Consider the following 56,961-nt stretch of genomic DNA (forward strand, 5'->3'; position numbering starts at 1 on the left):
CCGAGCGAGTCGACCGCAGCTTCACACTGAAAAGCCAGCGATGCACACTCAACGCTGCTCGGGCTTCAGTCAGCCCGCGACGGTAGCCTGCTGACCGTGGCCCTCTACCGCAAATACCGACCGGCAACCTTCGCCGAAGTAGTAGGGCAGGAGCACGTCACCGAGCCGCTGTCCATCGCCCTGGAGGCCGGCCGAATCAACCACGCGTATTTGTTTTCCGGGCCGCGTGGCTGTGGAAAGACGTCGTCGGCGCGCATCCTGGCCCGGTCGTTGAACTGCGCCCAGGGCCCGACGGCCACCCCGTGCGGGGTTTGCGAGTCGTGCGTCGCGCTGGCGCCCAACGCGCCGGGCAGCATCGACGTGGTGGAGCTCGACGCGGCCAGCCACGGCGGCGTGGACGACACGCGTGAGTTGCGCGACCGCGCGTTCTACGCCCCCGCGCAGTCGCGCTACCGGGTGTTCATCGTCGACGAGGCGCACATGGTGACCACCGCCGGGTTCAACGCGCTGCTCAAGATCGTCGAGGAGCCGCCCGAGCACCTCATCTTCATCTTCGCCACCACCGAGCCGGAGAAGGTGCTGCCGACGATCCGGTCGCGCACCCACCACTACCCGTTCCGGTTGCTGCCGCCGAAGACCATGCGGGCGCTGGTCGGGCGGATCTGCGAGCAGGAGGGCGTCGTCGTCGACGACGCGGTGTATCCGCTGGTGATCCGCGCCGGCGGTGGCTCGCCGCGCGACACGCTTTCGGTGCTCGATCAGTTGCTGGCCGGGGCCGAGGGCAATCACGTGACGTACCAGCGCGCGCTGGGCCTGCTGGGCGCCACCGACGTCGCACTGATCGACGACGCCGTCGACGCGCTGGCCGCCGCGGATGCCGCCGCCTTGTTCGGCGCGGTCGAATCGGTGATCGACGCCGGTCACGACCCGCGGCGTTTCGCCACCGATCTGCTGGAGCGCTTCCGCGATCTCATTGTGCTGCAAGCGGTTCCGGATGCCGTCAGCCGGGGCGTGGTGGATGCGCCCGAGGACGTGCTGGACCGGATGCGCGAGCAGGCGGCGCGCATCGGCCCGGCAACGCTGACCCGCTACGCCGAGGTGGTGCAGGCCGGGCTGGGCGAGATGCGTGGTGCGACGGCGCCGCGCCTGTTGCTCGAAGTGATCTGCGCGCGCCTGCTGCTGCCGTCGGCCAGCGACGCCGAGTCGGCGCTGCTGCAACGCATCGAGCGGATCGAGACCCGGCTGGGCGTCTCGATCCCGGTGTCGGAGGCCGCCGCCGACCCCGGCCCGCCGCCGCGGCGGGTTACCGTTTCCCGGCCCCAGCCGAAACCTGAGCCCACGCCCGAGCCTGCCCCCGAACCGGCTCCGGCTCCGGCACCGGTATCCGCGCCCGCGCCCGCGCCCGAACCCGAATCCGCCTCCGCCCCAGGCGAACTGAACGCGTCGGCGGTGCGGACCATGTGGCCGACGGTGCGTGACAAGGTGCGCCAGCGTTCCCGCACCACGGAGGTGATGCTGGCGGGCGCGACGGTCCGCGCGGTGGAGGGCAACACGTTGGTGCTGACCCACGCGTCGGCGCCGCTGGCCAAGCGGCTGTCCGAACAGCGCAACGCCGACGTCATCGCCGAGGCGCTCAAGGACGCGCTGGGGGTGAGCTGGCGGGTGCGCTGCGAGGTCGGTGACCCGGCGCCCGCGCCGACCGCCCCACCGCCGGTCCTGCGGGAAGCGCCGCCGGAAGAGCCGGCCGACGCGGCTTCGTCTCAGCGCGACGAAGAGGAACACATGCTCGCCGAGGCCGGTCGCACCGAGGCGGGCCCACGGCGCGATCCGGAAGAGGTCGCACTCGAGCTGTTGCAGAACGAGCTGGGCGCGCGTCGGATCGACGGCGGCTAGGTCGAAGCTAAGGCGTCCACCACGGCCGCAGCGGCAGGTCGTCTTCGCCGCGGGCGTCGACGTTGGCCGCCAGCACGTGGTGCAGCTGAAGGTTGTTCTGCTCGAAGGCAACTCGTGAGGCCGCCATGTACAAGCCCCACACCTTGGCCGTCGCCAACCCGACCTCGGCGACTCCCTCGTCCCAATGTTCGACGAGATTGCGGCACCAGTCGCGCAGCGTCATCGCGTAGTGATGCCGGAAGTTCTCCTCGTGCAGGACCTCGAAACCGGCGTCCTGGATCTCGGTGACGATGCGGCCCGAGCCGGTCAGCTCGCCGTCCGGGAACACGTAGCGGTCGGTGAACCCGCCGGCGAAGGAGGTCGACTTGTTGTCGTGCCGGGTGATGCAGTGATTGAGCAGCAGCCCGCCGGTGCGCAACTTGGACTTCAGGAAGCCGAAGTACGCGGGGTAGTTCTTGACGCCGATGTGCTCCGTCAGGCCGATGGAGGAGACGGCGTCGAATCCCGCCTCGGCGACGTCGCGGTAGTCGGAGTGGCGCACCTCGGCGAGGTCGGCCAGGCCTTCGTCCTCGATCGCCCGGCGCGCCCACTTCGCCTGCTCGGCCGACAGGGTGGCGCCGATCGCGCGGACGCCGCGTCGCGCCGCGTAGCGCACCATGCCGCCCCAGCCGCAGCCGACGTCGAGCAACCGGTCGCCCGGCTGTAGCCGCAGCTTCTCGAAGATCAGCCGGTACTTGTTGTCCTGGGCCTCTTCCAGCGTCGCGTCGGCGTTCGGATAGACCGCGCAGGTGTAGGTCATCGACGGGCCGAGCACCCATTCGTAGAAGGTGTTGGAGACGTCGTAGTGGTGGTGGATGGCCTCTGCATCCCGGGTCTTGCTGTGCATGACGCCGGCGGCCACGCGCCGCCACCGCGGCGGCGCCTCCTCCGGCGGTGGGGCGACGGGCAGCAAATGCTCGAGGCCCATCGACCGGACGACGTTGGCGAGCACCCGCGCCGACGGCCGCTTGAAGTCGACCCGGTCGGTCAGCGTCTTGAGCAGCGGGTACGGATCGCCGGGATGCACGCCGTACGTCTGCAGGTCACCCGACACGTAGGCGCGGGCGAGGCCGAGTTCGCCGGGGGCGGTGGCCAGATACGTGGCGCCGCGAGGCGAACACAGGTCCAGGCCCAGCTCGGCGTCCTCGCTGCCGGCGGTGCTGCCGTCGTACGCGGTGAACTTCAGTGGGTGGCGCCCGGTCGCGGCGAAGATCTCCAGGATCTCGGCCATGCTGAGCTTGCCCGTAGTGGTGTGGCGGGGCTCCTTGGTTGTCGTCATCGCCGTTGCACCGCCTTTGCATACAGGTCCAAAAGACGCGAATCGGGGTCGTAGGTCTTTTTCACGGTTTTGTATGTCTCCCCGCCATACAGCTCGTCAAACTCCTCGCGGGTGTAGAAGGAGTCGGAGTACAGCGACTTGTGGCCGTCGAGCTCGCTGACCTTGGCCTCGATGGCACGGTTCGTCACCCCCGCTGAGCTCCCCCCGGCCGCCGGTACCGACGACCAGAACCCAATATTGACGTATGTGTGATCCGGCCGCATCGGATACAGCGGCCAGCCCTCGTGATCGCGCAGTCGCAGGGGGCACAACCAGATCGGCGTGATGGGCACGTTGTCCAGGAACCACTCCAAGAACGCGCAGGTCCGTTCGACGGGCACCTCGACGTCCTGCACCACGCGTTCGCGCGGCGGACGCCCCTGGCGCTGCTCGATCCGGTCGGCGATGCCGAAACGCTGGTCCAGGGCGATGAGTTTCGAGTAGACGCTGCTGCGCCGGTAGCGCCGCGGCCACCAGCGGCGCACCCGCGGGTTCTGCACGCCGAACGCTCGTGAGCACCAAAACCAGTCGGTGTCCCAGCGCCACAGGTAGTCGTGGATCGTCAGCCGATCGTCCTTGGTGGCTTCCACCCCGGCCGCATCGTGCCGAATCGATTGGTAGTAAATGTCTTTCCCGGTGTAGTCGCTGACCGGGCCCGGCGTGCCGGTCCGCCGGCCCACGCACAGGTAGCTTTCGTCGGCGCTGAACACCACGCCGTCCAGGTAGTCCACGGGCGTGCCGCCCTGCCCGCCGGTGTCGATGATGCGTTCCATCGCCGCGACCAGGTCGGGCAGCGAGCGGAATCGGACGTGCCGCAGCGCCACGAACGGCGCGACGGGTTCCAGCTCGATCCGTATCCTGGTCGAATAGCCCAGCGTCCCATAGGAATTGGGGAAGGCGCGGAACAGGTCGGGATGCTGGGTGCGCGACGTGGTGAGCAATTCGCCGGCGCCGGTGAGGATGTCCATCTCGAGCACCGACTCGTGCGGCAGGCCGTTGCGAAACGACGCCGACTCGATGCCCAGGCCGCTGACCGCGCCGCCGAGCGTGATGGTCTTCAATTGCGGAACCACCAGTGGCGAAAGGCCATACGGCAGGGTCGCGGCCACCAGGTCCTCGTATGTGCACATGCCGGCGACGTCGGCGGTGCGGGATTCGGAATCGACCGAGAGAACGCCGGTCAAACCGGAGGTGTCCAGGCCGCGTGAATCGCGTTTGGTGCGGGCGCGGAACAGGTTTGAGGTGGGCTTGGCGAGCCGGACGGCGGACGTCGTCGGGATGGATCGATAACTCGCCATCAACCGATCGACGCCCGCTGCGTGAGCCGAGAGTGCAGATCCAGGGACAGGCACCACATATACCCTAGTCTTCGAAAACAGCCCGTGCACCAGAGCGCGGACGCGATTAGCAGGAGGAGTCGGGCCTGATGGGCCAGGTGAGCGCAGCCAGCACGATCTTGATCAACGTCGGGCCCGAGGCCACCCTTGCCGCGGTGGCGGACTACCAGAAGGTGCGCCCGAAAATCCTGTCCCCGCAGTACAGCGAGTACCAGGTGCTGCAGGGTGGCCAGGGTGCGGGCACCGTCGCCAAGTGGAAGCTGCAGGCCACCAAGTCGCGGGTGCGCGACGTTCAGGTGGACGTCGACGTGGCCGGCCACACCGTCATCGAGAAGGATGCGAACTCGTCCATGGTCATCAACTGGACGGTCGCACCCGCCGGGCCGGGGTCCAGCGTCACGGTGAAGACCACCTGGACCGGCGCGGGCGGCGTCAAGGGCTTCTTCGAGAAAACCTTTGCGCCGTTGGGGCTGAAGAGGATTCAGTCGGAGGTATTGACGAACCTGAAGAACGAACTGGAAAGCTAGCGCGCCTGGCCCTGGGTGGCCAGGAAGCCCGCGACGCCGCGGACCAGCGCGTCGGCGTATTTCTGGCGGCCGTCGGCCGACTCCATCAGCGCAGAATCCACCGGATTTTTCATGTTGCCGCACTCGACGAGGATCGACGGGTACTGCGCCAGGTTCAGCCCGGCGAGGTCCGAACGCCCGTACAAGCCGTCCTGGCCGATGTAGTTGGCCGGCGGAATGCCCGAGGCCTGCAACTGGTCGCGCATGATCCGGGCATACTGCACCGACGGCCCGGCCTGGGCCTGGTTCAGCGGCGGGGCCGAGTAATTGACGTGAAAGCCCCTTCCGGACGGCGGGCCGCCGTCGGCGTGGATGCTCAGGATCGCGTTGGGGCGCAAGGAGTTGGCCGCGGCGGCACGCGCGTCGACGCAGGGGCCCAGGCCGGTGTCGTCACCCCGCGACATGGCGGTCCGGACGCCTAGGGCGTTCAACTCGGCGCGGACCCGCAGCGCGGTGTCCCAGGTGAACGTGTGCTCCATATAGCCGCTGTTGGTCGACGTCCCGCTGGTCTGGCAGTCCTTGGTGCCGCCGCGCCCGGTGGGCACCTGGCGGGAGATGGACGCGTCGTTCGAGCCGTTGTGGCCCGGGTCGATGAAAACGACCATCCCGGCGATGTTGGACGGGACTGCCGTCGCCGTCGGCATGATCGCCGTCGAGGCGGCAACCAGTGCGCCGACCACCAGTTTGATTCCGACACGCCTGCTCAGTCGTAGGTCCACCGCGCAAAGGTAACGTCGCGCGGTCTACGCTGGGTGTTCCGAATCGCCCGACACCCGCAGGCGAAACCAACTCGAGACCAAGATGCGAGGGGATTGTCATGCAACCCGGAGGCGACATGTCGCAACTGCTCGCCCAGGCGCAGCAGATGCAGCAAAAGCTACTGGAAGCCCAGCAACAGCTCGCCAACTCCGAGGTGCACGGTGAGGCCGGCGGGGGTTTGGTCAAGGTGACCGTCAAAGGCAGCGGCGAGGTGGTCGGCGTGCAGATTGACCCCAAGGTCGTCGATCCCGCCGATATCGAGACCCTGCAGGATTTGATCGTCGGCGCCATGGCCGACGCGTCGTCGCAGGTCACCAAGATGGCGCAGGAGCGGCTGGGCGCGCTGGCCGGTGCCATGGGCGCCCCGCCGGCCAAACCGCCGACGCCGCCCACCCAACTGCCGGGGCTGTGACGTCACACCGACATGTTTGAGGGACCCGTCCAGGACTTGATCGACGAGCTGGGCAAGCTGCCGGGCATTGGGCCCAAGAGCGCGCAGCGCATCGCGTTTCACCTGTTGTCCGTCGAGCCGCACGACATCGACCGGCTGACCGCGGTGCTGGCGAAGGTCCGCGACGGCGTGCGGTTCTGTGCGGTGTGCGGCAACGTCTCCGACGACGAGCGGTGCAGAATTTGTTCTGATCCGCGCCGGGACGGCTCGCTGGTGTGCGTGGTCGAGGAGCCCAAGGACATCCAGGCCGTCGAGCGCACCCGCGAATTCCGCGGCCGCTACCACGTGCTCGGCGGCGCGCTCGATCCGTTGTCCGGCGTGGGCCCCGACCAGCTGCGCATCCGCGAGCTGCTGAGCCGCATCGGTGAGCGCGTCGACGACGTCGACATCACCGAGGTGATCATCGCCACCGACCCCAACACCGAGGGCGAGGCGACCGCCACCTACCTGGTCCGAATGCTGCGCGACATCCCCGGCCTGACGGTGACACGGATCGCGTCGGGGCTGCCGATGGGTGGCGACTTGGAGTTCGCCGACGAGCTGACGCTGGGCCGCGCGCTCACCGGCCGCCGGGCGATGGTCTGACGGTTCCCGACCGCCGCTCTCCCGGGGGATGGGCGACCGCTGAATTTGATAGCGCATGCGCTATCAAATTCGGCACCAACCACATGCCTGAAGCTTTTGAGTCGCTATTGAGAGCGTCCGTCACCTGGTCACGACGGCGAAGTTGTCGCTGGTGTTCCACGCCGCCTCGAAGGTGGCGATGGAAACCTGCTCGTCGCGGCCGGCCGCGGCGCCGCTGTCGTTGAGGTGCACCAGATGGGTCTTGGTGTCGATGCCGGTAACGACCACGAAGTGGTTTTCCTGGGAACGGTCGCCGCCCGAGTTCCAGATGATCCGGTCGTTGAGCCCGACGATCACCTTGCGCCCCTGGTCAAGGTCCTGCTCGAGGACGCCGATGTTGGTGTGCACGGCGTCGGACGCGACGCCGTAGTGCGCCAGCAGCACGGGCAGGTCCGAGTTCTTGGTCTTGCTGCCCGGCTTATAGATGGGCCCGGGGCGGCTCACGCTCGGGATGTTTCCGGCCACGCCGGTGATCTCGTCCTCGCTGGGCTGGCGGCCGGTGACCTGGCCGACAACGTCGGCGACCGCCATCTCGCCGCAATCGAGGTCCTGCTGCTGGTAGCGCCAGTAGGGCGCGGCGGCGGCCGGGTCGCCGTGCATCCCGTCATGGACCGGGGCGGGGGCCGCGTCGGCCGTCCCGGCGAACGCGACCATAGAGCCGGCGGCCGCGCTCAGCACGGCGGCAACCCCGACAATGCGTGCCGCGTAGGTGAGCCGGGTTCTGGCGTTGCTCATGGGATTCCTTCTCTCGGTGTGGCCTCGAGAAAAGGCTGGGCGGGGGCCCTAGACGGATCCTTGAAGGATTCTTGGAGCGCAGGTCGGCGGGCTAGCGGGCCGTCAGCCGCTCGCGGCGCAGCAGGTCCACCTCGGGCAGCTGCAGCGGCGCAAGCTCGCCGACGACCTTGCCGAGCAACAGGTCGGCCAGCTCCGGGTTGCGGGCCAGGCACGGCCCGTGCATGTAGGTCGCGACGACGCTGCCCTGCACCGCGCCGTCGAAGCCGTCGCCGGCCCGGTTGCCCGCGCCCTTGACCACCGCGCCCAGCGGCGACGCGGTCGGCCCCAAAACCGTTCCGCCCCTATGGTTTTCGAAGCCGGTCAGCGGTTGCGTCAACCCGGCCGGCAGCGGCTCGCTCACCAGCTCGCCGATGGTGCGCCGGCCCTGCGGCGAGGTGGTCAGGTCCAGCATGCCGACACCGTCGACCCGTTCCCCGGCCGACGTCTTGTACCAGTGCCCGAGCACCTGGATGGCCGCGCAGATCGCCAGCACCGGCGCGCCCCGCTCCGCCGCGCGCTGCAGGCCCGGGTGCTTGATCAGGTGCTTGGTGGCCAGCCGCTGCGCGTAGTCCTCCGCCCCGCCCAGCGTGTACAGGTCCAGCGACTCCGGCACCGGGTCGGCCAGCGTGATCTCGACGATCTCGGCGGCCACCCCCCGCAGCCGCAGGCGTTGCCGCAGCACCAGGGCGTTGCCGCCGTCGCCGTAGGTGCCCATCACGTCGGGCAGCACCAGCCCGATCCGCACGGTCGAGTCAGCCATGGCGCGCCAATGCTCGCTGCAGCTGCAGGAAGGCGGTGTAGTTGGCGACGACCTCCACGCGCCCGGGCGGGCACGACGCGATGGCCGCCACGGTGTCGTGCACCAACGTGTGCTCGACACCCGCGTACCCGAGGCGCACCGCTAGGTCGGTGCCGCGTTCGCCGGCCGCGACGACCGCCGTCTCTTCGAAATGCTCGAAGCGCACGTCCCACAGCCAGGACAGGTCCTCGCCGTCGGGCACCTGCCCGTTGACCGCGATCACCACCCCGGCCGCGTGCTTGTCCACCATCGACAGAGCCTCCTGCCAGCCGGCGGGATTCTTGGCCAGCAGGATCCGCGCTTCGTGCTCGCCGACGCGGACGCTGCGGTAGCGCCCGGCCACCTCGTCGACTTGGGAAACCGCGGCAACCGCGGCGAGCGCGTCGGCGCCCAGGGCGACGGCGGCGGCCACGGCCTGGGCGGCGTTGCCCCGGTTCACCGTGCCCGGCAGCGCCAGCCGCATCGGCAAAGCCAGGCCGTCGGGTCCGTACAGCGTGTCGTCATCGAACCACCACTGCGGGCTGGGCCGTTTGAAATCGGCGCCGGTGGAGTACCAGTGCCCCCGGTCCCGGACGATGACCTCGCCGCTGCGCGGGCAGCTGACCGAGTCGTTCGCCCACGCCCCGCCCGCGGCCACCCACACCACGTGGGGGCTGTCGTAGGCCGCGGAGGTCATCAGCACGTCGTCGCAGTTGGCGACGACGACGGCGTCCGGGTGCCGGGCGAGGCCGGCCCGCAGCGTGCGCTCGATCACGTTGATCTCGCCCACCCGATCGAGCTGGTCACGCGAGAGGTTGAGCAGCACGATGACGCTGGGTTCGACCGCATCGGAGACGTGCGGCACGTGCATCTCGTCGACTTCGAGGGCGGCCAGCCCGGCGCGCCGATCCGCGGCCAGCGCGGCCACCAGGCCGGCGTCCATGTTGGCGCCCTCGGCGTTGGTGGCCACCGGGCCCAGGGTCCCAAGGGCGGCCGCCGTCATCCGCGTGGTCGTCGACTTGCCGTTGGTGCCGGTGACGATGACGGTGCGCCGCCCGACGCCCAACTGGCGCAGCACCGAGCGGTCCAGGGTCATCGCGACCAGCCCGCCGATCATCGCGCCGGCCCCGCGACCGGTGACCCGCGACGCCCAACGCGCGCTCGCTCCCGCGGCGAGAGCCAGGCGTGCACGGGTGGTGATCACCCGCGCAGTTTAGAAGCGCGACACGACTCGTAGCGAACCGGCGATGTCGGTCCGGCGTGCCATCCTCACTTCATGAACCGGGTGTCCTGGGGGCGGCCGGCCAGCGAGCCGGGCGGGGGTTGGGCCGTTATCGACGTCGAAACCTCGGGGTTTCGGCCGGGCCAGGCGCGGATCATCAGCGTCGCCGCGCTGGGTCTGGACGCCAACGGCCGGGTCGAGCAGTCCGTGGTCAGCCTGCTCAATCCCGGGGTGGACCCGGGGCCCACCCACGTGCATGGCCTCACCCCCGCGATGCTGGAGGACCAGCCGCAGTTCGGCGACATCGTCGGTGACCTCGTCGAGGTGCTGCGCGGCCGCACGCTGGTGGCGCACAACGTCGCTTTCGACTACTCATTCCTGGCCGCCGAGGCCGAGCTCGCCGAGGCAGAACTGCCCGTCGACAACGTGATGTGCACGGTCGAGCTGGCGCGCCGGCTGGACCTCGGGGTCGACAACCTGCGGCTGGAAACGCTCGCGGCGCATTGGGGCGTGGTCCAGGAGCGGCCGCACGACGCCTTCGACGACGCGATGGTGCTGACCGGGGTGCTGGAGTCGGCGCTCGAGCGGGCGCGCCAGCGCGACGTCTGGCTGCCGGTGCGCCCGGTGACCCGGCGCCAATGGCCCAACGGGCGGGTGACCCACGACGAGCTGCGCCCGCTTAAGGTGCTGGCGTCGCGGATGCCGTGCCCGTACCTCAACCCGGGACCGTATGTCAGTGGCCGGCCGCTGGTCCAGGGCATGCGGGTGGCGCTGGCCGCCGAGGTGGCGCGCACCCACGAGGAGCTGGTCGAGCGGATCCTGCACGCCGGGCTGGCCTACAGCGACGTCGTGGACGGGGAGACCTCGCTGGTGGTCTGCAACGACGCCGCCCCCGAGCAGGGCAAGGGCTATCACGCCCGACAGCTGGGGGTGCCGGTGGTGTCCGACGCGCAGTTCATGGACTGCGTCGGCGGGGTCGCCCGGGGCACCAGCATGGAGGAATTCACCGACGTCAACGCGACGTACCCGCAGCTCGCGTTGTTCTGAGCCACCCCTTGCATCACTACATCCGTAGTAGTATCGTTTGCGGCATGACAACCACTACAGCTGTAGTACAACGTGAGTCGTGGTGGGCCTCCTACCGTCGGCACGGTTATTTCTTTCGCCAAGCGGCGATGTTGACCATCTCGCTCGGTGTGCTGATCCACCTCTACCGGGTGATCTTCGGCGACGCCCTCACGCTGAAATACGCGATGACCCTGACGACCGACAGGATCCTGCTCGTCCCGATGACCTACGCGGCCATCACCGGCGTCTTGGTGTGGCGGCGGGTGCGGTTCGCCAACAAGCCGCATCGGGCGTTCTTCACGGCGTCGCTGGTGTACATCGCCGGCAGCGTCCCGCTGCACATCTGGTGCTCGTATGTCACCGAGGACCTGTCGCTGTACATGTGGTTTCGGCCGTGGTTCAGCTACCTGCTGTTGATCGTGGTCTATCCCGCCTTCCTGACGATGTTCTGGCGGCTGCGCTACAAAGACTGATGCCTCCCAATCCCGAGCGCCGCGCTCAGCTCCTCGACGCCGCGATCGGCATCCTCGCCGACACGGGCGTCGGGGGGCTGACTCATCGTCAGGTCGACGAGCGGGCTGGCCTGCCCGCGGGCACCACGTCGAACTACTTCCGCACGCGCCAGGCGCTGCTCGAAGCCACGGCGGCGCGCACCGTCGACCTGCATTGGCAGCGCGTCGAGGCCTTGCAGGCCGCGATCGGGTCGCTCACCCGCGACGGCATCAGGGCACTGCTGACGCGCATGCTGTCCGACCCCGACGAGCAGGCCCGCCGCTACACGCTGGCGCGGTTCGAGCTGTTCATGGAGGGCACGCGCCGACCGGAGCTGCAGCCGTTCCTCAAGGACCTGCAGGCCGCGGCGGTGAAGTCGGCCACCCTCATCTTCGAGGCGGCGGGCTTCACCCCCGAACCGCAGCAGATGGAACAGCTGAGCCGCCTGCTCAACGGCTACGTGTTCAGCAACCTCACGATCCCGGGTGCCGACGACCCCACGGTGCTCGTGGACCGACTGCTGCGCGCGTTCTTCGATGCCTAGGCCGGGTGGTGCCGACCCGCGGCGCCCGGCGCCGGCGCCGCGCTTGCGATCGGCACTAACGCGACGCCCGGTTCACCGCCGAGACCACGGCCCGCAGCGACGCGGTGGTGATCGACGGCGCGATCCCGACGCCCCACACCGTGCGCCCACCGACTGGGCCCGATGGGCGCCGACCCGCTTCGCCCGGCTGCGCCGCGCTCGCGATCGACACCGAAGCCTCCACATACGCCGCCGCCTGCGCGTCGTCCCCCGAGCTCATCGCGTGCTCGGAGTAGTCCAGCACCGCGACGTCGAACCCGACGGTGCCCAGCGCGTGCACGAACGCCGCGAGCGGGCCGTTGCCGACACCGACGATCTCGGTCTCCACGCCGTTGACCTTGACGGTCGTGGTGATGGTCGTCGTGCCGCCGTCCTCCTCGGAGGCGTCGACCCGCTGCTTGATTCGCTCCAGCGGCCAGATCGGGGCCAGGTACTCCTCGGAGAACGCCTCCCACATCTCCTTGGGCGACACCTCGCCGCCCTCGCCGCCCGTGCCCTCGGCGATCTTCTGGATCACCTGCGAGAACTCGATCTGCAGCCGCCGCGGCAGCGCCAGGCCGTGGTCGGCCTTCATGATGTAGGCCACGCCGCCCTTGCCGGACTGCGAATTGACCCGGATCACCGCCTCGTAGGTGCGTCCGACGTCCTTGGGGTCGATCGGCAGATACGGCACCTGCCAGAGCATGTCCTCGACGTCGGTGTCGGCGGCATCCGCATCCACCTTCATCTGGTCGAGGCCCTTGTTGATGGCGTCCTGGTGGCTGCCGGAAAACGCGGTGTAGACCAGGTCGCCGCCGTAGGGGTGACGCTCGTGCACCGGCAGCTGGTTGCAGTACTCAACGGTGCGGCGGATCTCGTCGATGTTGGAGAAGTCGATCTGGGGGTCCACGCCGCGGGAAAACAGGTTGAGCCCCAGGGTCACCAGGCACACGTTGCCGGTGCGCTCCCCGTTGCCGAACAGGCAGCCCTCGATTCGGTCGGCGCCCGCCTGGTAGCCCAATTCGGCTGCGGCGACGGCGGTTCCGCGGTCGTTGTGCGGATGCAGGCTCAGGATGACCGACTCCCGGTTGGCCAGGTTGCGGCTCATCCACTCGATCGAGTCGGCGTACACGTTGGGCGTGGCCATCTCCACCGTGGCGGGCAGGTTGAAGATGATCGGGCTGTCGGGCGTCGGCGCGATGATCTCGCCGACGGCGTCGCACACCTGCTTGGCGTACTCCAGTTCCGTGCCCGTGTAGGACTCCGGTGAGTACTCGAAACGCCACTGCGTGCCCGGGTACTTGGCGGCCTCCTCGACGCACTTGCGCGCGCCGTCGGTCGCGATGGCCTGCACGGCGGCCCGGTCGGCGCGAAACACCACGCGGCGCTGCAGGATCGACGTCGAGTTGTAGAAGTGCACGATGGCCCGCGGCGCGCCCTCGCACGCCAGGAAGGTGCGCTCGATCAGCTCCGGCCGGCACTGGGTCAGCACCTGGATCGTGACGTCGTCGGGAATGGCGCCGTCGCTGATGATCTCGCGGACGAAGTCGAAGTCGGTCTGGCTGGCCGACGGGAACCCGACCTCGATCTCCTTGTAGCCCATCCGCACCAGCAGGTCGAACATGCGGCGCTTGCGGGCCGGGCTCATCGGGTCGATCAGCGCCTGGTTGCCGTCGCGCAGATCCACTGCGCACCACAGCGGGGCGCGGGTGGTGACCCGGTCCGGCCAGGTGCGGTCGGCGACGCGGATGGGCTCGACTTCCTCGGCGAAGGGCCGATACCGGCCGATCGGCATGGACGAGCCGCGCTGTGGATTCCAGGCGGGTTGTTCGGGTCCGGGTGGGCCGGCGGGTTTGACGATGGTGCGGGCCGACTTATAGACGTCGGGCGAATCTGGATTGGTCACGATAGTTGCTCCGGGGGATGAGAAGGAAACTCAGACCGGCGCATCGCGAACTCCCGCGACGGGAGGCCGGTCTTGATCAGACCCCGTCGCGGCGTCCGAGGAGGAGCACCCGCTGCACGTTGTGCACTCTACCGCGCGCGGGCTGGGCGCCAAAACTCGATGCGGTCGGTGAATGAGGCGTCACCGTTGCGGGGTCCGCCCGGACCTGCCCGCTCGTCCCCGGCGGGCCGTCGTCGTTTTTGTCGTGTCCTTGAGCGTCACCCTGAACTGCATCGCGCGGTAGGGCCAGCCCGTCGCCGTGTCCCACTGGGAGACCACCAGCCCGACGCCGCCCGGAACGTCCAGGCGCGAGCCGGGAAGAACGTACCCGCCGTACAGCTGCGCGACCCGGTTGTTCGGCAGGTCTTGCGCGTCCCAGGTCGTCCCGATGACCGGCGTTTGGATTTCCGCCTCGTAGAGGTTGGCGGTGGGGTCGTCGATGATGCGGTATCCCAGTGCGTACTCCGAGGACAGGAAGCCGCCGAGGATCCACGTGCCCGTATCGAGCCTGCGCAACGTCAGCTCGCCCCAGGTCTCGCCCGGGGGTGTGATCGGCGTGGGCGCGTTGCCCCACGCCCATTGGTTATCGGCCCAGCCCCAGCCGGAGTACTTGGTCTTGTTGCCGATATCGCCCGGACGCACGCGGCGCAGGATGATGCCCTTGTCGCGCTGAAAGCCGGTCGAGACGATGTACACCCAACCATCGTCGGGGTCGTAGTCCCACGACCACAGCTGTGCGAAGCCGTCGCACACCGACGCGGAAAAGGTGGCCTTGGCGCCCATCGCTCGCCAGGTGACGCCGTTGTCGGCGGAAGCCCAGATCCCGGTGCGGGTCACGTTTCCGAAGCCACGGTTGACGATGGCATGCAGGTACATCATCTGCCCGATGACCAGCACGTCCGACGGGATCACGGTGCTGATCCCGCCCTGTTTCCACGGCGGGCCGTCGTGGATGTACTGCCACAATTGCTGGGCGTAGTCCGGGTCAACGCCGCCCGCGCTCTCGTAGCAGATCTGGTTGTTCGTGTCCCCGCTGCCGATCAGGGCGACGGGGGCGCGCCAGTCACCCTGCCCGACGGCGAGGCCGGAGAAGGTGTCTCCGAACACCGACACCAGCTTGCCGTTCGGCGCGACCGCGCACACGCCCAGGTCGGTACAGGTCACCCCCCATTTGTCGGTGATACCCGGGCCGGTGATGTCTCCCACGTAGCCCTCGACGGGCGAGGCTGAGATTGTTGCCGCGCAAGGACTTTCGCGCCTCCACCGGTACACCGTCGAGCGGCTGATGCCGCTGTCGGCCGCCACCGTGGCGACCTTCTCTCCGGAGTTCACCCTGCGCAGTGTCTGGTTGCGCAGGGCGGCATCAGCCTTCCGCATGGCTCCTCCGCTGTTGGTCGAGTTCATTCGAGCACATCACGTCAGTTGTGCGGCGGCACGCGTAGCGCGCTACCTGTGTTCCCGGCAGCGCTCCGATCACCGACAGATGAGGTAGCCGATTACGCATCCCAACCCCGGATCGCCACCCCTACGGTCGACCTACCACCCAGATCAGGAGGATTCGATGACAACGTTGCAAGAGACCAGCCGAGTCAAAAGCGATGAGCCACCGCAGGACTGGAGCCACGTCCGCGGATTCGGCTGGCGCCCGCAGCTCCCGGACGCCCGCGACATGCTGTACATGCCCAGGCTCAAGGGCGCACTACCCCCCGCATATGACCTGCGTCCGTCGATGCCGGCGGTGTACGACCAGGGCCAGCTCGGATCGTGCACCGGAAATGCCATCGCCGCCGCGATGGAGTACGAGCGGGATCGACAGGGCTTGCCCGATTTCGTCCCTTCGCGGTTGTTCATCTACTACAACGAACGCGCGCTTGAAGGCACCGTGTCCAGCGACTCCGGCGCGATGATCCGGGACGGCATCAAGGTGGTCAACCGTGAGGGTGTATGCCCGGAGACGCTGTGGCCCTACGACATCGGCGTGTTCACCGTGAAGCCGCCGAAGCGCTGCTACGTCGCCGCGGCGAAGGACAAGGCGGTGCAATACGAGGCGATCCAGACGTTGGGGCAGCTCAAGGACGCCATCGCCTCGAACCTGGCGGTCGTGTTCGGGTTCACCGTGTACCAGAGTTTCGAGTCGCAGTCCGTCGCGCAAACGGGCGTGATGCCGATGCCCAAACCGGGCGAGGCCACCGTCGGCGGCCACGCGGTTCTCGCGGTCGGCTACTCGGATCCCAAGGGCCACATAATTGTTCGCAACTCGTGGGGGACCGCGTGGGGCGACCATGGCTACTTCTACATGCCTTACCAGTATCTGACCGGGTCCAAGAACGCCTCGGACAGCTCGCCGATCAACAGGGCGCACCTGGCGAGCGACTTCTGGGCGATCCAGGCGGTCTCGTCGTAGCACCTGACCGCGCCAGGTGCCCGCGAAGGCGCCCGCCCTGTCCGGTCGGCGGACGGGCGGGCGCCCCTTCATCAGCGCCAAACGGGTCGGCGGCGGCAAAAACGATTCGCCGTCACACGTATTCTGTTGTGGACCTATACACGGACCGAAAGAACAACAGTGGCGCTCGTCGTGCAGAAATACGGCGGATCGTCGGTGGCCGACGCCGACCGGATCCGCCGCGTCGCCGAACGCATCGTCGAGACCAAAAAGCAGGGCAACGACGTCGTCGTCGTCGTCTCGGCGATGGGCGACACCACCGACGACCTGTTGGACCTGGCCCAGCAGGTCTGCCCGGCCCCGCCGCCGCGGGAGCTCGACATGTTGCTGACCGCCGGTGAGCGCATCTCCAACGCGCTGGTGGCGATGGCGATCGAATCGCTCGGCGCGCAGGCCCGCTCGTTCACCGGTTCGCAGGCCGGCGTGATCACCACCGGCACCCACGGCAACGCGAAGATCATCGAGGTGACGCCGGGACGGCTGCGCACCGCGCTCGACGAAGGCCGCATCGTGTTGGTCGCCGGCTTCCAGGGGGTCAGCCAGGACACCCGCGACGTCACCACGCTCGGCCGCGGCGGCTCGGACACCACCGCGGTCGCCCTGGCCGCCGCACTCGGCGCCGACGTCTGCGAGATCTACACCGACGTCGACGGCATCTTCAGCGCGGACCCCAGGATCGTGCACAACGCCCGCAGGCTGGACACGGTGACGTTCGAGGAGATGCTCGAGATGGCGGCGTGCGGCGCCAAGGTGCTGATGCTGCGCTGCGTGGAATACGCTCGCCGCTACGACATTCCGGTGCACGTCCGCTCGTCGTATTCGGACAAGCCCGGCACCATCGTTAAGGGATCGATCAAGGACATAGGTATGGAAGACCCCATCCTGACCGGCGTCGCGCACGACCGCAGCGAGGCCAAGGTGACCATTGTCGGCCTGCCCGACATCCCCGGATACGCGGCGCGGGTCTTCCGGGCCGTCGCCGACGCCGACGTGAACATCGACATGGTGCTGCAGAACGTGTCCAAGGTCGAGGACGGCAAGACCGACATCACCTTCACCTGCTCGCGCGACAGCGGCCCCACCGCGGTGGAGAAGCTGGACGCGCTGCGCGACGAGATCGGGTTCACCCAACTGCTCTACGACGACCACATCGGCAAGGTGTCGCTGATCGGGGCCGGCATGCGCAGCCATCCCGGTGTCACCGCGACCTTCTGCGAGGCGCTGGCCGCCGTCGGCGTCAACATCGAGCTGATCTCCACCTCCGAGATCCGGATCTCGGTGCTGTGCCGCGACACCGAACTAGACAAGGCCGTCGTGGCGTTACACGAGGCGTTCGGTCTCGGCGGCGAGGAGTCGGCGACGGTATATGCGGGGACGGGTCGGTAGATATGGGTGCCAATGGGGTGTCGATCGGCGTAGTGGGGGCCACCGGCCAGGTGGGCCAGGTGATGCGCCGGCTGCTCGACGAGCGGGACTTTCCGGCGACCACCGTACGGTTCTTCGCGTCCGCCCGCTCGCAGGGCCGCAAGCTGGAGTTCCGCGGCCAGGAGATCGAGGTCGAAGACGCCGCGACGGCGGACCCGTCCGGGCTGGACATCGCCGTCTTCTCGGCCGGCAAGACGATGTCGCTGGTGCAGGCGCCGCGGTTCGCCGCGGCCGGAGTCACCGTGATCGACAACTCCTCGGCCTGGCGCAAGGACCCCGACGTGCCGTTGGTGGTGTCGGAGGTGAACTTCGCGCGCGACGCGCATCGGCGACCCAAGGGCATCATCGCCAACCCGAACTGCACCACGATGGCCGCCATGCCGGTGCTCAAGGTGCTGCACGACGAGGCGCAACTGGTGCGGATCGTGACGTCGACGTATCAGGCGGTATCCGGTAGCGGGCTGGCCGGTGTCGAGGAGTTGGCGACGCAGGCGCGCGCCGTCATCGACGGCGCCGAGGAGCTGGTGTACGACGGCGGCGCACTCGACTTCCCGGCGCCGAACACCTATGTCGCGCCGATCGCGTTCAACGTCCTGCCGCTGGCCGGCTCGCTGCTGGACGACGGTTCGGGGGAGACCGACGAGGACGCGAAGCTGCGCTTCGAGAGCCGCAAGATCCTCGGCATCCCGGACCTGTTGGTCAGCGGCACCTGCGTGCGGGTCCCGGTGTTCACCGGTCACTCGCTGTCGATCAACGCCGAATTCGCCCGCCCGCTGTCGCCCGAGCGGGCCCGCGAGCTGCTCGACGGCGCCCCGGGCGTCAAGGTCGTCGACGTGCCGACGCCGCTGGCCGCCGCCGGTGTCGACGAATCGCTGGTCGGCCGGATCCGGCACGACCCGGGCGTCCCGGACGGGCGGGGCCTGGCGCTGTTCGTGTCGGGGGACAACCTGCGCAAGGGTGCCGCGCTGAACACCATCCAGATCGCCGAGCTGCTGGCCGCCGAACTATAGTTCCCGGGTGAGCTCGGCTCGGGTCGCCCTGCTAAGCGTCTTGTGTTTGGTTGCGCCCCAGCCTGTTTGGCAAGCGCGCGCCGATCCGCCGGCGCCGGCGCCGGAGCCCGTCCTGCAGCCGCTGGCGCCGGGTCAGGTGGTGCGGATCGGGCCGACGGCCGGCACCGGAACCCCGACGGGGGAATACGGCATCGGCGCGACGGACCTGTGTGAGTTCGTCGAGTTCCCCACCGAACTGTTGCAGGTCTGCGGCGACAGCTTCGCCGGCCAGGGCGTCGGGTTCGGCGGCTGGTACTCGCCGATCGCGCTGCATGTCGACACCGCGTCGGTCGACGACCCCGCCGGGGTGCGCTACACCGGCGTCACCGGAATCGGCAAACCGCTGCTGGCCGACCCCACGCCGCCGGGCGACTCTCAGCTGCCGGCCGGGGTGGTGCAGGTCAACCGGCGCAACTACCTGATGGTCACCACGGCGAAAAACCTTGAGCCGCAGAGCTCCCGGCTGGTGATGGCCGAACCCGCGCGCGGTGGCTGGCAGACGGTCGCCGGGTCCCGCCGCGACGGTTCCTATCAGGGTGGCCGACAGTCGCAGATCAGCGGCTACTACGACCCGATCCCCACCCCGGATTCGCCGGGCGGCTGGGTGTACATCGTGGCCAACAGCTTCACGCGGCGAGATCCCGTGCTGCTGTACCGCGCCACGCCGCAGACGTTCGTCGACCGGTCCCGGTGGCAGGGCTGGGCGTCGGGGCCCGACGGCGGATGGGGCAAACCGCCGACGCCGTTGTGGCCGGACCAGGTGGGTGAGATGTCGATCAGGCAGATCGACGGCAAGGCGGTGCTGTCCTACTTCAACGCCAGCACCGGCAACATGGAGGTCCGGGTCGCCGACGACCCGACCTCGCTGGGCACCGCGCCCGTGACGACGGTGGTGCAGCACGACGAATGGCCCGATCCGGCCGAAAGCCTGCCGCCCCCCTACGACAACCGGCTCGCGCAGCCCTATGGCGGGTACATCTCGCCCGGGTCCACCCTGGACGAGCTGCGCATCTTTGTCAGCCAATGGGACACCCGCGCCCGGGCACGCGCGCCGTACCGCGTTATCCAGTTCGCGGTCAACCCGTTCAAGCCCTAGTCGAAGGCGCCTCCGGGTCCGTCAGCGCCGACGGCGTTGTTCGAGCAGGACGCCCAGCCATAGGAAGGCCGGCGGAGCCAGAACGGCCCACGCCAGCAGGGTGACCATCATGATGTTGCCCGCGGTCACGGTTCCTCCGGCGGGTAGTCGCGGCGCTGGTAGCAGGCGATGTTGCCAGACGCGGCACCGGCGTTTCAACGACTTACGCGAAACGGCGCCGGCTACGTTCCGTTCACCCCCGGCAGGCCGAGCAGCCCGCCGGCACCGCCTGCACCGGCGTTGCCCTTGGTTGTGCCTGTCCCCGGGTCACCGCCGTTGCCGCCGTTGCCGATCAGCCCGGCGTTGCCGCCGTTACCGCCGTCCCCGCCGACGGTGCCGAGGGCCTGGCCGCCGGCGCCGCCCGTACCGCCGCCGCCGACCAGCTTGCCGCCGTTGCCGCCGGCCCCGCCGTGACCGCCGGTGCCGGTGTCGCTGAGACCGCCTGCGCCACCGCCGCCGCCGGTGCCGAACAGGAACGCGGCGTTGCCGCCCGCCCCGCCGGCACCGCCGGTGAGCTCGCCGAACCCACCGATGCCACCGGCGCCGCCGGTGCCGAACAGGAACCCGGCGTTGCCGCCGGCCCCGCCGGCCCCGCCGGTGTTCGCGCTGCCGAATCCGCCGGCGCCACCGGCGCCGCCCGCGCCGAACAGGATGCCGGCATTGCCGCCGGCCCCGCCGTTCCCGCCGGTGTGGCCTGCCCCACCTGCGCCACCTGCGCCACCGGCGCCGAACAGCAGGTGGCTCCCGCCGGCCCCGCCGTTCCCGCCGGTGGTGGCCCCGGCCCCGCCGCTTCCACCTGTGCCGGCAGCGCCGAACAGCCCGCCGGCCCCGCCGGTCCCGCCCGACCCGCCGCCGCCGCTGGCGCTGCCGACTCCGCCGGCACCGCCCAACCCGCCGGCGCCGCCGAGCATCCCACCCGCGCCTCCGGCGCCGCCAGCGCCACCGGTGGTTGATCCCAGGCCACCGGCACCACCCAAGCCGCCGTGGCCCCCGAACAGTCCGCCGGCGCCACCAACTCCACCGGCCCCGCCGGTGACGGAGCCGAATCCGCCGACCCCGCCGGCACCGCCCGGCCCACCAAAGAGCCCGCCCGCCCCGCCGGCGCCGCCTGCGCCGCCGGTGTTGGCGAGGCCGCCCGGACCGCCTGCGCCTCCGGCCCCGCCCGCCCCGAACAGGCCGGCCGCTCCGCCTGCCCCGCCGTTCCCTCCGGGTGCGCCGGATCCGCCGTTGCCGCCGCTGCCGAACAGGATCCCGCCGGCCCCGCCGGCGGCCCCGGTCCCGGCGGCGCCGTTAGCGCCGTTGCCGATCAGCGGGCGCCCCAGCAGCAGCTCGGTGGGAGTATTGATTACCCCCAGCAGGCTCTCCAAGGGCGAGGCGTTGGCGGCCTCCGCGCTCGCATACAACCCGCCGGCGCCGGCCAACGCCTCGACGAACTGGCTATGAAACGCTGCCGCCTGATCGCTGAGCGCCTGAAACTCCTGCGCGTGGGTGGAAAACACCGACGCGATCGCCGCCGAAACCTCGTCGCCGGCGGCGGCCAGGACCCCGGTGGTCGGAGCCGCCGCCGCGGCCTTGGCCGCGCCGATCATCGACCCGATGCCCGCCACATCCGAAGCCGCCGACGCCACCACTTCCGGTACTGCGATCACAAACGACATCCCGCACCTCTCATTGAGTCCCGACAGACAATGAACGTCCCGCACCTTCGCTCGCTGCACGAGCCGATGGAGGGTGATCAGGACCGATTCACGGTAACGCAGCGACGGCCGGATCTGCGGTTTAGCCGAGCGTCGGCCACGTCGCAAGCGCCGAGGCCGGTCGAGCGCCTGGGGTCGCAGGCCGCCGCGCCCGTCGGGTAGCGCCCCCGTGATTTTGGCAGGTAGAACGCGGTTTTAGCTCATAGCAGCTACTTAACTAATGCATAGCCATAACTACTCTTAACGCACGCATCATTTGTCTCATGAGTGAAACATCTGAAACCCCAACTGTGCGGACAGCTACCGCAACCGAACCCGCGCCGGCGGCAGCGTCGGCGCTCTACCGGATCCCTCGGGTCTTCCTTGCCGCGGCATGGGTCGCCATCGTCGCCGGAGTCGTGTTCATCATCTCGGTGATCTTCTTCACCGGCATGGCGCTCGGGCATCACGGCCACGGGGGTCACCACCACAAGCACCACGCGGCGTTTATGCATCCGCACCGCTTCGGTCCCGGCGGACCGGGCGGCCCCGGCGGACCCGGCGGTGGTCCCGCGGCGGTCCAAGGCGGTGGGCCCGCTTCGGCGACCCCAGGCGCTCCGGGACCTAGCCAGATTCCGTCGTCCGTCGCCCCGTCTCGGACCCCGTAGTCGCGGCGGGTCGGTAAACCCATATCCGATGGCCCGGCGCTCGCACGAGCGCCGGGCCGCTCGATTCTCAGCAACAATTGCGTCTCGGACCTGTTATCGCCGTCGGCGACAGGGGCAATATTCAAGGCATGACCCAAACACCCGAACCGTCAACGCAACCGACGCCCGTCGCCGCGGCCCCGCCCGCGTACGCGCCGGTCAAGCCTCCGAAGGTCTATGTGGCCGCCGCGTGGGTGGTGATCGTCGCCGGGATCGTTTTCATCCTCTCGACCGTCTTCTTCGCGGGGGCCATGGTCATGGGAATCAGCCATCACTGGCATCACTACAAGCATCATCACGGCATGATGTACGGCCCCGGCGGACCTGGTGGCCCAGGTGCACCGTGGCAGTACGGCGGGCCGGGGGGTCCGGGCATGGGCCCGTGGGGTCCGCCGCCGGGCGCCGGTCCGGGCGGCCCGGGTGGCCCCTTCGGTCCGCCGCCGGGCGTCGGTCCGGGTGGCCCCAGCCAGACACCGACGCCCAGCGCGCCGGCGCCCGCGCCGAACACTCCGGGCAATCCGCGCCCGTAGGCATACCCGCCTTTTTTTGAACCGCTACAGAAACGCGGCCCGCTGGTCCGGTTTGTTCCGCCGCACCGAAAGTTGTTGGGCCGATTGCGGTTACGCGAAGGCCTCGAAGGGGGTCGGGGCCCGATAATCGATGTTCGCCACCCGGCAGCTGCCCTGGCATGATCGAAACCCATGACCATGCGCATCGGCGCGGCGGTAATGACCATCGGTGTGGTGGTCGGGGGAGCGCTGGCTGTTCCCGCGGCGGTGGCTCACCCGTCGGAGCCCGGGGTGGTGAACTACGCGGTCCTGCCGAAGGGATCGGTCGGCAACATCGTCGGCGGACCGATGGGCTGGGAGTCGGTGTTCACGCAGCCGTTCCAGGGCTATTCGGTCGACCTGCCGGTGTGCAACAACTGGGCCGACGTCGGGCTGCCCGAAGTCTTCGACGATCCTGATCTCGCGTCGTTCAACGGGGCAACCACACAGACGTCGGCCAACGACCAGACCCACTTCGTCAAGCAGGCCGTCGGGGTGTTCGCCACCAACGACGCCGCGGGCCGGGCGTTCCATCGCGTGGTCGACCGGACCGTCGGCTGCTCGGGCCAGACCACTGCGATGCATCTGGACAACGGCATCACACAGGTGTGGTCGTTCGACGGCGGCCCGGCGACGGGCGGCGACGCGAACTGGACGAAGCAGGAGGCCGGCACCGACCGTCGGTGCTTCGATCAAACCAGGCTGCGTGAAAACGTGTTGTTGCAGGCCAAGGTCTGCCAGTCTGGCAACGCGGGACCCGCGGTCAACGTGCTGGCCGGGGCCATGCAGAACGCGCTGGGTCAGTAGCGTGGTTTCCGGACACTCGGGTGGTCCGTCGCGGAAAAGTCCGGCAGGACGGGAATATGTCGGTGCGATCTGCAAGATGAAGTAGTGGCGATTATTTCTCCGTCAGCTGTGCAACCAGCGGTCCGCAGGCCATGCCGGGTCGGCCGGCCCCTCGAAGGGATAGTGATATGACGCCCGCGGCCGTCAGCACCGCCCAAGCCGAGATGGTCGACTCCTCCGCCGCCGCGACATACATCGCCGAGACCTGCCTGTCCGATGCGCCGCTGCGGTCCATCGGCCTCGAGCTCGAAGGGCATTGCCACGACCCGGTCGACCCGCATCGCAGGCCCGGCTGGGACGAAATCGCCGACGTGCTCGAGCACCTGCCCGACCTGCCGGGCGGCAGCGCCGTCACGGTCGAACCCGGCGGCGCCGTCGAACTGTCGGGTCCGCCCGCCGACGGGGTGCTGGCCTCCATCGATGCGATGAACCGGGACCAGGCCGTGCTGCGGTCGGCCTTCGCCGACGCCGGGTTGGGGCTGGTTTTCCTCGGGGCGGATCCGCTGCGGCCCCCGAGGCGCATCAACCCCGGCGCGCGTTACCAGGCGATGGAACAGTTCTTCCACTCCAGCCGCTCCGGCGAGGCCGGCGCGGCGATGATGACATCCACCGCGTCGATCCAGGTCAACGTGGACGCCGGGCCGCGGGACGGCTGGGCGGCACGGGTCCGGCTGGCGCACGCCCTAGGCCCCATGATGATCGCCATCGCCGCCAACTCCCCGATGCTGGGCGGGGAGTTCACCGGCTGGGTCTCCACCCGGCAGCGGGTGTGGGGGGACATGGACTCGGCGCGGTGCGGGCCCATCCTGGGGGCCAGCGGTGACGACCCGGGCACCGACTGGGCGCGCTATGCGCTCAAGGCCCCGGTGATGCTGGTGCACAACCCCGAGGCCACGGCCGTCACGCGGTGGGTGCCCTTCGCCGACTGGGTGGACGGCCGGGCGTTGCTCGGTGACCGGCGCCCGACGGTCGCCGACCTGGAATACCACCTGACCACGCTGTTCCCGCCGGTCCGGCCGAGGCAGTGGCTGGAGATCCGCTACCTCGACAGCGTGCCGGACGCCCTCTGGCCCGCCGTGGTGTTCACCTTGGTGACGCTGCTCGACGACCCGACCGCCGCCGACATCGCGGCCGAGGCCGTCGAACCGGTCGCCACCGCCTGGGACACCGCCGCCCGGGTCGGCCTTCGCGACCGGCGGCTCTACGAGGCGGCCAACAAGTGTGTCGCGGTCGCCGCCGAGCGGGCGCCGGCGGAACTGACCGAGGCGATGCAGCTGCTGGTCAGCGGAGTCGAGCGGGGCCGATGTCCCGGCGACGACTTCTCCGACGAGGTGATCGAGCACGGCATTGAGGCCACGGTCTCCAGGGCCGCGCGGTGGCCGCGAGGGGGCGCGTGACTTCCCGGGAAAAGCTCGCCGACGATATGGCGCGGGCGCGGGCGCGGACGCTGCGGCTGGTCGAATTCGACGACGCCGAGCTGTGGCGGCAGTTCGACCCGTTGATGAGCCCGCTGGTGTGGGACCTTGCGCACATCGGTCAGCAAGAGGAGTTCTGGTTGCTGCGCGGCGGCGATCCGTCCCGCCCGGGGATCCTGCCGCCGGCCGTCGAGGGCCTGTACGACGCCTTCGAGCACTCCCGGGCCAGCCGCGTCGAGCTGCCGCTGCTGTCGCCCGAGCGTGCGCGGTCCTATTGCCGGACGGTGCGCTCCGCCGCGCTGGACGCGCTGGACGCCCTGCCCGACGACCCCGCGGGAGACGAAGCGGCGTTCGCCTTCGGGATGGTGGTCAGCCACGAAAACCAGCACGACGAAACGATGTTGCAGGCGCTCAACCTGCGCGCCGGCGCGCCGCTGCTGCGCGACGGATCGGTGCTGCCCGCGGGCCGTCCGGGGCTGGCGGGAACGTCGGTGCTGGTCCCCGGCGGCCCGTTCGTGCTCGGGGTGGACGCCGCGAGCGAACCGTACTCGCTCGACAACGAGCGCCCGGCTCACGTCGTCGACGTGCCGGCTTTCCGGATCGGCCGGGTCCCGGTCACCAACGGCGAGTGGCGACATTTCATCGACGACGGCGGCTACGAGCAGCCGCGGTGGTGGTCCGAGCGGGGCTGGCAGCACCGACAGACCGCAGGCCTGACCGCGCCGCAGTTCTGGGGTCCCGACGGCCGAACCCGCGCGCGGTTCGGCTACATCGAAGACATCCCCGCCGACGAGCCGGTGCAGCACGTCACCTACTTCGAGGCCGAGGCCTACGCGGCCTGGGCCGGCGCCCGGCTGCCCACCGAGATCGAGTGGGAGAAGGCCTGCGCGTGGGATCCAGCGACGGGCGCCCGGCGCCGCTACCCGTGGGGCGCGCAGGAGCCGTCGGAAGCCGTGGCCAACCTGGGCGGCCGCGCGCTGCGGCCCGCGCCCGTCGGCGCATATCCCGCGGGCGCTTCGGCGTACGGGGTCGAGCAGATGCTGGGCGACGTCTGGGAGTGGACCGCGTCGCCGCTGCGGCCGTGGCCGGGGTTCGTCCCGATGATCTACGAGCGCTACTCGCAGCCCTTCTTCGACGGCGACTACCGGGTGCTGCGCGGCGGGTCGTGGGCCGTCGAGCCGGGGATCGTGCGGCCCAGCTTCCGTAACTGGGACCACCCGATCCGGCGCCAGATCTTCTCCGGTGTCCGCCTGGCGTGGGACGTGGCCGACTGATGTGCCGTCACCTGGGCTGGCTGGGCGCCGACGTGAGCGTCTCGTCGCTGGTGCTGGACCCGCCGTGCGGGCTGCGGGTGCAGTCGTATGCTCCGCGGCGCCAGAAGCACGGCCTGATGAACGCCGACGGTTGGGGCGTCGGGTTTTTCGACGGTGACATGCCGCGGCGCTGGCGCAGCCCGGCGCCGCTGTGGGGCGACGCGTCGTTCGCCTCGGTCGCGCCGGCGCTGCGCAGCCACTGCGTGGTGGCCGCGGTGCGCTCGGCGACCGTCGGCATGCCGATCGAGGCCACCGCGACGGCGCCGTTCACCGACGGCCGTTGGTTGTTGTCGCACAACGGTATCGTCGACCGCACGGTGCTTCCGCTCACCTCGTCGGCCGAATCCGTCTGCGACAGCGCCATACTCGCGGCCACCATCTTCGAGCGCGGGCTGGACGCGCTGGCCGACACCATTGTCGAAGTCGGCGCGGCCGACCCGTTGGCGCGGCTGAACATTCTGGCCGCCAACGGCTCTCGACTGGTGGCGACCGCGTGGGGCGACACCCTGTTCATCCTGCGCCGCGAAGACGGGGTGGTGCTGGCCAGCGAACCGTACGACGACGCGCCCGATTGGGAAGACGTGCCGGACCGTCACCTGGTGGAGGTCACCTCGGAGGGGATTCAGTTGACCCCGCTCAACTCGAAAGGATCTCGATGACGCTGACGCTGTCCAACCACCTGGCCGCCGACTCGGCGTATCACGCATTGCGTCGTGACGTGCTCGATGGCCTGCAGCAGACACCGAAGTCGTTGCCGCCCAAGTGGTTTTACGATTCGGTGGGCAGCGACCTGTTCGACCAGATCACCCGGTTGCCCGAGTACTACCCGACCCGTGCGGAGGCGGAGATCCTGCGCGCCCGGTCGGCCGAGGTCGCGGCCGCCAGCGAGGCCGACACGCTGGTCGAACTGGGTGCCGGCACCTCGGAGAAGACCCGCCGGCTGCTGGACGCGCTGCGGGACCGGGGCTCACTGCGCGGATTCGTGCCGTTCGACGTCGACGCCGGCATGCTGTCGGCGACCGCGACCGCCATCCAGCGCGAGTACCCGGGCGTCGAAATCAGTGCGGTCTGTGGGGATTTCGAGGAACACCTGACCGAGATCCCCGGCGGCGGGGTGCGGCTGTTCGTGTTCCTGGGGTCGACGATCGGCAATTTGACCCCCGAGCCGCGCGCGCGGTTCCTCGCGACGCTGGCCGGGGTGATGCGGCCGGGGGACAGCCTGCTGCTGGGCACCGACCTGGTCAAGGACGCCGACCGGCTGGTGCGCGCCTACGACGACGCCGCCGGTGTGACGGCCCGGTTCAACCGCAACGTGCTCGCGGTGATCAACCGCGAACTCGACGCCGACTTCGACATCGATGCCTACCAGCACGTCGCGCGGTGGAACACCGACGAGGAGCGCATCGAAATGTGGCTGCGGTCCGGCCGGAGCCAGCGGGTGCGCGTCGGGGCGCTCGACTTGACCGTCGATTTCGCGGACGGCGAAGAGATGCTGACCGAGGTGTCGTGCAAGTTCCGCCCCGACGGGGTGAGCGCCGAGTTGGCCGACGCCGGACTGCGCCGGATCCGATGGTGGACCGACGAAGCCGGCGACTTCGGGCTGTCGTTGGCCGTTAAGTGAGCCTCGGCGGTTCGCTGGCCGAGCGGTGGCGGGCGGCCCGCCCGCCCGTGGCCGGGTTGCACCTGGACAGCGCCGCTTGCTCGCGCCAGAGTTTCGCCGCCATGGACGCCGCCGCCAAGCACGCGCTGCACGAATCGGAGGTCGGCGGGTACGTCGCGGCCGAGGCGGCCGCCCCGCTGCTCGAGGCGGGCCGGGCGGCGGTCGCGACGCTGTGCGGCGTGCCCGACGCCGAGGTGGTGTTCACCACCGGCTCCCTGCATGCGCTGGATCTGCTGCTGGGCAGTTGGCCGGCCGAGCGGCGCACGCTGGCCTGCCTGCCCGGCGAGTACGGCCCCAACCTGGCGGTGATGGCCGCCCACGGGTTCGAGGCGCGGACCCTGCCGACCCTGGACGACGGGCGGCTGGCGCTCGACCAGGCGGCGTTCGATCTAGAGAGCGACCCACCTGATTTGGTGCATCTCACCCCGCTGGCCAGCCACCGGGGCGTGGTGCAGCCGCTCGCCATGGTGGCCAAGCTCTGCCGCCAGCTGGGCCTGCCGCTGGTGGTGGACGCCGCACAGGCGTTGGGCCACATCGACTGCGCGGTGGGCGCCGACGCGACGTATTCGTCCTCGCGCAAGTGGATCGCCGGACCCCGGGGCGTCGGTGTCTTAGCCCTGCGGCCCGAGCTGATGGGTCGACTGACACCGCGGCTGTCGGCGCCGCGCTGGGCGGCGCAACTGTCGGTGGCCCAGCAACTGGGCTTCGGGGAAGCGAATGTCGCTGCGCGCGTGGGGTTTTCGGTCGCCGTGGGGGAGCATCTGGCATACGGACCGGAATCGGTCCGTGCCCGGCTGGCCGAGTTGGGTGAGATCGCCCGCACCCTGCTGACCGATGTCGACGGCTGGCTGGTGGTCGAAGAGGCGGACGAGCGCAGCGCCATCACCACGCTGGCCCCCGTCGACGGCGCCGACCCTGAAGCGGTGCGGGCTTGGCTGCTCGCCGAGCGACGCATTGTGAGCACCTATGCCGGGGTGGCCCGCGCGCCCCGAGAACTGTCTGGGGCGGTGCTGCGTATTTCCCCGCACGTCGATACGACCGGCGACGACCTCGAGACGTTCGCCGAGGCGCTGATCGCAGCGACAGCGGCGACCGGCACCTAGCTGTTGCCGCCCACTGCACGGCGCGGCCAAAAATACCGAACTCGTCAATTTCCACCTTAATTTTGACCGAAAGTATGAAAAAGCCTGTTCTTATTAGGCACGTGTGGGGTAGCTTTTGGCGTTAGCAGCACGCGGCGGATCACTCTTTATGAAGCGGCTCGCCGCTCGGCGATGGAGCCGGTGAAAAGAGGTGCGGAATGAACTTCGCAATGTCACCGCCTGAGATGCCGCATGCCGCCTGGGACGGGTCGACCGATGAATTGGCTTCGGCCGCCGTCACATTCGCTTTGCTCGCCCGTTTTCGGCGTCCGTGAAAGGAGACGGAGATGTCGTATGTGGTTACCGTGCCGGAAGCGGTGCAGGGTGCAGCCCAAGACCTGGCGGGCATTCGCGCCTCGCTGACGCAAGCCGCCGCGATCGGGGGGCCCACCACCGGGATTGCGACCGCCGCGGCAGACGAGGTATCGAACGCAATCGCTTTCGTCTTCGGCAGCGCCGGCCAGCAATTTCAAGCTCTCAACGCCCAGGCGCAGGCATTTCATGCGGAATTCGAAAGCTTGCTGAATGCCGGCGCGGCGGCATATGGCAGCGCCGAGGCTGCTAACGCCGGGCAGGTGCTGAGCAACGCGGTAGCCGGTGCTGCGCCGCCCGCCGCGGCGGTACCCGCAGCGACCTACCGAACCTTCAACCTTTTCAACGGCCTGCTGGACATCAATATCGGGACCGGCGGCATTCAATTCACGATCAGCACACCCGGGTTCACGTTGCCGGCGGTGCACGTGCCCCCGATCAGCGTCGCCCCCTTCAACCTGCCCCAGCTCACCATTCCGGCCGTCAACATTCCGGCCGGTGCCACGCTCGCGAATCTCACGGTGAGTCCGTTCAACCTGCCGCAATTGTCGATACCGTCGATCAATATTCCGGCCGGGACGACGCCCGCCAACATCACCGTCGGCGCATTCAACCTGCCGCAGATAACGACCCCCGCCATAACGGTGCCGCCGATCAACCTGCCCGCGGTGACAATACCGCCGTTCCAGACGCCCCTCGTCCAGGTTTCGGGCTGGAGCCTGCCTTCGATAACCGTTCCCCGAATCGACCTTCCGCAGATACAGTTCCCGGATATCAATGTTCCGGGTGGGGGGCAGACAGTGGTCCATTTACATACCGGGAACGTCCTCTTCCCGGACTATGACATCAACCTTCAGTCGTTCGATATCAACGCGCCGTCACTCGGCTTCAACACGCAAGGATTTATTTCTCAATTCGGTATCCCCAGTATTCAAATCGGGCCCCTGACCCTGCCGATCCTGAGCGTCAGCAACCCGAGCGGCGGCGACTATGTGTTCCCGTCCATCGGCCTTTCCGGCTTCTCCATCCCATCGATCACCATTCCGCCCATCGCCGTCGGCGGGTTCACGCTGCCGCAGGTCAGTTGGCCGGCCTTCGCCACGGCGCCACTGACCATCCCGCCGATCGGTGTCGGTGGTTTCACGCTGCCCCAGGTTAGCTGGCCGGCTTTCGCCACCGAGCCGCTGACGATCCCGCCCGTCGGCGTCGGCGGCTTCAACCTGCCCGGTATCGACATCCCCAACATCACCGTGGCGCCCGTTCAGGAAGATCAGTTCACGATCCCGCCGGTCCCCACCTGGTTGAACGGGCTGACCATCGAAGCGAACACGTTCATTTCGATCGTCAACGACGTCGCGGCCAGCCTGCTGGGCACGGGCCCCTAACGGCCGCCGCGTGGCGCCGTAGCGTCGGCCGGCCTGACACGCTGGCCGCAGTGACGCTCGCGCGGATTAGGCCCGGCGACGGGTGGATCGTCACCTTCGTCGAGGTGCGGCGGGGTCCCGTGGACTGACGGCGCTCCGCTCCCCGGCGCGTTCTGGCCGTTTTCCGTCGCGGCTATCCAGCTAGCGAATGCATACTCTGAAAATCGCCGTTTCACTTGACTAAAGGTATGGAAATCGGCTGTACTCACTTATATCCGGTCGGTAGCTGCGGCCGCTGCTCCAGGGCTCGACAACTTTCACCGGCCTCCGCTCGATGACGAGCTGTGAGAAAGGGATGCGAGATGTCGTTCGTGATTGCAACGCCGGATCTGGTTCAAAGTGCGGCCGCGGACCTGGCGGGCGTACGTTCGTCGCTGGCCGAAGCGGCGGTGACCGCAGCAGGTCCCACGACGGGGCTAGCGGCTGCGGCTCGGGATGAGGTTTCGGTCGCGATCGCTTCGGTGTTCGGCAACGTGGGCAAGGAATTCCAAGCTCTCGCTACGCAGGCGCAGGCGTTCCATCAGCAGTTCGTCTCCATGATGAGCACGGGTGCGGGCGCCTACGCGGCCGCCGAGGCCGCCAACGCAGGGCAAGTTCTGGGCAACGTACTCGGCGGCGCGCCGGCGGCCGCCGCTGCCGTGCCGGCGGCCGCCCAAACGTACCTGGACGGCCTCCTGACGCTTGACTTTGGGCCGAGCAGCGTCTTGGTCACAATCGGCACACCCGTGATCAACCTGCCGCCGATACACATACCGCCCGTGAATCTCGGCGCTTTCGCTCTGCCCCAGATTAGTCTTCCGTCCATCAGCATTCCTGGCGGGTTGACGCCCCCGAATATACAACTAAGCCCCTTTAGTTTGCCGAAGATATTTATTCCGCCCATTCATGTCGGGCAATTCACGTCGCCTCCCATACATGTGGCTCCATTCAACCTGCCGCAGATAATAACTCCCCCCATATCTGTGCCTCCCATACAACTGCCCTCGGTGACTGTGCCCGGCTTCAGTCTTCCTGAAATCTCGGTCCCTGGCTTCAGCCTCCCGGAAATCTCGGTTCCCGGCATCACCTTGCCCACGATAACTGTCCCTACTATTAGTCTTCCCGCGATAACTTTCCCGGATCTCTCAGTCATAGGGGCCAATCAACCGTTAGTTACGATTAACACGACCGGGTTCGGCTTACCGATCGGTCAAATAAGTATTAACCTTCAGACCTTTGATATAAACGGCGGGCTTGGCCTGCACACACCCGGCTCGATTTCCGGATTCACCATACCGTCCATTACCCTTGGGGCATTTACTATACCGCCCATTGGCCTTGGGGCATTTACTATACCGCCCATTGGCCTTGGGGCGTTTACCATACCGCCCATTAGCCTTTCCGGCTTCACGATTCCGTCCCTTACCCTCAACCCCATCCACGTCGGCGGGTTCACCCTGCCGCCGATCAACGAGCAAGGATTCGATTTGCCGCCGGTGACCATTCCGCCGATCCGGATCGGCGAATTCACGTTCCCGTTCCTCAGCTTGCCGCCGTATAACACGCCGCCGTTGATCATCCCGCCCATCGGTATCGGCGCCTTCGGCCTGCCCGATATCGAAATTCCCCCCATCAACATCGGCTCGATCCCGCTGTTCCAGTTCGAACTTCCGATCTGACCGGCTGTTTCCGCGCACGGGCCGGCTTGACAAGAAGTCAGCCGGCCTTGTGCGCGGTCAGCAGGTAGGCCGGCATCTTCATCCGGCCCTTCTCGTCGCGGTCGTGCGCCGGGAACTCGAACGGCGCGTCGGTGATCGGCGGGATGTTCGCATGGATGAAGGCGGGCCGGATCTCGTCGATCTCCCAGTACTTGCTCACCGCGGCGCGCAACTCGTCCTCGTCGACCTCGTTGGGCTTGGGCTCCATCTCGGCGGGAAAGGCGCCCTTGGCGAACACCAGGACGAAATAGCCGGCGCCCGGTGCCGCCGCGCGGTGGATCGAGCGCAGGTAGCCGTCGCGGCCCTCGACCGGGAGCGAGTGGAACAAGGTCGAGTCCACGATCGTCGAGAAGCGTCCTTCCGAACCGGGTGGGTAGGCGGCGAAGTCGGTGATGTCGGCCTGCACGAAGCCCGCGGTGGTCAGGCCTCGCTCGCGGGCCGCCTTGGAGGCGGCGGCGACGGCGGTCGGCGTGAGGTCGATGCCGACCACGGTGTAGCCCTGCGCGGCCAGCGCCAGCGACAGCTCGGCGTACCCGCACCCGGCGTCCAGCACGTCGCTGCGAAATTTTCCGGCCGTGATGAGCGCCGCCAATTCCGGCTGCGGCTCCCCGATGTTCCACGGTGGCGGCCCCTGGAATTCGCCCTCCTCGCGGTACGCACCGTCCCAGTCCATGATTTCGGATGACATGGTTCCCCTATTGATCCCAGGTGTGCACCGGCTCGTTGCTATGCATGTGTTCGCAGTACCGTCGCAGCATTTCGGCGAGCGCGGCGGGCCGGCTCATGCCGCCGGCTTCCAGCGTACGCACGGTGGACACCTGCCAGCTGGCGCCGTTGCGGCCGGCGCGGGCGCGACCCTCGATGACGCCGAGGAACCGGTCGCGCACCTCGGCGTCGACGCCCCAGCGGCGCAGCCCGTCGTCGGCGATCGGCAGCAAGGTGTCGAGCACCAGCTCGCGCGCCGTCACCTCGCCCCGATCGGGCCAGTGCAACCGGGCGTCGATGCCGTGGCGCGCCGCCTCGAGGAAATTCTCCCGTGCCACAAGGAAATCCATCCGGTTCGAGAGCGGATCCTCGGCTTCGGACAGGCCGCGCAGCACGCCGTAATAGAAGGCGGAATTGCCCAGCATGTCGATGACGGTCGGCCCGGCCGGCAACACCCGGTTCTCCAGCCGCAGATGCGCGCGACCGTCGACCACGTCGTAGACGGGCCGGTTCCACCGGTACACGGTGCCGTTGTGCAGGCGCAGTTCGGGCAGCTGCGGGGTGCGCCCGGCGGCCAGCTCGGCGACCGGGTCCTCGTCGGACACCTCGGGCAGCAGGGACGGGAAATACTGGATGTTCTCCTGGAACAGGTCCAGCACGGAGGTGATCCACCGCTCGCCGAACCACACCCGCGGCCGCACGCCCTGGGCCTTGAGTTCCTCGGGCCGCGTGTCGGTGGACTGGGTGAACACCTCGATCCGGGTCTCCGACCACAGCTGGTGGCCGAAGAAGTACGGGGAGTTGGCGCCCAGCGCGAGCTGCGGCCCCGCGAGGATCTCGGCCGCGTTCCAGTTGGCGGCGAACTCTGCGGGGGCGAGCTGTAGGTGTAATTGCATGCTGGTGCAAGCGGATTCGGGCGCAATGGTGGCGGCGTTCCAGCTCAGCGGCTCCGGGCCGGAGATGTCGATCGGGATGTCCTCGCCGCGCGCGGAGAAGATCGAGTCGTTGAGGGCGGCATACCGCGTCGAGTCGCTCATCCAGCCGTCGTCGAGGTGTTCGGGCATCAGCGTGGGCAGGATGCCGATCATCACGATGTGCGCCCCGCCCGAGTTGGCCTTGGCCTCGGCGTCATTGAGGCTGGCCCGCACCTCGGCCTCGAGGTCCAACCCCGTGTGCCCGGGCAGCGGGCGGGGCGGCACGTTGAATTCGATGTTGTAGGCGCCCAATTCGGTCTGGAAAGCCGGGTCGGCGATCGCCTCCAGCACGGACCGGTTCGACATGGCCGGCTGGTAGTCGGCGTCGACGAGGTTGCACTCGATCTCCATGCCGGTGAGCGGCCGGTCGGAATCGAAGCGCGACTGGGCGAGCATCGTCTCGAAGACGTTCAGGCACAACCGCACCTTGCGCCGGTACTCCGAGCGTTGTGCGCGGTCATACGTGGTGCGCTTGACCTCTTCGCCCACAACGCCGATGCAACAGGTTTACCGGCGGCAATGCAAGGGCGACAGGCTGACCAGTGCTGACGCCGGTCGGGTGGGTAGACCATGATGGACCTACAGGTGTCAATCACGGGTGGAGGAGAGCTAGTTGGCCGAGTCCGCTGAATTCGTAGCCGCAATCGATCAGGGCACCACCAGCACCCGCTGCATGATTTTCGATCACGACGGTGCCGAAGTTGCCCGCCATCAGCTCGAGCACGAGCAGATCCTGCCCCGCGCGGGCTGGGTGGAGCACGACCCGGTGGAGATCTGGGAACGCACGTCGTCGGTGCTGACGTCGGTGTTGAACCGGGCCAACCTGTCGCCCAAACAGCTGGCAGCACTTGGGATTACCAACCAACGCGAAACAACGCTGGTATGGAACAAGCGGACCGGGCGGCCGTACTACAACGCGATCGTCTGGCAGGACACCCGCACCGACCGGATCGCGTCCGCGCTGGACCGCGACGGCCGCGGGGACGTGATTCGCCGCAAGGCCGGCCTGCCGCCGGCGACGTATTTCTCCGGCGGCAAGCTGCAATGGATCCTGGAAAACGTCGACGGGGTCCGCGAAGCCGCCGAGAGCGGCGACGCCCTTTTCGGCACCGCCGACACCTGGGTGTTGTGGAATCTCACCGGGGGCCCGCGGGGCGGCGCGCACGTCACCGACGTGACCAACGCCAGCCGGACCATGCTGATGAACCTGGAAACGCTGGACTGGGACGACGAGCTGTTGTCGTTCTTCGCCATCCCGCGCGCGATGCTGCCGGCGATCGCGGCTTCCTCGCCCGTCGAGCCCTACGGGGTGACGCTGGAAACCGGGCCGCTCGGTGGCGAGGTACCGATCACGGGAGTCCTGGGCGACCAGCACGCGGCGATGGTAGGTCAGGTGTGCCTGGCCGAGGGCGAGGCGAAAAACACCTACGGCACCGGCAATTTCCTACTGCTCAACACCGGCGAGACGATCGTGCGCTCGGACAACGGCCTGCTGACCACGGTCTGCTACCAGTTCGGCGACGCCAAACCCGTGTACGCGCTTGAGGGTTCGATCGCGGTCACGGGCTCGGCGGTGCAGTGGTTGCGTGATCAGCTCGGCATCATCAGCGGCGCCGCGCAGAGCGAGTCGCTGGCCCGTCAGGTCCCCGACAACGGCGGGGTGTATTTCGTACCGGCGTTCTCCGGGTTGTTCGCCCCCTACTGGCGATCCGACGCCCGCGGCGCGATCGTGGGGCTGTCGCGGTTCAACACCAACGCGCACCTGGCGCGGGCGACGCTGGAGGCGATCTGCTACCAGAGCCGCGACGTGGTGGACGCGATGAAGGCGGATTCCGGTGTGCGCCTTGAGGTCTTGAAGGTCGACGGCGGCATCACCGGCAACGACCTGTGCATGCAGATCCAGGCCGACGTGCTGGGCGTGGACGTGGTGCGGCCGGTGGTCGCCGAGACGACCGCGCTCGGCGCCGCCTATGCGGCGGGCCTGGCCGTCGGGTTCTGGGCCGATCCGTCGGACCTGCGGTCGAATTGGCAGGAGGACAAGCGCTGGACGCCCAACTGGGACGACGAGCAGCGCGACACCGGATACGCGGGTTGGCGCAAGGCCGTGCAGCGGACCCTGGACTGGGTTGACGTGTCCTAACACGTCGTAGTCCAGGGACCGCTGCTGCCGGGCCTCAGTCCTCGCCGAGGATGCCGTAGACCTCGCGGCGGGCGTTGTTGATGATCTCGACGATGCGCTGCTGCTGCTCGGCCGTGGCGGTGTGCGCGGATTGCGCGACCGCGCCGAACAACTGGCCCATGGCCGCGCGCAGGTTGACCGCACCCGGGTCGGCACCTTCGGCGATCTCGTCCCACGGCTTGGTCTCGATCTTCTCGGCCGCCGCGCGTCCCTCGTCGGTCAGCTCGAAAAGCTTTTTGCTGCCGTCGGTTTCGCTCGCGCTGATCAGGCCCTCGTCGTCGAGCAGTTGCAGCGTCGGGTACACCGACCCGGGGCTGGGCCGCCAGATTCCGTTGCTGCGCTCGGCGATCTGCTGGATCATCTCGTAGCCGTGCATCGGCCGCTCGGCCAGCAGGGCCAGGATGGCCGCGCGCACGTCGCCGCGGCGTCCGCGGCCGGAGCCGCCGCGACGTCGTCCGCCGCGACGGCCGCCGGGGCCGAAGCCGAAGCCCGGGCCGAACCCGGGGCCGAATCCCGGCCCGAAACCGGGGCCGAAGTGGTCACCGGCGTGGTCGCGCAGGTGTTCGCGGAATTCCCGCCGGGCCTGACGCCTGGCGTCGTGCAGGGCGCGGCGGTCCACCGGGCCGGGTCCGAATCCGAATCCGAAGCCGGTCCGGCCCGCGAAGGGGCCCTCGGGGGGAGTGAATGGGTTGCTCATTGTTGGTAGTTCCTCTCGATCGTTTGGGGGTAACGCGCCGATCGCACGCTACGTCATATCACGATATATCGGAACCTAACGCGATGCAACGAGATATTCCGATAACTTCGGCCTGGGTGGCGACGAAATCGCGTTGACCTGCGAAAAGCGAATTTTGGTCCGACGTCGGTCGCGCGGTTTGCATCCCCCGGGCCGCGGGTAGCACCTGAGGGATGAACGCTGACAACAACCTGACGGTGGGCGGCGGGACGCAACGCGCTACCGACCCCACCGGGGCCGGCGACGCGCAAGGTCGCAACGCGTGGCCGTGGGTGAACTGGGGGTTGGCGCTGGCGACGGTGCCCGCGGCGGCCATCGTGATGCTCTTCGCGCTCGGTGCGGTGATGAGCACCGCCGGGTGTGCGGACCGGAGCTGTCCCGACCTGGGGCGCGGCGGCATCGATTTCGGCGTCGCGTTTTATGGCGCACCGGTGGTGGCGTTCGTCGTCCTGCTGGTCTCGTTCTTCACCGCAAAGCGTCGCGGCGGCATCGCAGTCCCGCTGGTGGGTTGGGCGCTGCTGATCGCCGACGTCCTGCTGATGGCCGCGGCGGTCTCCGGCTAGGGTTTCAGGGCTTGAGTGTGCACTGACGGCTTTGCGTGGTGCGCCAGGGTTGAAAATCGCCGAATCTTCCAGCCCAGGGCTCACACACAAAACCCACGGTTCACACTCAAGGGGTGATGACGCCGTCTCCGGCTAGCCGGGCGGGGCGAAGCCGCCAGGCTCCGGCTCAGGCCAGGGGACCGGGGGCTGCTGGGGTTGCGGCGATTGCGGCAGTCGCGGCCAGTGTGCTGGCGGTTGCGACCAGGGCGCGGCCGGTGGGGCCGGCGCTGGCCAGGGGCCCGCGGGCGGCATCGGGGGCAGTTGGGGACGCAGCCGGGCCAGTTCGCGGCGGTGCCGCTCGGCGAGCACCGCGGCGAGCACCAACTCCGGCGGGGCCCCGGGCGGTGGTGGTGGTGCGATGCGCGACACGACGTCGCCGGCGATCCGGTAGGCCATCTGTAGGCGCAAGTGAGGATCGAGTTGCGGTGCGCGGGAAAGGAATTGGCGCGCCACCTCGGCCTGGCCGGGGCCCAATCCCGACAGCTGCAGCGAGGATGCCCACCACGCCAGCGAGGGCGGCATCACCGGCGGCGGACTCAACCGAGGGCCGCGCTCGCTCACGACGACCGTGCCGGCGAAGACGTCGCCGATGCGCTTGCCCTTCGGGGAGAAGATGCTGCAGATCACCGCCGGACTGCCGGCGAGCATCCAGATCTCCACCACCGACGCCAGCGCCCGAAACAGCGCCTGCCGGAAGCGTTCTGGGCCGCCGTCCTCGGACACCACCCGCAGGCCCAGCGCCATCTTGCCCACCGACCTTCCCCGCGTGGCGGTTTCGAACGCCAACGGATAGCCGACGACCACCAAGACCGTGAAGATGAGCAGGACGGCGGTGCTCAGCGCCGAGTCGAACTGGGTCAGGGTGGCCGCCCACAACATCAGACCGAGCACGTAGCAGATGAAGATCACCGTGATGTCGATCAGCGCGCTGGCCGCGCGCACCGGCAACTGAGCGATCTGCACGTCGAGCACCACTGCGTCCCCGGTCACCACCTCCGACATAACACCGAACGGTACAGGCCGATTAGGCTGCGCAGGGTGGACGTCGACGCATTCGTGCTGACCCATCGCGGTACGTGGGACCGGCTCGACCAGTTGGTCAAGAGGCGCCGGTCGTTGACGGGTGCGGAGGTCGACGAACTCGTCGAGCTTTACCAGCGGGTCTCCACCCATCTGTCGATGCTGCGGTCCGCGTCGTCGGATTCGCTGCTCATCGGTCGGCTCTCGAGCCTGGTCGCGCGGGCCCGCTCCGTGGTGACCGGCGCCCATGCGCCGCTGAGCAGCACCTTCGTCCGCTTCTGGACGGTGTCGTTCCCGGTGGTCGCGTACCGCACCTGGCGGTGGTGGTTGGGAACGGCGGTGGCGTTTTTCGCCGTCGTGGTGATCATCGCGATGTGGGTGGCCGGCAATCCGGAGGTGCAGTCGGCCCTCGGAACACCAAGTGAGATCGACGAATTGGTCAACCACGATGTCGCGTCCTACTACAGCGAACACCCCGCCGGCGCGTTTGCCCTGCAGGTCTGGATCAACAACTCCTGGGTGGCCGCGCAGTGCATCGCCATGTCGGTGGTGTTGGGGTTGCCGATCCCGATCATCTTGTTCAACAACGCCGCCAACCTCGGGCTGATCGCCGGGCTGATGTTTCAGGCCGGCAAGGGCGGCATCCTGCTGGGCCTGCTGATCCCCCATGGGCTGCTGGAGCTGACGGCGGTATTCCTTGCCGGCGCAACCGGAATGCGGCTGGGCTGGTCGGTGATTTCGCCGGGCGATCGCCCCCGCGGGCAGGTGCTCGCCGAGCAGGGCCGCGGCGTCGTCTCGGTCGCCGTCGGGCTGGTGGGCGTGCTACTGGTCTCGGGGCTGATCGAGGCGCTGGTGACGCCGTCACCGTTGCCGACGTTCGTCCGGGTGGGCATCGGGGTCATCGCCGAAGCCGCGTTCCTGTCCTACATCGTGTATTTCGGCCGCCGCGCGGCGAAGGCCGGCGAGACCGGCGACGTCGAAGACGCGCCCGACGTGGTGCCGACCGGCTGAGCCCACCGAAACTTACAGTCGCCCGGTGGCTTTCATCGCCAGATAGCGGTCGGCCAGGGCGGGCGCGATCTCGGTGGGCGGGGCGTCGACGACCTCCACGCCGCCGCGGCGCAGCCGCGTCGCGATCGCGCCCCGATCGTTGCGGGAGCGTTCCGCGGCCGCGGCGTCGTAGACCGCGGCCGCGTCCGAGCGCCCGGCGGCCATCTGGTCGACGCGCGGGTCGCCGACGGCGGCGATCATCACGTGGTGCCTGGCCGACAGCTGCGGCAGCACCGGCAGCAGGCCCTCGTCCAAGGCGGTCGCGTTGAGGTCGGTCAGCAGCACCACCAGCGACCGCCGCCGGGTGCGCCGCAAGATGGTGGCAACCATTGCGCGCCAATCCGATTCGACCAGCGCCGGATGGACCGGGGCCATCGCATCGACCAGCTGGGCGAGCAGCTCGGTGCGCGACGCGCCGAACACGCCGGCCCGGCTCACCCGGTCGTGGGCGAGGAAGTCGACATGGTCGCCGGCCCGCGACGCGAGCGCGGCCAGCAGTAGCGCCGCGTCCATCGCCCAGTCCAGCCGGGGCCAGCCCGCCGGGTCGGAGGCGGTGGGGTCGACGCCGACGCGACCCGCCGCCGTGCGGCCCGTGTCGAGCGCGATCACCACGCGCCGGTCGCGTTCGGGTCGCCAGGTGCGGACCACCACGTCGGCGCGCCGGGCGGACGCGCGCCAGTCGATCGAGCGCACGTCGTCGCCGACGACATACTCACGCAGCGAATCGAACTCGGTTCCCTGCCCGCGTATCAGTGTCGGCAAGAGGCCGTCGATCTCGCGCAGCTTGGCGAGCCGCGACGGCAGGTGCTTGCGCGACAGGAACGGCGGCAGCACCCGGACCTGACCCGGCACCGACCGCGAACCCTGCCGCCCGGCCAGCCCCAGCGGTCCGATCGAACGCGCCGTGACCGCGGCCGCGCGCTGATCGCCGCGACGAACCGGCCGCAGCCGGGTCTCCAGCGGCTGCGCCTGCCCGGCGGCGATGTTGACGGCGTGCATGCGCGGCTCGGCGCACGCGCTGGGCGGCCAGGCGTCGCGGATCTGGCCGCGGAATCGCCGGCGGCCGTCGTTGTGCACCTGCAGGGTGACCAGCACCGGTTGCGCGAGCCGGGCCGAACTTTCCGCCGAACGGGTATAGCGCAGCGCACGGGTGCTGGCCGCCAGCGTGGCATCGACGACCACCAACGTCACTAGCAACACCAGCAGTACCACGAAAGCCCTTGTAGGCCAGGGTGATACCGCGATGGGCAGGACGCAGATCAGCGCCAGCAGCCCGGTGCGCCCGGTCAGGATCATCGGCGCCGCTCCTCCTCATCGCTGCGCTCTGCATCGTCGCCGACGCAAATCACTAGCGTGGCACCGGCACCGACGCCAGGATTCCGTCGAGCACGCCGTCGGGCGTCGCCCCTTCCAGCTCGGCCTCGGGGCGCAGCATCACCCGGTGCCGCAGGGTCGGGCGGGCCATGGCCTTCACGTCGTCGGGGGTGACGTAGTTGCGGCCGGACAGCCAGGCCCACGACCTCGCGGTGCCCAGCAGCGCCGTCGCCCCCCGCGGCGACACACCCAGCTGCAGGGCGGGCGACGAGCGGGTGGCCCCGACGATGTCGACGATGTAGCCCAGCACCTCGTCGGCGACCAGGACCTGTTGCACCGCCTTGCGCCCGGCCGCGAGCTCGTCCGGCCCGGCCACCGGGGTGATCTCCGACAGGTCGCGGGGATCGAAGCCGTGCGCGTGCCGGCCGAGGATGGCGATCTCGGCGTCGCGCGACGGCAGCGTCACGTTGAGTTTGAGCAGGAACCGGTCGAGCTGGGCCTCGGGCAGTTGGTAGGTGCCCTCGTACTCGATCGGGTTCTGGGTCGCGGCGACGATGAACGGGTCCGGCAGCGGCTTGGCCTCGCCCTCGACGCTGACCTGACGCTCTTCCATCGCCTCGAGCAGCGCGGCCTGCGTTTTGGGTGGGGTGCGGTTGATCTCATCGGCCAGCAGCAGGTTGGTGAACACCGGGCCCGGCCGGAACACGAACGCGGCGGTGCGCGCGTCATACACCAGCGAGCCGGTGACGTCGCCGGGCATCAGGTCGGGAGTGAACTGCACCCGCTTGAACTCCAGCTGCAGGGCGGCCGACATCGCGCGCACCAACAGCGTCTTCGCCACGCCCGGAACACCTTCCAGCAGCACGTGCCCCCGGCACAACAGCGCTATCACCAGGCCACTGACGACCCCCTCCTGCCCGACGACGGCCTTGGCCAGCTCGGACCGCAACGCCAGCAGCGCCTCGCGTGCCGCCTCAGCGGTCGGGGTTTGTGATTGCGTCACGTTCGTGTGACCTGCCTTTCGATGTCGTCGAGCGCACGGGCAAGTTGTAGCAGGTCGTGGTCGGTGGCCGGCGGTGGCCCGAACAGGTGGTAGGAAACGAATCCCGGGTCGGCGCCGCTGCGCCGGGCCACTGTCGCCACCACCGCGGGCGCCGGCGCGCCCGGGCCCAGGCCGAGCCGGGGCAGCAGTCGCTGAATCGTGGCGGCGCGCAACGCCGCGGCGGCGCGGTCGCGGGCGCGCCGGGACCGGTAGAGCCGGCCGCGGCCCTCGACGGTCTCCGACGCGCGCACCACGACGGGTAATTCCTCGGCCACCAGCGGGCCAGGCCGGCGGCCCTTCCACAGGGCAACCAGCAGTACGACGACGCACAGCTGCCACACGATCCAGGTCACATTTTCCGGGATCAAATCGGAAACACTTGACGGGGACGACGTTTCACCCTCGACGCGGTGGGGCGCGTACCAGATGAGCCGGGGCCGTGCGCCCGCGAGGTTCATGGCCAGGGCGGCGTTGCCCGCCTGCAGCAGGCTTCCGTTGGTCATGAAGTCGGTGCTGCCGACCACCGTGACGATTCGCCCGTCGTCCCGATACCGGATGAGTATCCCGTCGTAGCAGCTCGTCATGGACCGGTTGTCGGTCGCCCGATAGGTGTCGCTGGGCCCGAACCGCACCGTCCCGGCGCGGTCCGCCTCTCGCAGTGAGCAATTCGGGCTCTTGTCGAATGCCGTGCTGCCGGCCGACATGCGCACCCCGGGCATCAGCGCCTCCCGGGTGCGCACCGTCGGTTCCACCAGGAGCAGATCGCCCGGGGCGTTGCCGAGCCGGTCCAGCAGCGCGGTGTCGGTGAGATATTGGCTTTGCGCCACCAGGATCTGCGTGCCCGGCCGCGCCGCGCGTTCGACGTCTTCGACGGTGTCGGCCACCACCACCTCGACGCCGCCGTCGCGCAGGAGCGTCACCAGCGCGCGCGCCCCGTCCGGCTCGGTCGATTTCGGATCCATCCGGGCACCGGGACGCGGTGCGGTGAGGTAGGCGCCGACGCCCGCGATGGCGGCGAGCGTGACGACGGTGAGGACCACCCAGGCCCACGTTCGCCAGCGCCGCACCGGCATTGGCGCCGCCGGACGCGTCGCCGTCATCGGACCTGCGCCCAGGAGTCGGTGGCCTCGGGCCGGCCGGCCGCCGGCGCCGCGGCGGGCGAACGCGAGCGCAGATGGTCGTCGAGGGCGGCGATCATCCGGTAGCCGGCCTCGGTTCCGGGCCGCTCGCCGTAGGTCACGTCATTGAAAGCCGTTGCGGCATCAGATAATTCGCTTCCCAGGTGCGGCAGGGCCGCGCCTGCGTCCCGGGCCAGCTCGTTGGCGGTGCGGCCGGGTGCCGGTTCCAGCACGCCGGTCTCCTCGAGTTGGCGCGCGACGGCGCGCAGCCGATGCCGGATCGCCGCCGACCAGTCGCCTTGTGCGGCATAGTTTTCGGCGGTGGCGCGGTGCTGTGCCGCGGTGAGCTGGGAGGCCTCGAACAACTGGTAGTCGCCGCCGCGGTTGGTGCGCATGGTGCGTCGTGCGATACGGATGGCGACCACGACCGCGATGGCCAGCAGGATGAGCAGCACGCTGGTGGTGAACCATCCGCCGGGTATCGAGGCGGTCTTGTCCAGCAGCCGGTAGATCAGTTCGTTGACCCACTCGGCGAATTGTTGGGCGGCCGAGCCTTTCGAATAGATCGGCTTGCCCAGCTCTATCTGGGCGGCCTGATGGGCGGCATCGCGGTCGATGTCGATGGAGGGCACGGTCAGCTGGTCCTACACCGGCCGGGTCAGCCAGAGGTTGTCGGTGGACGCGGCCGCGTAGGGGCCGCCCGCGGCGCCGGTCTGCAGCACCAGGTCGAACGCCTCGGCCCGCATCCGGCGGTCGGTGTAGAGCAGCGTGATGACCCCGGCGTTGAACGGCGCGATGATGATTTGGCCGATGGCCGCCCCGACCGACGCGATCGCGCTGCTCAGCAGCAACCCCCCGGTGGACGGGGCTCCGCCGCTGACCAGCAGCACTTGACCGACGATGCTGAACGGGAGCGCGACGGCGTTGCCGATGAAGGACGCGACCACGAAGGTCAGCGTCCGGATGCCCAACACCCGCCAGAAGCCGCCGCGGACCAGCCTGAACGATCGGGTGATCGCCTCCATGACGGGCAGCCGCTCCAGCACGATCAGCACCGGCGCGAACAACACCATGGTGTAGAGGTAGACCAGCGCCACGATCGCCGCGAGCACCAGCGGGAAGCCCAACAGGACCGCCAGCGCCGGGGCGCCGGCGACCGCCAACAGCGCGATGATCACCGCCACCAGCCCGAAAAGGGCCGCCACCGCGACGCCTTCCAGCAGCGCCAACCCGAGCAGTGGGAGCAGCCGCCCCCGAATCTTGACCCAGGTTTCGCCGATGGTGATCGGCGCTCCGAACACCGCCCGCCCGACGATGACGGTGAGCATGCCGGACAGCAGCATGCCGCCGAGCCAGGTGACGATCATCCCCGCGGCCATCGAGCCCAGCCACGCTCCGACGACGCCGCCGCTCAGCTCGCTGGAGCGTGCGACGGTGATCCTGCCGTAGGCGGCCAGTGGCCCGAACGTCGCGAGCATGGAAACGAGCTGCATGACCACGACCACCATCGCGGTCAGCCCCAGCGTCGCCCGGGGGTTGGCCCGGACGAAGCCGACCGCGCCGTTGAAGATGTCGCTGAGGGTCAGGGGCCGCAGCGGGATGATCCCGGGCTTGAGCGCCCCGGGAACCCATTGCGGCGGGCCGTATCCCGGTGGCGAACCGTAGGCCGTTGGCGAACCGTAGCCCGGCAGCGAACCGTAGCCCGGCGGCGGACCGTAGCCCGGCGGCGGACCGTAGCCCGGCGGGGAACCGTAGCCCGGCGGCGGGCCATAGCCGGGCGGCGGCGCGCCGTACCCCGGTGGGGGGCCATACCCGGCCGGCGGGTAGCCGAGCGGTGCGTACTGGCCGGGCGGGGGGACCGCCGGATAACCGGGCGGCGGCAGCGCGTTCACCGGGTGCTGTGCCCTTCAAGGCCTGCGCGGCCGGGCCCGTCGTTCGTCATGGGCTCCATCCTGTCGGCGGTCCGGGCATTTCTCAATCTTGACCGGCGCCGCGGCGCGTAGCGTCTCAGCCATGGCGGAATTGAAATCCCGGCTGCGGGACGACCTGACGCAGGCGATGAAGGCCCAGGACAAGCTGCGAACCGCGACCCTGCGCATGCTGCTGGCCGCGATCCAGACGGAGGAGGTCTCCGGGAAGCAGGCGCGCGAGCTCACCGACGACGACGTCATCAAGGTTTTGGCCAGGGAATCGCGCAAGCGCGCCGAGGCGGCCGAGATCTACACCCAGAACGGCCGCGGTGAGCTCGCCGCCAACGAGCACGCCGAGGCCCGGGTCATCGACGAGTACCTGCCCACGCCGCTCACGGAAGCGGAGCTGGCCGACGTCGCCGACACCGCGATCGCACAGGTCGCCGAGGAGATCGGCGAGCGGCCGGGCATGAAGCAGATGGGCATGGTCATGAAGGCGGCCACCGCGATCGCGGCGGGAAAGGCCGACGGCGCGCGGCTGTCGGCCGCGGTGAAGGAACGCCTGTAGGGCCAATTACTCTGCGGTGAGCCGGAATCCGCGGCCGGCCGCAACGACTCCACGCCCACAACGGCTCTATCATCCAGTCATGCTGATCCGGGTCCCCTCGATCCGGCAAACGTTGGAACAGTTGCGCACCGAGGATCCGGAGCGCGACGCGCTGAAACGGGCCGTCCGGGCGGCGATCATGGTGCCGATAACGGCCGGAGTCGCCTTCGCTGTGGTGGGCGGCACCGTGACACCGCTGTATGCGCTGCTCGGCGCTTTCTGGCTGCTGGTGGTCACCGAATTTCCCGGCAACCGGCAGCAGCGCGCGGTGGGTTACCTCGGCTTAACCGTCAACGGGATCGTCCTGATCGCCGTCGGCACCTTGGTCGCCCCAATCGCCTGGCTGGCCGTGGCGCTGATGTTTCTCCTCGCGATCGCGGCCACCCTGGCCAGCCTGCTCAGCACGACGGTCTCCGCCGGTCAGCGCGCGACCCTGTTGTGTTACGTCTGGCCGGTCTGCACGCCGACCGGGCCCATCGGCGAGCGGTTGCTGGGTTGGCTGATCGCCGTCCTGCTGTGCGTGCCGGCGGCGTTGTTCTTCCTTCCGCCGCGGCACTATGGTGCCCTGCGCCGGCACGTCCGACAGGTGTGCACCGCGCTGGCCGACCGGATCGAGGGCGCCGGTTCGGCCGAAGACGTGACCACGGCCATGGACGCATTGCGGGCGAATTTCCTGGCCGCCAGCTGCCGCCCGGTCGGCCTCAGCGCCGGCAGCCGGGCGCTGGTACGCGTCGTCGACCTTCTCGAGCTGGTCGCCGACCTCGTCGACGACGACACCGGGAGGACGTTGGGCACGCTGAACCCGCCCGCCGTCGAAATCCTGCGATGCTGCTCCCGATTGCTCGACGCAGCGCAACTCGCCCACCGCGCCACAAATCGCGCCACCCTGGACGAGGTGCTGGCCCAATTGCGGTCGCTGGCCCGGCGCAATTACCGCGACGACGTGGTGCTGATTCTCGACGCACCGGACGACGAGTCTGCCGGTGAGACGGGGCGACAGCTGCTGGGATGCCGAAGTATCACGACGACCATCGCATTGATCGGCAGGGTCATCGCGGCGGCCGCCGCGGCCGACGCGCGGCCGGTGTGGGCACGGGCCCTCGGCCTGCAGCTGCCGCCCACCGGATTCGCCGACCGGCTGGCGTCGGAGACCGCCGCAGGCACGGCGGCGGCGGCGGCGTTCCTGGCCGCCCGTTCCGTCGCGGCGCACAACGGCCTGCGCATGGGGGTCGGGTTGGCCCTGGCGGTCGCCGTCACTCATCTGCATCTGGTGGAGCATGGCTTCTGGGTCGTGGTGGGAACGATGCTGGTGCTCAGCAGCAGCGCGTTGACCACCAGAACCAAAGTCGTTCAGGCGGTTGTAGGTACGACGCTGGGGATCATCGTCGGCGGGCTGCTCGTCGGGGCCGTCGCTCCGGAACCCGTGGCGCTGTGGCTGCTGGTCCCGATCACCATTTTCGGGTCGACCTACCTGCCGCGGTTCGTTTCGTTCACCGTCGCCCAGGCCGTGGGGGCGTTAAGCCTGCTGGTCATCCTCAATCTCACCGCGCCCGCCGGCTGGCGGGTCGGCCTGCTGCGGATCGAAGACATCGCGATGGGCGCGGCCGTCGGCCTGGTCGTGTCGCTGCTGCTGTGGCCCCGGGGTGCCACGGTTGCGGTGTCGGCCCTGATCCGGGCGGCGGTCGATGTCAACTTGCGTTACCTCCGGGCGGCCGTGCTGCGGGTCACCGAGGGTCGCTCGGAAGAAAGCGACTCCGCCCTCGCCGCCCTCAGCCACGATGCCCTCGTGTCCAGCCGAAGAGTGGATGACGCTGTGCGGCATTATCTTTCGGAGACGGGTAGCGGGGCCGACCTGCGCACTCCGGTGGTGCGGGCGGCCAACCGGGCCACGTGGTTGCGCCTCGCGGCGGACATGATCGCCGACATCAGGACGCTGCCACCGAGCGGGTCCTACCCGTCCGCCCGGGCCGTGCTGGAAGCCCACTTGGAGTTCGTCACCGAGCGGTTCTCAGCGTCCAGCGACACGGTCGGTCGGCCGATGGCCGGGGAAGTCGCCAGGGCGTTGCGAGCCGAGGGGGCCGGCGAAGCCGACGCGGTCGAGGCCGCGCAGCCATTCGTCACCGTGGCGGCCACCCTCGGCGAACTCGAGTTGATACCGCTCGGGCAGACCGAACTACCTTCTTCCACAAAGGTTTCCATGACCAACCGGAGTTGATCAGGCCATCGTCCGGGTGCCGTCGCCGGCCCGCCTGGTGACGCGCCGGTCGTCGAGCCGCTCGAGCAGTGGCACGGCGACGCGACGGGTGGTGCCCAGGGCGCGTCGGGCCTCGCTGACGGTGAACGGCTGCGGCAGCTTCGCCAGGACATCGGCCGCCCGATCGAACGCGTCGGGACCCAGCACCACGCCGTCGGCGATCCGGGCCAGCCGCCCGGCGCGCACGGCGGCGGCCAGTTCCCGAGGGCCGAGCTTGAGGTCGGCCAGTTCGGCGGCCTCCGGCGCGCGAAACGGCTCGGCGGCCAGCCATTCCTCGATCGAACGCACCGCCTTGTCGACGCGGGCCGGCAGGCCCGCACCGGGCGGACGGACCAGCCCGTCGGCCACCTCCAGGCCGGTGCCGGCGAGCAGCGGCGGCAGCAGTTCGGCGGCGGGCAGCCCGGTGCGTTGCCGCAGCGTCTCCAGCGGCATGCCCGCCGCGACGTCGTTCTCGCCCGCCCACTGCCGCACCGCCTCGGCCGCGCGGTCGCGCCGCTCGGCCCACCACTGCGGGTCCACCACCCAGTCGCCCACCCGCTGCCCGCGCGCCGGCAGGCCCATCGCGCGCAGGTCGCTCGCCCGCGCGCAGTGAGGCGGGCGGACCCGGCCGGCCGCGAGCTCGGCGGCGCGTTCGCGCGCCGCGCCCCGACGGCGCAGCCCGGGCGGCCTGACGTCGAGCACTTCGATGCCCGCCGCGATCCGGTGCTCCCCGGGATCGCGCAGCAGCCCGACGTCCCCGATCCGCAACGGCAACGGGTTCGCCAGGCGCAGCCGCGCCGCGGCCGTCCCCAACGCGCGCACCTGGACAGGCACGGCCGCGGACCCGACGTGCAGCACCAGCTGGCGGTGCAGCGTGCCGGGCGACCGCAGGCCGACGTCGATCTCCGAGGTGTCCAGCCACACGCCTGGCGTCCGGACGGTGTCCCCGCGGCCGATGTCGTGGCGGTCCACGCCCCGCAGGTTCAGCGCCACCCGCGCCACCGCGCCGACCTCGATTTCGTTGCGGCCCAACGACTGCAGTCCGCGGACCGTCATGCGACGGCCGGCGTGTTCCAGCTCGTCGCCCACCCGGATCGTGCCCGCCGCCAACGTTCCGGTCACCACCGTGCCCGCCCCCCGGACGGTGAATGACCGGTCGACCCACAGCCGCACGTCGGCGTCGCGGTCCGGCGGCGGCAGCCGATCGATCAGCGCCGCCAGCCCCGCGCGCACCCGCTCCAGGTCGGTGCCGATCGCGACCGGCACGTCGCCGAGCGAGGTGGCGGCGAATCTTTCCTTCGCCCGCTCGATGGCCGGACCGGGATCGGCGAGGTCGGCCTTGCTGATCACCAGCAGCCCATGCCGGACCCCGAGGGCGTCCAGCGCCGCCAGGTGTTCCTCGGACTGCGGCATCCAGCCCTCGGTGGCGGCGACGACGAACAAGACGGCCGGCACCGGGCCGACGCCCGCGAGCATGTTCGCGACGAACCGTTCGTGGCCGGGCACGTCGACGAACGCGACCTGACGGCCGCCGACCTCGGTCCACGCGAAGCCGAGGTCGATGGTCAGGCCCCGGCGCCGCTCCTCGGCGAGCCGGTCCGGCCACATGCCGGTGAGCCGGTGCAGCAGGGTCGACTTTCCGTGGTCGACGTGCCCGGCGGTGGCTATGACGAACATGCCCGCACCGCCGCCGCCAGCAGCTCGTCGTCCTCCGGCGCCACCGTGCGCAGGTCGAGCAGGCAGCGGCCGGATTCCAGGCGGCCGACGACGGGCGGGCTCCCCGCGCGCAGGGCGGCGGCGTACGACTCGGGCAGGCTCACCGCCGCGCTGGGCAACGCGACGCCCGGCGCACCCCCGCCGCCGACCGCGGCGACGCAGTCCACCGCGACGGCCTCGGGCAGCCGGTCGGCAAGCGATTCGGCGCGGGCCCGCAGCCGAGCCACGTCGGCGTCCAGCGCCTGGGCCACCGGCGGGGGCGGGCCCGTCAGCGTGGCCTCCAGCGCGGCGAGGGTGAGCTTGTCCACGCGCAGGGCGCGCGCCGCCGGATGCCGGCGCAGCCGCTCGACGAGCTCGCCGTCGCCGAAGAGCAGGCCGGCCTGCGGACCGCCCAGCAGCTTGTCGCCGCTCGCGGTGACCAGGCTGGCGCCGTCGCGCAGCATCGACGTGGCGTCGGGTTCGTCGGGCAGCAGCGGGTGCGGCGCCAGCAACCCGGAGCCGATGTCGACCACGAGCGGGACGTTCAGATCCCTCAGCTGCGTGACGTCGACGGCCGACGTGAACCCGGTGACGTGGAAGTTGGACGGGTGCACCTTGAGCACGAAACCGGTGTCGGGCCCGATCGCGTCGGCGTAGTCGCGCAGGCTGGTGCGGTTGGTGGTGCCGACCTCGCGCAGCCGTGAACCGGTGGACGCCAGCAGCTCGGGGATGCGGAAGCCGTCGCCGATCTCCACCAGCTCGCCGCGGCTGAGCACGATCTCCTTGCCCGGGGCAAGCGCCAGGGCGGTCAACAGCAGCGCGGCCGCGTTGTTGTTGACGACGTGCACGCCGCCCGCGGTGGGCACCGCGCGCGCCAGGGCGGCCAACGCGCCCCGGCCGCGCCGCGCGCGCCGGCCCGTGACCAGGTCGAACTCGACGTCCGTCGTCCCGGCCGCGGCGACCACCGCGTCGACGGCGGCCCGCGACAGCGGCGCCCGGCCCAGGTTGGTGTGCACGACGACGCCGGTGGCGTTGAGAACGGGCCGCAGGCTCGACGCGGTGGCGGGAAGGGCGGCGACGGCGTGCTCGGCGACGCGCTCGGGCTCGATCTCCCCGGCACGGGCCCGCCGCTGCGCCTCCACGATCACCGACTTCACCAGTGCGCGGCCCAGCACGCGCTGCGCCTCGACCAGGCGCGGGTCGGCCAACAGGACGTCGGTCCCGGGCACCCGACGGCGCGGGTCGCTCATGTCAGGCTCGGGGGAGTATGGCGGAGGCGGACGGGAATCGAACCCGCCAGCGGCAGCGTCTGCCGTTCGACGGTTTTGAAGACCGCGCCGGTCACCAGACCGGACACGCCTCCTCGGACCATGTCGACAAGTATGGACTTCGTGACCTATCGACTGACCCAGTACGCCCACGGTGGCGGCTGCGCGTGCAAGATCCCGCCCGGTGAATTGGAGGACATCGTCCGCGGACTCGGGCCGGCCGCGCCGCGCGACCCGCTCGGCGAGTTGCTGGTCGGGATCGACCACGGCGACGACGCGGCGGTGGTTCGTGTCGAGGGCGGCACGGCGCTGATCGCGACGACGGACTTCTTCAACCCGGTGGTGGACGACGCCTACGACTGGGGCCGGATCGCGGCCACCAACGCGCTGTCCGACGTGTACGCGATGGGCGGGCGCCCGGTGGTCGCGGTGAACCTGCTGGGTTGGCCGCGCGACGTGCTGCCGTTCGAGCTGGCGGCCGAGACGTTGCGTGGCGGGCTGGACGTCTGCGGCCTGGCCGGCTGCCACCTCGCCGGCGGGCACAGCGTCGACGACCCGGAGCCCAAATACGGGCTGGCCGTCACCGGGGTCGCGGACCCGAACCGGTTGCTGCGCAACGACTCCGGCAAACCCGGCACGCCGCTGTCGCTGACCAAGCCGCTCGGCATCGGCGTGCTGAACAGCAGGCACAAGGCCACCGGTGAGCGCTTCGCGCAAGCGATCGACGTGATGACCACGCTCAACGCCGACGCGGCCGCCGCGGCGCTGGCGGCGGGCGCCGAATGTGCAACGGACATAACGGGTTTCGGCCTGTTGGGCCACCTTTACAAGATGGCGCGGGCCAGCGGCGTCACGGCGGTGATCGACTCGGCGGCGGTGCCGTATCTGGATGGTGCGCGCGAGGCGCTGGCGGCCGGCTACGTCAGCGGCGGCACCCGGCGCAACCTCGACTGGGTGGCGCCGCATGCCGACCTGTCCGCGGTCGGCGAGGACGAGGCCCTGCTGCTCGCCGATGCGCAAACCTCCGGTGGTTTGCTGATCGCCGGCGAGATCCCCGGGTCGCCCGTCATCGGGGAGCTGGTGCCCCGCGGCGAGCACCCGATCGTGGTGCGCTGAGCGGGCGGGGTTTCGGCCGGGCGCACTAGGCTTAGGGGCATGGCCCCAAAAAAGACGATGCGCAAGCTTTTCCTGGAGTGGCCCGTCGTGCGTCAGCTGCGCTCGGGAGACAAGCTCGGCCGCGGGTCGGCCGTCACCTCGAAACAGACCCGCGCCGTCGCGCCGCGCACGACGACGGCCGACCGCGTGGTCCAAAGCATCTGTCCCTACTGCGCCGTCGGCTGCGGGCAGAAGGTGTACGTCAAGGACGACCGGGTGGTCCAGATCGAGGGCGACCCGGACTCGCCGATCTCGCGAGGCCGCTTGTGTCCCAAGGGTGCTGCCAGCGAACAGCTGGTGAACTCGCCAGGCCGGCAGCTGAAGGTGCTCTACCGCGCTCCGCGAGCGACCGAGTGGCAGCCGCTCGAGCTGGACACCGCGATCGAAATGGTGGCCGACCGCTTCGTCGAGGCGCGCCGCCATTCCTGGCAGGACATCGACAAGAAGGGACATCCGCTGCGGCGCACCATGAAGATCGCCGCACTCGGCGGTGCCACATTGGACAACGAAGAGAACTACGTCATCAAGAAGCTCTTCACCGCCGCCGGTGCGATTCAGATCGAGAACCAAGCTCGTATTTGACACAGCTCCACGGTTCCCGGTCTGGGGACCTCCTTCGGGCGCGGTGGCGCCACCCAATCACTGCAAGACATGGCCAACGCGGACTGCATCGTCATCCAGGGCTCGAACATGGCCGAGTGTCATCCCGTCGGCTTCCAGTGGGTCGAGGAGGCGAAATCGCGCGGTGCCAAGGTGATTCACGTCGATCCGCGGTTTACTCGCACCTCGGCCGTGTCGGACAAGCACATCCCCATTAGGGCCGGCTCGGACGTGGTGCTGCTCGGCGCTCTGATCAACCACATCATCTCTGGCGATCTGTGGTTCAAGGAGTACGTCGTCGCGTACACCAACGCGGCCACCCTGATCAACGAAAACTACCGCGACACTGAGGATCTGGGCGGCCTGTTCTCCGGTTACGACCCCGAGACCGGACAATACGACACATCGACCTGGGCGTACGCGGGGCAGGAAGAGGCTGAAAGCCACCGTCGAGAGCACGGCGCCAGCGCATCGGCCCGAGCGGCCGGCGATGCGCACGGCAGCGGCGGTCCACCCTTGCCGCACGCCCGCGTGCTGCGCGACGAGACCCTGCAGCATCCCCGCACGGTGTTTCAGATCGTCAAACGACATTACGCGCGTTACACGCCGGAGATGGTGCGCGACGTCTGTGGCATCAGCGCCGAAGACTTCGACTACCTGGCCCGCTCAATCGTCGAGAATTCCGGGCGTGAGCGCACCACCTGCTTCGCGTACGCCGTCGGGTGGACGCAGCATACGCTGGGAGCCCAATTCATCCGCACCGCAACGATTCTGCAGCTGCTGCTGGGCAACGTCGGCCGCCCGGGCGGCGGCATCATGGCGCTGCGCGGCCACGCCACGATCCAAGGGTCCACCGACATCCCGACGTTGTTCAACCTGCTGCCCGGTTACCTGTCGATGCCGAAGGCCGGTGTGCACGACACATTCCGCGACTACATCGAAGCGGTCGGGCCCAAGAACCAGAAGGGTTTCTGGGCCGACGCGGACACCTACATCGTCAGCCTGCTCAAGGCGTGGTGGGGAGACGCCGCCCGGGCGGACAACGACTGGGCCTACGACTACCTGCCGCGGCTGTCCGGCCCGCACGGCACGTACCAGACGGTCATGTCAATGCTCGACGACGAGGTCGACGGGTACTTCCTGCTCGGCCAGAATCCGGCCGTCGGCTCGGCGCACGGCCGCTTGCAGCGCATGGGCATGTCGCACCTGAAGTGGTTGGTGGTCCGCGATCTCAACCTCATCGAGTCGGCCACCTTCTGGAAGGACGGCCCCGAAATCGCTTCCGGCGAGCTGAAAACCGAAGACATCGAGACCGAGGTGTTCTTCTTCCCCGCGGCCACCCACGTCGAGAAGGCCGGATCGTTCACCCAGACCCAACGCCTCGTCCAGTGGCGCCACAAAGCCGTCGACCCGCCCGGCGACTGCCAGAGCGAGCTGCAATTCTTCGTCGAGCTGGGCAAGCGAATCCGGCAGCGGCTGGCCGGCTCTACCGACGAACGCGACCGGCCGCTGCTGGACCTGACCTGGGACTACCCCACCGACGAGCATGGCGAGCCCGACCCCACCGCGGTGCTGGCCGAGATCAGCGGCTGCTACCTGACCGGGCCCAAGGCCGGCCAGCCCGTGCCCGGGTACACCGAGCTGGGGGCCGACGGGTCGACGTCGTGCGGCTGCTGGATCTACTCGGGGGTGTATGCCGACGGCGTCAACCAGGCCGCCCGTCGGGCGCCCCTCGGGGGTCCGAGTCCCAGCCAGTCCGAGTGGGGCTGGGCCTGGCCGGCCGACCGCCGCATCCTGTACAACCGCGCGTCGGCCGACCCGGACGGCAAACCGTGGAGTGAGCGCAAGCGCTACATCTGGTGGGATGAGCAGCGCGCCCGTTGGGTCGGCGACGACGTGCCCGACTTCCCCGTCGACCGCGCCCCACACGTCCGGCCGGATCCGGACATCGGCGGCCCGGATGCACTGGCCGGCGACGACCCGTTCATCATGCAGGCCGACGGCAAAGGCTGGCTGTTCGCCCCGAAGGGGATGGTCGACGGGCCGCTGCCCACGCATTACGAACCGCAGGAGTCACCGGTCGCCAACGCGCTGTATCCCCAGCAACGAAACCCGGCGCGAATCACGTTCCCGCGCAAGGACAACCTGAGCGCGCCCAGCGCCGGCGAGCCCGGGGCCGACGTGTATCCGTACGTGTTCACCACCTACCGGCTCACCGAGCACCACACCGCCGGCGGGATGAGCCGGTGGCTGCCCTACCTGTCGGAGCTGCAGCCGGAGATGTTCTGCGAGGTTTCGCCGGAGCTGGCCGCCGAGCGCGGCCTGGAGCCCTACGGGTGGGCGACGATCATCTCGCCCCGCTCGGCGATCGAGGCCCGGGTGCTTATCACCGAACGCGTTGCGCCGCTGGTGATCAACGGCCACACCGTGCATCAGATCGGGTTGCCGTACCACTGGGGCGTCGGCGGCGACGCCGTGGTCAGCGGGGATGCGGCCAACGACTTGCTGGGCGTCACACTGGATCCCAACGTGCAGATCCAGGAGTCGAAGGCCGGGTCATGCGACATCCGGCCCGGCCGCCGGCCGCAAGGCGAACAGCTGCTCCGCCTGATCGCCGAATACCAATCTCGCTCGGGCGCCACCGCCGAGACCGGAAATGTACGACTGAGCGACGCCGTCGGGGAAGGGGGAGCCGATGGGCCAGCTGAGCGGACCGACTGACCCGGCCGCCGAAGCCGGTTGGTCAGTTCCCAAGCCGCGCAAGGGATTCTTCACCGACACCTCGATCTGCATCGGCTGCAAGGCCTGCGAGGTCGCCTGCAAGGAATGGAACCGTAACCCGCGCGACGGGGAGCTGGAGCTGCTGGGTTCGTCCTACGACAACACCGGCGCGCTGGGCGCCAGCACATGGCGGCACGTCGCGTTCATCGAGCAGGGCCGCGACCGCATCGAGCAGGCGCGCGAATCCGGCCGGGCGCTAATCGATTTGGGCATGCCCGCCGTGCCGGCACCTCCCGACACCAGCCCGCCGGACACGCCTGAGTTCCGCTGGCTGATGTCGTCGGATGTGTGCAAGCACTGCACGCACGCCGGATGCCTCGACGTCTGCCCGACCGGTGCGTTGTTCCGCACCGAATTCGGCACGGTCGTCGTGCAGGCCGACGTCTGCAACGGGTGTGGCACCTGCGTCGCGGGGTGCCCGTTCGGGGTGGTCGAGCGGCGCAGCGACGGCACCTATACGACGCCGGCGCAGCGACCGGGTTCCCCAAGCGAGAAACCAATTTCCGGGGTGGCCCAGAAATGCACGCTGTGCTACGACCGCCTGGTCGAGGACCAGATACCGGCGTGTGCCCAGACCTGCCCCACCACCTCGATCAAGTTCGGCGACCACGACGACCTGGTGGTCAAGGCGCGGGAGCGGGTCGCCGCGTTGCACGCCCAGGGGCTGACGGAGGCCCGCCTCTATGGCGCCAACGAAGACGACGGGGTGGGCGGCACCGGCTCGATCTTCCTGTTGCTCGACGAGCCGGAGGTCTACGGGCTACCGCCCGACCCGCGGGTGTGCACGGCCGACCTGCCCGAAATGTTCAAGCGGGCCGGCCTGGCCGCGGCCGGCATGTTGGGCGCGGCGGTGCTGGCGTTCTGGAGGAGCAAGTGACCACCTCGGAATACGACAGCGTGCGCCCGCCCGAGCCGACGGGCGGCCGGCGGCGCACCGGAAAGGGCAAGGGGCGCAGGGGCGGTGCCGACGGCTCGCGCGAGATGCCGATGGTGCCCGAGGCGGAGTTCAGCTCGTATTACGGACGCCCGGTGGTCAAGCCCGCGCCGTGGGGCCACGAAGTGGCGGCATACCTGTTCCTGGGCGGCGTCGCCGGTGGGTCCGGCCTGTTGGCGGCCGGCGCCCAGCTCACCGGCCGGGACAAGCTGCGGCGCAACACCAGGCTGTCCGCCCTGATCGCGGTGATGCTGGGCGCGGTCGCGCTGGTGAAGGACCTCGGCCGGCCGGAGCGTTTCGTGAACATGCTGCGGACCATCAAGCTGACCTCGCCGATGAGCGTCGGATCGTGGATCCTGAGCTCCTTCAGCGCCGGGATCGGGTTGGCCGCGGTCTCCGAGATCGACCGGATGACCGG

At 69.5% G+C, this 56,961-nt stretch carries 50 protein-coding genes and 1 tRNA gene (1 of these 51 only partly in view); 30 read left to right on the forward strand and 21 right to left on the reverse strand.

The features are described 5' to 3' along the window. Positions 1–96: 96 nt before the first annotated feature. Complete coding sequence (locus AC5Y4S_RS21415) at positions 97–1,893, forward strand: DNA polymerase III subunits gamma/tau (protein ID WP_500034659.1); 1,797 nt, start codon at positions 97–99, stop codon at positions 1,891–1,893. Positions 1,894–1,900: 7 nt separating this feature from the next. On the opposite strand, the gene AC5Y4S_RS21420 is transcribed toward AC5Y4S_RS21415, so the two are convergent. Beyond that, the gene (locus AC5Y4S_RS21420) at positions 1,901–3,211 is read right to left on the reverse strand and encodes a class I SAM-dependent methyltransferase (protein WP_500034660.1); all 1,311 of its coding nucleotides are present in this window, start codon (positions 3,209–3,211) and stop codon (positions 1,901–1,903) included. Then, complete coding sequence (locus AC5Y4S_RS21425; protein WP_500034661.1) at positions 3,208–4,548, reverse strand: FAD-binding oxidoreductase; 1,341 nt, start codon at positions 4,546–4,548, stop codon at positions 3,208–3,210. Before AC5Y4S_RS21425 ends, AC5Y4S_RS21420 begins: the two co-directional genes overlap by 4 nt. Before the next feature lie 128 nt (positions 4,549–4,676). Here AC5Y4S_RS21425 and AC5Y4S_RS21430 point away from each other — a divergent pair, with 128 nt between their 5' ends. Beyond that, complete coding sequence (locus AC5Y4S_RS21430; RefSeq protein ID WP_068107055.1) at positions 4,677–5,114, forward strand: SRPBCC family protein; 438 nt, start codon at positions 4,677–4,679, stop codon at positions 5,112–5,114. On the opposite strand, the gene AC5Y4S_RS21435 is transcribed toward AC5Y4S_RS21430, so the two are convergent. Continuing rightward, complete coding sequence (locus AC5Y4S_RS21435) at positions 5,111–5,872, reverse strand: Rv3717 family N-acetylmuramoyl-L-alanine amidase (protein WP_500034662.1); 762 nt, start codon at positions 5,870–5,872, stop codon at positions 5,111–5,113. The genes AC5Y4S_RS21430 and AC5Y4S_RS21435 overlap by 4 nt on opposite strands. Before the next feature lie 98 nt (positions 5,873–5,970). On the opposite strand from AC5Y4S_RS21435, the gene AC5Y4S_RS21440 reads away from it, so the two are divergent. Together AC5Y4S_RS21440 and recR are read left to right on the forward strand one after the other, a co-directional pair. After that, positions 5,971–6,324, forward strand: a complete 354-nt coding sequence (locus AC5Y4S_RS21440) for a YbaB/EbfC family nucleoid-associated protein (protein ID WP_500034663.1) — start codon at positions 5,971–5,973, stop codon at positions 6,322–6,324. 12 nt (positions 6,325–6,336) lie between these two features. Further along, complete coding sequence (gene recR, locus AC5Y4S_RS21445) at positions 6,337–6,948, forward strand: recombination mediator RecR (RefSeq protein WP_068132854.1); 612 nt, start codon at positions 6,337–6,339, stop codon at positions 6,946–6,948. 120 nt (positions 6,949–7,068) lie between these two features. Here the strand turns inward: recR and AC5Y4S_RS21450 are convergent, their stop codons facing one another. The 3 genes from AC5Y4S_RS21450 to AC5Y4S_RS21460 form a co-directional block, all read right to left on the reverse strand. Then, positions 7,069–7,722, reverse strand: coding sequence for a C39 family peptidase (locus tag AC5Y4S_RS21450; RefSeq protein WP_500034664.1), 654 nt, complete (start codon positions 7,720–7,722; stop codon positions 7,069–7,071). 91 nt (positions 7,723–7,813) lie between these two features. Continuing rightward, the gene (locus tag AC5Y4S_RS21455; protein WP_500034665.1) at positions 7,814–8,521 is read right to left on the reverse strand and encodes a type 1 glutamine amidotransferase; all 708 of its coding nucleotides are present in this window, start codon (positions 8,519–8,521) and stop codon (positions 7,814–7,816) included. Then, the gene (locus tag AC5Y4S_RS21460) at positions 8,514–9,743 is read right to left on the reverse strand and encodes a Mur ligase family protein (protein ID WP_500034666.1); all 1,230 of its coding nucleotides are present in this window, start codon (positions 9,741–9,743) and stop codon (positions 8,514–8,516) included. Before AC5Y4S_RS21460 ends, AC5Y4S_RS21455 begins: the two co-directional genes overlap by 8 nt. A gap of 72 nt (positions 9,744–9,815) precedes the next feature. Between AC5Y4S_RS21460 and AC5Y4S_RS21465 the strand changes: the two genes are divergently transcribed. From AC5Y4S_RS21465 to AC5Y4S_RS21475, 3 genes are read left to right on the forward strand one after another with little or no spacing between them, the layout of a single operon-like run. Then, on the forward strand, positions 9,816–10,808 hold the full coding sequence (locus tag AC5Y4S_RS21465) for a DEDDh family exonuclease (RefSeq protein ID WP_500034667.1): 993 nt from the start codon (positions 9,816–9,818) through the stop codon (positions 10,806–10,808). A 44-nt stretch (positions 10,809–10,852) separates the two neighbouring features. Next, a complete protein-coding gene (locus AC5Y4S_RS21470) occupies positions 10,853–11,302 on the forward strand; it encodes a hypothetical protein (RefSeq protein ID WP_500034668.1) in 450 nt (149 codons plus the stop codon). After that, positions 11,302–11,865, forward strand: a complete 564-nt coding sequence (locus AC5Y4S_RS21475; RefSeq protein ID WP_500034669.1) for a TetR/AcrR family transcriptional regulator — start codon at positions 11,302–11,304, stop codon at positions 11,863–11,865. Before AC5Y4S_RS21470 ends, AC5Y4S_RS21475 begins: the two co-directional genes overlap by 1 nt. 55 nt (positions 11,866–11,920) lie before the next feature. Here AC5Y4S_RS21475 and leuA read toward each other — a convergent pair whose 3' ends face one another. Continuing rightward, on the reverse strand, positions 11,921–13,789 hold the full coding sequence (gene leuA, locus AC5Y4S_RS21480; protein ID WP_500034670.1) for a 2-isopropylmalate synthase: 1,869 nt from the start codon (positions 13,787–13,789) through the stop codon (positions 11,921–11,923). Between the two features lie 180 nt (positions 13,790–13,969). Beyond that, positions 13,970–15,205 carry a DUF4185 domain-containing protein gene (locus tag AC5Y4S_RS21485; RefSeq protein WP_500034671.1) on the reverse strand — a complete coding sequence of 412 codons (1,236 nt, stop codon included), beginning with the start codon at positions 15,203–15,205 and terminating at the stop codon, positions 13,970–13,972. A gap of 184 nt (positions 15,206–15,389) precedes the next feature. Here AC5Y4S_RS21485 and AC5Y4S_RS21490 point away from each other — a divergent pair, with 184 nt between their 5' ends. From AC5Y4S_RS21490 to AC5Y4S_RS21505, 4 genes are all read left to right on the forward strand, one after another. Next, the gene (locus AC5Y4S_RS21490) at positions 15,390–16,232 is read left to right on the forward strand and encodes a C1 family peptidase (protein WP_500034672.1); all 843 of its coding nucleotides are present in this window, start codon (positions 15,390–15,392) and stop codon (positions 16,230–16,232) included. 159 nt (positions 16,233–16,391) lie between these two features. Beyond that, positions 16,392–17,657 carry an aspartate kinase gene (locus AC5Y4S_RS21495; RefSeq protein ID WP_068187756.1) on the forward strand — a complete coding sequence of 422 codons (1,266 nt, stop codon included), beginning with the start codon at positions 16,392–16,394 and terminating at the stop codon, positions 17,655–17,657. A gap of 2 nt (positions 17,658–17,659) precedes the next feature. Beyond that, on the forward strand, positions 17,660–18,706 hold the full coding sequence (locus AC5Y4S_RS21500; RefSeq protein WP_500034673.1) for an aspartate-semialdehyde dehydrogenase: 1,047 nt from the start codon (positions 17,660–17,662) through the stop codon (positions 18,704–18,706). Positions 18,707–18,713: 7 nt separating this feature from the next. Next, positions 18,714–19,841 (forward strand): DUF4185 domain-containing protein, encoded by a 1,128-nt coding sequence (locus AC5Y4S_RS21505; RefSeq protein ID WP_500034674.1) that lies wholly within the window; start codon positions 18,714–18,716, stop codon positions 19,839–19,841. Positions 19,842–20,062: 221 nt separating this feature from the next. On the opposite strand, the gene AC5Y4S_RS21510 is transcribed toward AC5Y4S_RS21505, so the two are convergent. Further along, a complete protein-coding gene (locus tag AC5Y4S_RS21510) occupies positions 20,063–21,538 on the reverse strand; it encodes a PE family protein (RefSeq protein WP_500034675.1) in 1,476 nt (491 codons plus the stop codon). Between the two features lie 302 nt (positions 21,539–21,840). Between AC5Y4S_RS21510 and AC5Y4S_RS21515 the strand changes: the two genes are divergently transcribed. The 10 genes from AC5Y4S_RS21515 (at position 21,841) to AC5Y4S_RS21560 (ending at position 32,581) form a co-directional block, all read left to right on the forward strand. Then, positions 21,841–22,224, forward strand: a complete 384-nt coding sequence (locus AC5Y4S_RS21515; protein ID WP_500034676.1) for a hypothetical protein — start codon at positions 21,841–21,843, stop codon at positions 22,222–22,224. Between the two features lie 128 nt (positions 22,225–22,352). Further along, a complete protein-coding gene (locus tag AC5Y4S_RS21520; RefSeq protein WP_500034677.1) occupies positions 22,353–22,793 on the forward strand; it encodes a hypothetical protein in 441 nt (146 codons plus the stop codon). 177 nt (positions 22,794–22,970) lie between these two features. After that, positions 22,971–23,618 carry a sensor domain-containing protein gene (locus AC5Y4S_RS21525; protein ID WP_500034990.1) on the forward strand — a complete coding sequence of 216 codons (648 nt, stop codon included), beginning with the start codon at positions 22,971–22,973 and terminating at the stop codon, positions 23,616–23,618. Positions 23,619–23,785: 167 nt separating this feature from the next. After that, on the forward strand, positions 23,786–25,054 hold the full coding sequence (gene egtA, locus AC5Y4S_RS21530; protein ID WP_500034678.1) for an ergothioneine biosynthesis glutamate--cysteine ligase EgtA: 1,269 nt from the start codon (positions 23,786–23,788) through the stop codon (positions 25,052–25,054). Next, positions 25,051–26,346 carry an ergothioneine biosynthesis protein EgtB gene (gene egtB, locus AC5Y4S_RS21535; protein WP_500034679.1) on the forward strand — a complete coding sequence of 432 codons (1,296 nt, stop codon included), beginning with the start codon at positions 25,051–25,053 and terminating at the stop codon, positions 26,344–26,346. Before egtA ends, egtB begins: the two co-directional genes overlap by 4 nt. Further along, positions 26,346–27,044 (forward strand): ergothioneine biosynthesis protein EgtC, encoded by a 699-nt coding sequence (egtC, locus tag AC5Y4S_RS21540; protein ID WP_500034680.1) that lies wholly within the window; start codon positions 26,346–26,348, stop codon positions 27,042–27,044. The genes egtB and egtC overlap by 1 nt, the downstream gene beginning before the upstream one ends. After that, entirely contained in the window at positions 27,041–28,006 is a 966-nt protein-coding gene (egtD, locus tag AC5Y4S_RS21545; protein WP_500034681.1) for an L-histidine N(alpha)-methyltransferase, read from the forward strand. The genes egtC and egtD overlap by 4 nt, the downstream gene beginning before the upstream one ends. Beyond that, positions 28,003–29,148 (forward strand): ergothioneine biosynthesis PLP-dependent enzyme EgtE, encoded by a 1,146-nt coding sequence (egtE, locus tag AC5Y4S_RS21550; protein WP_500034682.1) that lies wholly within the window; start codon positions 28,003–28,005, stop codon positions 29,146–29,148. The genes egtD and egtE overlap by 4 nt, the downstream gene beginning before the upstream one ends. Before the next feature lie 326 nt (positions 29,149–29,474). Continuing rightward, entirely contained in the window at positions 29,475–30,884 is a 1,410-nt protein-coding gene (locus AC5Y4S_RS21555) for a PE family protein (protein WP_500034683.1), read from the forward strand. A 341-nt stretch (positions 30,885–31,225) separates the two neighbouring features. Then, entirely contained in the window at positions 31,226–32,581 is a 1,356-nt protein-coding gene (locus tag AC5Y4S_RS21560) for a PE family protein (protein ID WP_500034684.1), read from the forward strand. 37 nt (positions 32,582–32,618) lie between these two features. Here AC5Y4S_RS21560 and AC5Y4S_RS21565 read toward each other — a convergent pair whose 3' ends face one another. Beyond that, on the reverse strand, positions 32,619–33,308 hold the full coding sequence (locus AC5Y4S_RS21565; RefSeq protein WP_500034685.1) for a class I SAM-dependent methyltransferase: 690 nt from the start codon (positions 33,306–33,308) through the stop codon (positions 32,619–32,621). 7 nt (positions 33,309–33,315) lie between these two features. Continuing rightward, on the reverse strand, positions 33,316–34,788 hold the full coding sequence (locus AC5Y4S_RS21570; RefSeq protein ID WP_500034686.1) for a glutamate-cysteine ligase family protein: 1,473 nt from the start codon (positions 34,786–34,788) through the stop codon (positions 33,316–33,318). A gap of 124 nt (positions 34,789–34,912) precedes the next feature. On the opposite strand from AC5Y4S_RS21570, the gene glpK reads away from it, so the two are divergent. Further along, positions 34,913–36,439, forward strand: coding sequence for a glycerol kinase GlpK (gene glpK, locus AC5Y4S_RS21575; protein WP_500034687.1), 1,527 nt, complete (start codon positions 34,913–34,915; stop codon positions 36,437–36,439). A gap of 34 nt (positions 36,440–36,473) precedes the next feature. Here glpK and AC5Y4S_RS21580 read toward each other — a convergent pair whose 3' ends face one another. Continuing rightward, positions 36,474–37,175 carry a PadR family transcriptional regulator gene (locus tag AC5Y4S_RS21580; RefSeq protein WP_500034688.1) on the reverse strand — a complete coding sequence of 234 codons (702 nt, stop codon included), beginning with the start codon at positions 37,173–37,175 and terminating at the stop codon, positions 36,474–36,476. Positions 37,176–37,387: 212 nt separating this feature from the next. On the opposite strand from AC5Y4S_RS21580, the gene AC5Y4S_RS21585 reads away from it, so the two are divergent. After that, positions 37,388–37,777, forward strand: coding sequence for a hypothetical protein (locus AC5Y4S_RS21585; RefSeq protein ID WP_500034689.1), 390 nt, complete (start codon positions 37,388–37,390; stop codon positions 37,775–37,777). Between the two features lie 132 nt (positions 37,778–37,909). Here the strand turns inward: AC5Y4S_RS21585 and AC5Y4S_RS21590 are convergent, their stop codons facing one another. Then, complete coding sequence (locus AC5Y4S_RS21590) at positions 37,910–38,818, reverse strand: RDD family protein (RefSeq protein WP_500034690.1); 909 nt, start codon at positions 38,816–38,818, stop codon at positions 37,910–37,912. Between the two features lie 36 nt (positions 38,819–38,854). Here AC5Y4S_RS21590 and AC5Y4S_RS21595 point away from each other — a divergent pair, with 36 nt between their 5' ends. After that, entirely contained in the window at positions 38,855–39,847 is a 993-nt protein-coding gene (locus tag AC5Y4S_RS21595; protein ID WP_500034691.1) for a stage II sporulation protein M, read from the forward strand. A 12-nt stretch (positions 39,848–39,859) separates the two neighbouring features. Here AC5Y4S_RS21595 and AC5Y4S_RS21600 read toward each other — a convergent pair whose 3' ends face one another. The 5 genes from AC5Y4S_RS21600 to AC5Y4S_RS21620 are packed head-to-tail and all read right to left on the reverse strand — an operon-like array spanning position 39,860 to position 45,252. Continuing rightward, on the reverse strand, positions 39,860–41,182 hold the full coding sequence (locus AC5Y4S_RS21600; protein ID WP_500034692.1) for a DUF58 domain-containing protein: 1,323 nt from the start codon (positions 41,180–41,182) through the stop codon (positions 39,860–39,862). 52 nt (positions 41,183–41,234) lie between these two features. Next, positions 41,235–42,203, reverse strand: a complete 969-nt coding sequence (locus AC5Y4S_RS21605; RefSeq protein WP_500034693.1) for an AAA family ATPase — start codon at positions 42,201–42,203, stop codon at positions 41,235–41,237. After that, the gene (locus AC5Y4S_RS21610) at positions 42,200–43,342 is read right to left on the reverse strand and encodes a DUF4350 domain-containing protein (protein WP_500034694.1); all 1,143 of its coding nucleotides are present in this window, start codon (positions 43,340–43,342) and stop codon (positions 42,200–42,202) included. The genes AC5Y4S_RS21605 and AC5Y4S_RS21610 overlap by 4 nt, the downstream gene beginning before the upstream one ends. Next, entirely contained in the window at positions 43,339–43,992 is a 654-nt protein-coding gene (locus tag AC5Y4S_RS21615; RefSeq protein ID WP_500034695.1) for a DUF4129 domain-containing protein, read from the reverse strand. The genes AC5Y4S_RS21610 and AC5Y4S_RS21615 overlap by 4 nt, the downstream gene beginning before the upstream one ends. 12 nt (positions 43,993–44,004) lie before the next feature. Next, positions 44,005–45,252, reverse strand: coding sequence for a DUF7847 domain-containing protein (locus AC5Y4S_RS21620; RefSeq protein ID WP_500034696.1), 1,248 nt, complete (start codon positions 45,250–45,252; stop codon positions 44,005–44,007). 121 nt (positions 45,253–45,373) lie between these two features. On the opposite strand from AC5Y4S_RS21620, the gene AC5Y4S_RS21625 reads away from it, so the two are divergent. Both AC5Y4S_RS21625 and AC5Y4S_RS21630 read left to right on the forward strand, forming a co-directional pair. Then, positions 45,374–45,838, forward strand: a complete 465-nt coding sequence (locus tag AC5Y4S_RS21625) for a GatB/YqeY domain-containing protein (RefSeq protein WP_068101786.1) — start codon at positions 45,374–45,376, stop codon at positions 45,836–45,838. Positions 45,839–45,917: 79 nt separating this feature from the next. Next, positions 45,918–48,092, forward strand: coding sequence for an FUSC family protein (locus AC5Y4S_RS21630; RefSeq protein ID WP_500034697.1), 2,175 nt, complete (start codon positions 45,918–45,920; stop codon positions 48,090–48,092). On the opposite strand, the gene AC5Y4S_RS21635 is transcribed toward AC5Y4S_RS21630, so the two are convergent. The 3 genes from AC5Y4S_RS21635 to AC5Y4S_RS21645 form a co-directional block, all read right to left on the reverse strand. Continuing rightward, the gene (locus AC5Y4S_RS21635; protein WP_500034698.1) at positions 48,093–49,787 is read right to left on the reverse strand and encodes a SelB domain-containing protein; all 1,695 of its coding nucleotides are present in this window, start codon (positions 49,785–49,787) and stop codon (positions 48,093–48,095) included. Next, a complete protein-coding gene (selA, locus tag AC5Y4S_RS21640) occupies positions 49,775–51,055 on the reverse strand; it encodes an L-seryl-tRNA(Sec) selenium transferase (protein WP_500034699.1) in 1,281 nt (426 codons plus the stop codon). Before selA ends, AC5Y4S_RS21635 begins: the two co-directional genes overlap by 13 nt. 18 nt (positions 51,056–51,073) lie before the next feature. Further along, a tRNA-Sec gene (locus tag AC5Y4S_RS21645) sits at positions 51,074–51,168 on the reverse strand. A 19-nt stretch (positions 51,169–51,187) separates the two neighbouring features. Here AC5Y4S_RS21645 and selD point away from each other — a divergent pair. The 4 genes in view from selD to nrfD are tightly spaced (at most 57 nt apart) and all read left to right on the forward strand, a layout consistent with a single transcriptional unit that may run on beyond the window. Continuing rightward, positions 51,188–52,189: a selenide, water dikinase SelD gene (selD, locus tag AC5Y4S_RS21650; RefSeq protein WP_500034991.1), complete on the forward strand. Its 1,002-nt coding sequence runs from the start codon at positions 51,188–51,190 to the stop codon at positions 52,187–52,189. A 57-nt stretch (positions 52,190–52,246) separates the two neighbouring features. Beyond that, positions 52,247–55,549, forward strand: coding sequence for a formate dehydrogenase (gene fdh / locus AC5Y4S_RS21655; protein WP_500034992.1), 3,303 nt, complete (start codon positions 52,247–52,249; stop codon positions 55,547–55,549). Next, positions 55,524–56,486: a 4Fe-4S dicluster domain-containing protein gene (locus AC5Y4S_RS21660; RefSeq protein ID WP_500034700.1), complete on the forward strand. Its 963-nt coding sequence runs from the start codon at positions 55,524–55,526 to the stop codon at positions 56,484–56,486. Before fdh ends, AC5Y4S_RS21660 begins: the two co-directional genes overlap by 26 nt. Further along, positions 56,483–56,961, forward strand: the beginning of a protein-coding gene (nrfD, locus tag AC5Y4S_RS21665) for an NrfD/PsrC family molybdoenzyme membrane anchor subunit (protein ID WP_500034701.1). The gene runs 607 nt beyond the window's last position; only the first 479 of its 1,086 coding nucleotides appear in the window; it begins with the start codon at positions 56,483–56,485; its stop codon lies beyond the right edge, outside the window. Before AC5Y4S_RS21660 ends, nrfD begins: the two co-directional genes overlap by 4 nt.

It is taken from the genome of Mycobacterium sp. NGS64, from assembly GCF_059812245.1.

Bases quoted from the DNA above. Each gene is read 5' to 3' on its own strand.
- AC5Y4S_RS21420 (WP_500034660.1), bottom strand. From the start codon at position 3,211: ATGACGACAACCAAGGAGCCCCGCCACACCACTACGGGCAAGCTCAGC.
- AC5Y4S_RS21425 (WP_500034661.1), bottom strand. From the start codon at position 4,548: ATGGCGAGTTATCGATCCATCCCGACGACGTCCGCCGTCCGGCTCGCC.
- AC5Y4S_RS21430 (WP_068107055.1), top strand. From the start codon at position 4,677: ATGGGCCAGGTGAGCGCAGCCAGCACGATCTTGATCAACGTCGGGCCC.
- AC5Y4S_RS21440 (WP_500034663.1), top strand. From the start codon at position 5,971: ATGCAACCCGGAGGCGACATGTCGCAACTGCTCGCCCAGGCGCAGCAG.
- recR (WP_068132854.1), top strand. From the start codon at position 6,337: ATGTTTGAGGGACCCGTCCAGGACTTGATCGACGAGCTGGGCAAGCTG.
- AC5Y4S_RS21450 (WP_500034664.1), bottom strand. From the start codon at position 7,722: ATGAGCAACGCCAGAACCCGGCTCACCTACGCGGCACGCATTGTCGGG.
- AC5Y4S_RS21455 (WP_500034665.1), bottom strand. From the start codon at position 8,521: ATGGCTGACTCGACCGTGCGGATCGGGCTGGTGCTGCCCGACGTGATG.
- AC5Y4S_RS21465 (WP_500034667.1), top strand. From the start codon at position 9,816: ATGAACCGGGTGTCCTGGGGGCGGCCGGCCAGCGAGCCGGGCGGGGGT.
- AC5Y4S_RS21470 (WP_500034668.1), top strand. From the start codon at position 10,853: ATGACAACCACTACAGCTGTAGTACAACGTGAGTCGTGGTGGGCCTCC.
- AC5Y4S_RS21475 (WP_500034669.1), top strand. From the start codon at position 11,302: ATGCCTCCCAATCCCGAGCGCCGCGCTCAGCTCCTCGACGCCGCGATC.
- AC5Y4S_RS21485 (WP_500034671.1), bottom strand. From the start codon at position 15,205: ATGCGGAAGGCTGATGCCGCCCTGCGCAACCAGACACTGCGCAGGGTG.
- AC5Y4S_RS21490 (WP_500034672.1), top strand. From the start codon at position 15,390: ATGACAACGTTGCAAGAGACCAGCCGAGTCAAAAGCGATGAGCCACCG.
- AC5Y4S_RS21500 (WP_500034673.1), top strand. From the start codon at position 17,660: ATGGGTGCCAATGGGGTGTCGATCGGCGTAGTGGGGGCCACCGGCCAG.
- AC5Y4S_RS21510 (WP_500034675.1), bottom strand. From the start codon at position 21,538: ATGTCGTTTGTGATCGCAGTACCGGAAGTGGTGGCGTCGGCGGCTTCG.
- AC5Y4S_RS21515 (WP_500034676.1), top strand. From the start codon at position 21,841: ATGAGTGAAACATCTGAAACCCCAACTGTGCGGACAGCTACCGCAACC.
- AC5Y4S_RS21520 (WP_500034677.1), top strand. From the start codon at position 22,353: ATGACCCAAACACCCGAACCGTCAACGCAACCGACGCCCGTCGCCGCG.
- AC5Y4S_RS21525 (WP_500034990.1), top strand. From the start codon at position 22,971: ATGCGCATCGGCGCGGCGGTAATGACCATCGGTGTGGTGGTCGGGGGA.
- egtA (WP_500034678.1), top strand. From the start codon at position 23,786: ATGACGCCCGCGGCCGTCAGCACCGCCCAAGCCGAGATGGTCGACTCC.
- egtC (WP_500034680.1), top strand. From the start codon at position 26,346: ATGTGCCGTCACCTGGGCTGGCTGGGCGCCGACGTGAGCGTCTCGTCG.
- egtD (WP_500034681.1), top strand. From the start codon at position 27,041: ATGACGCTGACGCTGTCCAACCACCTGGCCGCCGACTCGGCGTATCAC.
- AC5Y4S_RS21555 (WP_500034683.1), top strand. From the start codon at position 29,475: ATGTCGTATGTGGTTACCGTGCCGGAAGCGGTGCAGGGTGCAGCCCAA.
- AC5Y4S_RS21560 (WP_500034684.1), top strand. From the start codon at position 31,226: ATGTCGTTCGTGATTGCAACGCCGGATCTGGTTCAAAGTGCGGCCGCG.
- AC5Y4S_RS21565 (WP_500034685.1), bottom strand. From the start codon at position 33,308: ATGTCATCCGAAATCATGGACTGGGACGGTGCGTACCGCGAGGAGGGC.
- AC5Y4S_RS21580 (WP_500034688.1), bottom strand. From the start codon at position 37,175: ATGAGCAACCCATTCACTCCCCCCGAGGGCCCCTTCGCGGGCCGGACC.
- AC5Y4S_RS21585 (WP_500034689.1), top strand. From the start codon at position 37,388: ATGAACGCTGACAACAACCTGACGGTGGGCGGCGGGACGCAACGCGCT.
- AC5Y4S_RS21590 (WP_500034690.1), bottom strand. From the start codon at position 38,818: ATGTCGGAGGTGGTGACCGGGGACGCAGTGGTGCTCGACGTGCAGATC.
- AC5Y4S_RS21600 (WP_500034692.1), bottom strand. From the start codon at position 41,182: ATGATCCTGACCGGGCGCACCGGGCTGCTGGCGCTGATCTGCGTCCTG.
- AC5Y4S_RS21610 (WP_500034694.1), bottom strand. From the start codon at position 43,342: ATGACGGCGACGCGTCCGGCGGCGCCAATGCCGGTGCGGCGCTGGCGA.
- AC5Y4S_RS21625 (WP_068101786.1), top strand. From the start codon at position 45,374: ATGGCGGAATTGAAATCCCGGCTGCGGGACGACCTGACGCAGGCGATG.
- AC5Y4S_RS21630 (WP_500034697.1), top strand. From the start codon at position 45,918: ATGCTGATCCGGGTCCCCTCGATCCGGCAAACGTTGGAACAGTTGCGC.
- AC5Y4S_RS21635 (WP_500034698.1), bottom strand. From the start codon at position 49,787: ATGTTCGTCATAGCCACCGCCGGGCACGTCGACCACGGAAAGTCGACC.
- selA (WP_500034699.1), bottom strand. From the start codon at position 51,055: ATGAGCGACCCGCGCCGTCGGGTGCCCGGGACCGACGTCCTGTTGGCC.
- selD (WP_500034991.1), top strand. From the start codon at position 51,188: ATGGACTTCGTGACCTATCGACTGACCCAGTACGCCCACGGTGGCGGC.
- AC5Y4S_RS21660 (WP_500034700.1), top strand. From the start codon at position 55,524: ATGGGCCAGCTGAGCGGACCGACTGACCCGGCCGCCGAAGCCGGTTGG.